General features: G+C 37.3%; 36 protein-coding genes, 1 tRNA gene and 1 pseudogene. 22 read left to right on the top strand and 16 right to left on the bottom strand.

The features are described 5' to 3' along the window. Both ACTBZY_RS23095 and ACTBZY_RS23090 read right to left on the bottom strand, forming a co-directional pair. Positions 1-221, bottom strand: a pseudogene (locus ACTBZY_RS23095) (glycosyltransferase family 39 protein); the annotation flags it as partial. A gap of 46 nt (positions 222-267) precedes the next feature. Next, positions 268-2,328, bottom strand: coding sequence for an OmpA family protein (locus ACTBZY_RS23090; protein WP_463048763.1), 2,061 nt, complete (start codon positions 2,326-2,328; stop codon positions 268-270). Between the two features lie 214 nt (positions 2,329-2,542). On the opposite strand from ACTBZY_RS23090, the gene ACTBZY_RS23085 reads away from it, so the two are divergent. Next, positions 2,543-3,610, top strand: coding sequence for a hypothetical protein (locus ACTBZY_RS23085; RefSeq protein WP_463048762.1), 1,068 nt, complete (start codon positions 2,543-2,545; stop codon positions 3,608-3,610). Between the two features lie 2 nt (positions 3,611-3,612). Here ACTBZY_RS23085 and ACTBZY_RS23080 read toward each other — a convergent pair whose 3' ends face one another. Then, complete coding sequence (locus tag ACTBZY_RS23080) at positions 3,613-4,239, bottom strand: polysaccharide deacetylase family protein (RefSeq protein WP_463048761.1); 627 nt, start codon at positions 4,237-4,239, stop codon at positions 3,613-3,615. After that, positions 4,239-5,363, bottom strand: a complete 1,125-nt coding sequence (locus ACTBZY_RS23075) for a glycosyltransferase (protein WP_463048760.1) — start codon at positions 5,361-5,363, stop codon at positions 4,239-4,241. Before ACTBZY_RS23075 ends, ACTBZY_RS23080 begins: the two co-directional genes overlap by 1 nt. Positions 5,364-5,432: 69 nt before the next feature. On the opposite strand from ACTBZY_RS23075, the gene ruvC reads away from it, so the two are divergent. Continuing rightward, positions 5,433-6,002, top strand: a complete 570-nt coding sequence (gene ruvC, locus ACTBZY_RS23070; protein ID WP_463048759.1) for a crossover junction endodeoxyribonuclease RuvC — start codon at positions 5,433-5,435, stop codon at positions 6,000-6,002. Between the two features lie 74 nt (positions 6,003-6,076). Here the strand turns inward: ruvC and rpe are convergent, their stop codons facing one another. Continuing rightward, positions 6,077-6,724: a ribulose-phosphate 3-epimerase gene (gene rpe, locus ACTBZY_RS23065; RefSeq protein WP_463048758.1), complete on the bottom strand. Its 648-nt coding sequence runs from the start codon at positions 6,722-6,724 to the stop codon at positions 6,077-6,079. A 349-nt stretch (positions 6,725-7,073) separates the two neighbouring features. Here rpe and ACTBZY_RS23060 point away from each other — a divergent pair, with 349 nt between their 5' ends. The 5 genes from ACTBZY_RS23060 (at position 7,074) to ACTBZY_RS23040 (ending at position 14,871) form a co-directional block, all read left to right on the top strand. Next, positions 7,074-7,418, top strand: a complete 345-nt coding sequence (locus ACTBZY_RS23060; RefSeq protein WP_463048757.1) for a LytTR family transcriptional regulator DNA-binding domain-containing protein — start codon at positions 7,074-7,076, stop codon at positions 7,416-7,418. 109 nt (positions 7,419-7,527) lie between these two features. Continuing rightward, positions 7,528-9,579, top strand: coding sequence for an NAD-dependent DNA ligase LigA (gene ligA / locus ACTBZY_RS23055; protein ID WP_463048756.1), 2,052 nt, complete (start codon positions 7,528-7,530; stop codon positions 9,577-9,579). A gap of 72 nt (positions 9,580-9,651) precedes the next feature. Beyond that, on the top strand, positions 9,652-13,329 hold the full coding sequence (locus ACTBZY_RS23050; protein WP_463048755.1) for a reprolysin-like metallopeptidase: 3,678 nt from the start codon (positions 9,652-9,654) through the stop codon (positions 13,327-13,329). A gap of 71 nt (positions 13,330-13,400) precedes the next feature. Next, entirely contained in the window at positions 13,401-14,285 is an 885-nt protein-coding gene (gene dapA / locus ACTBZY_RS23045) for a 4-hydroxy-tetrahydrodipicolinate synthase (protein ID WP_463048754.1), read from the top strand. Between the two features lies 1 nt (position 14,286). Continuing rightward, positions 14,287-14,871, top strand: coding sequence for a phosphatase PAP2 family protein (locus tag ACTBZY_RS23040; RefSeq protein ID WP_463048753.1), 585 nt, complete (start codon positions 14,287-14,289; stop codon positions 14,869-14,871). A 1-nt stretch (position 14,872) separates the two neighbouring features. Here the strand turns inward: ACTBZY_RS23040 and ACTBZY_RS23035 are convergent, their stop codons facing one another. Genes ACTBZY_RS23035 through thrA form a run of 4 tightly spaced genes read right to left on the bottom strand, consistent with a single transcriptional unit; the run spans position 14,873 to position 19,939 of the window. Next, a complete protein-coding gene (locus ACTBZY_RS23035; protein ID WP_463048752.1) occupies positions 14,873-15,979 on the bottom strand; it encodes a Gfo/Idh/MocA family protein in 1,107 nt (368 codons plus the stop codon). Then, positions 15,976-16,500 (bottom strand): N-acetyltransferase family protein, encoded by a 525-nt coding sequence (locus ACTBZY_RS23030; RefSeq protein ID WP_463048751.1) that lies wholly within the window; start codon positions 16,498-16,500, stop codon positions 15,976-15,978. The genes ACTBZY_RS23035 and ACTBZY_RS23030 overlap by 4 nt, the downstream gene beginning before the upstream one ends. A gap of 11 nt (positions 16,501-16,511) precedes the next feature. After that, entirely contained in the window at positions 16,512-17,444 is a 933-nt protein-coding gene (locus tag ACTBZY_RS23025; RefSeq protein WP_463048750.1) for a homoserine kinase, read from the bottom strand. A 35-nt stretch (positions 17,445-17,479) separates the two neighbouring features. Continuing rightward, positions 17,480-19,939: a bifunctional aspartate kinase/homoserine dehydrogenase I gene (gene thrA, locus ACTBZY_RS23020; RefSeq protein ID WP_463048749.1), complete on the bottom strand. Its 2,460-nt coding sequence runs from the start codon at positions 19,937-19,939 to the stop codon at positions 17,480-17,482. Positions 19,940-20,178: 239 nt separating this feature from the next. Here thrA and ACTBZY_RS23015 point away from each other — a divergent pair, with 239 nt between their 5' ends. Further along, positions 20,179-20,484 carry an autorepressor SdpR family transcription factor gene (locus ACTBZY_RS23015; RefSeq protein ID WP_463048748.1) on the top strand — a complete coding sequence of 102 codons (306 nt, stop codon included), beginning with the start codon at positions 20,179-20,181 and terminating at the stop codon, positions 20,482-20,484. Here ACTBZY_RS23015 and ACTBZY_RS23010 read toward each other — a convergent pair. Next, a complete protein-coding gene (locus ACTBZY_RS23010) occupies positions 20,481-21,734 on the bottom strand; it encodes an aminotransferase class V-fold PLP-dependent enzyme (protein WP_463048747.1) in 1,254 nt (417 codons plus the stop codon). The two genes, ACTBZY_RS23015 and ACTBZY_RS23010, sit on opposite strands and share 4 nt — an antisense overlap. A 196-nt stretch (positions 21,735-21,930) precedes the next feature. Beyond that, positions 21,931-24,432, bottom strand: a complete 2,502-nt coding sequence (gene tamL / locus ACTBZY_RS23005; RefSeq protein WP_463048746.1) for a translocation and assembly module lipoprotein TamL — start codon at positions 24,430-24,432, stop codon at positions 21,931-21,933. A 106-nt stretch (positions 24,433-24,538) separates the two neighbouring features. Here tamL and ACTBZY_RS23000 point away from each other — a divergent pair, with 106 nt between their 5' ends. Then, on the top strand, positions 24,539-25,267 hold the full coding sequence (locus tag ACTBZY_RS23000; protein WP_463048745.1) for a TrmH family RNA methyltransferase: 729 nt from the start codon (positions 24,539-24,541) through the stop codon (positions 25,265-25,267). Between the two features lie 2 nt (positions 25,268-25,269). Here ACTBZY_RS23000 and pdxH read toward each other — a convergent pair whose 3' ends face one another. After that, positions 25,270-25,929 (bottom strand): pyridoxamine 5'-phosphate oxidase, encoded by a 660-nt coding sequence (pdxH, locus tag ACTBZY_RS22995; RefSeq protein WP_463048744.1) that lies wholly within the window; start codon positions 25,927-25,929, stop codon positions 25,270-25,272. 29 nt (positions 25,930-25,958) lie between these two features. Here pdxH and ACTBZY_RS22990 point away from each other — a divergent pair, with 29 nt between their 5' ends. The 7 genes from ACTBZY_RS22990 to ACTBZY_RS22960 all read left to right on the top strand — a co-directional run bounded on the left by ACTBZY_RS22990 (position 25,959) and on the right by ACTBZY_RS22960 (position 32,974). Further along, positions 25,959-28,232, top strand: coding sequence for a DUF349 domain-containing protein (locus tag ACTBZY_RS22990; RefSeq protein ID WP_463048743.1), 2,274 nt, complete (start codon positions 25,959-25,961; stop codon positions 28,230-28,232). A gap of 115 nt (positions 28,233-28,347) precedes the next feature. Then, positions 28,348-28,420: transfer RNA gene (locus tag ACTBZY_RS22985), tRNA-Thr, on the top strand. Positions 28,421-29,025: 605 nt separating this feature from the next. Next, positions 29,026-30,054, top strand: coding sequence for a hypothetical protein (locus tag ACTBZY_RS22980; RefSeq protein WP_463048742.1), 1,029 nt, complete (start codon positions 29,026-29,028; stop codon positions 30,052-30,054). A 157-nt stretch (positions 30,055-30,211) separates the two neighbouring features. After that, entirely contained in the window at positions 30,212-30,508 is a 297-nt protein-coding gene (locus ACTBZY_RS22975) for a helix-turn-helix domain-containing protein (RefSeq protein ID WP_463048764.1), read from the top strand. Positions 30,509-30,618: 110 nt separating this feature from the next. Next, positions 30,619-32,451, top strand: coding sequence for a hypothetical protein (locus tag ACTBZY_RS22970; protein ID WP_463048741.1), 1,833 nt, complete (start codon positions 30,619-30,621; stop codon positions 32,449-32,451). 36 nt (positions 32,452-32,487) lie between these two features. Beyond that, positions 32,488-32,736, top strand: coding sequence for a hypothetical protein (locus ACTBZY_RS22965; RefSeq protein WP_463048740.1), 249 nt, complete (start codon positions 32,488-32,490; stop codon positions 32,734-32,736). Next, on the top strand, positions 32,726-32,974 hold the full coding sequence (locus ACTBZY_RS22960) for a hypothetical protein (protein WP_463048739.1): 249 nt from the start codon (positions 32,726-32,728) through the stop codon (positions 32,972-32,974). Before ACTBZY_RS22965 ends, ACTBZY_RS22960 begins: the two co-directional genes overlap by 11 nt. 1,183 nt (positions 32,975-34,157) lie before the next feature. Here ACTBZY_RS22960 and ACTBZY_RS22955 read toward each other — a convergent pair. Continuing rightward, positions 34,158-34,346 carry a hypothetical protein gene (locus tag ACTBZY_RS22955; RefSeq protein WP_463048738.1) on the bottom strand — a complete coding sequence of 63 codons (189 nt, stop codon included), beginning with the start codon at positions 34,344-34,346 and terminating at the stop codon, positions 34,158-34,160. Positions 34,347-34,686: 340 nt separating this feature from the next. Between ACTBZY_RS22955 and ACTBZY_RS22950 the strand changes: the two genes are divergently transcribed. The 4 genes from ACTBZY_RS22950 (at position 34,687) to nagA (ending at position 40,081) form a co-directional block, all read left to right on the top strand. Continuing rightward, on the top strand, positions 34,687-35,676 hold the full coding sequence (locus ACTBZY_RS22950; protein ID WP_463048737.1) for a tyrosine-type recombinase/integrase: 990 nt from the start codon (positions 34,687-34,689) through the stop codon (positions 35,674-35,676). Positions 35,677-35,964: 288 nt separating this feature from the next. After that, positions 35,965-36,651: a DUF5995 family protein gene (locus ACTBZY_RS22945; protein WP_463048736.1), complete on the top strand. Its 687-nt coding sequence runs from the start codon at positions 35,965-35,967 to the stop codon at positions 36,649-36,651. A 1,476-nt stretch (positions 36,652-38,127) separates the two neighbouring features. Beyond that, positions 38,128-38,907, top strand: a complete 780-nt coding sequence (locus ACTBZY_RS22940) for a glucosamine-6-phosphate deaminase (protein ID WP_463048735.1) — start codon at positions 38,128-38,130, stop codon at positions 38,905-38,907. Next, positions 38,897-40,081 (top strand): N-acetylglucosamine-6-phosphate deacetylase, encoded by a 1,185-nt coding sequence (gene nagA, locus ACTBZY_RS22935; RefSeq protein ID WP_463048734.1) that lies wholly within the window; start codon positions 38,897-38,899, stop codon positions 40,079-40,081. Before ACTBZY_RS22940 ends, nagA begins: the two co-directional genes overlap by 11 nt. Here the strand turns inward: nagA and ACTBZY_RS22930 are convergent. Next, positions 40,076-41,068 (bottom strand): Gfo/Idh/MocA family protein, encoded by a 993-nt coding sequence (locus ACTBZY_RS22930; protein ID WP_463048733.1) that lies wholly within the window; start codon positions 41,066-41,068, stop codon positions 40,076-40,078. The genes nagA and ACTBZY_RS22930 overlap by 6 nt on opposite strands. Then, positions 41,065-42,384, bottom strand: a complete 1,320-nt coding sequence (locus tag ACTBZY_RS22925; RefSeq protein ID WP_463048732.1) for a sugar MFS transporter — start codon at positions 42,382-42,384, stop codon at positions 41,065-41,067. The genes ACTBZY_RS22930 and ACTBZY_RS22925 overlap by 4 nt, the downstream gene beginning before the upstream one ends. A 500-nt stretch (positions 42,385-42,884) precedes the next feature. On the opposite strand from ACTBZY_RS22925, the gene ACTBZY_RS22920 reads away from it, so the two are divergent. Both ACTBZY_RS22920 and ACTBZY_RS22915 read left to right on the top strand, forming a co-directional pair. Next, entirely contained in the window at positions 42,885-43,262 is a 378-nt protein-coding gene (locus tag ACTBZY_RS22920; RefSeq protein ID WP_463048731.1) for a hypothetical protein, read from the top strand. A 5-nt stretch (positions 43,263-43,267) separates the two neighbouring features. Next, positions 43,268-44,056, top strand: a complete 789-nt coding sequence (locus tag ACTBZY_RS22915) for an SOS response-associated peptidase (RefSeq protein WP_463048730.1) — start codon at positions 43,268-43,270, stop codon at positions 44,054-44,056. A gap of 658 nt (positions 44,057-44,714) precedes the next feature. Here the strand turns inward: ACTBZY_RS22915 and ACTBZY_RS22910 are convergent. Next, a partial coding sequence (locus ACTBZY_RS22910) for an Ig-like domain-containing protein (RefSeq protein WP_463048729.1) occupies positions 44,715-46,335 on the bottom strand: 1,621 nt, incomplete at its 5' end.

The following is a 46,335-nucleotide window of genomic DNA, read 5'->3' as shown; positions in this document are numbered from 1 at the left end:
GCCTGATAATGGTCTTGTAGATTTCTGTCTTTCCAGAATTCTTTTGGCGTAAATGTTTGATTTTCTGTTAGTTCTGGTTGGTTGTATCCTCCTACACAGATGCCGTGCACGTTTAAAAGCGTAAATTTTTCATCGGTATACGGACTGTAAGAATCTATTTTGTAAAATCTTAGAAATCCAGCAATCAACAAAATGAAGAGCACAAGAATACGGGATGGCATGAAAAAGTATCTTTTGGGGTAGTCTTTCACTAAGCGACAAAAGTAATCACATTTTAAGGATTGTAAACTCCACTCTACGGTTTTTCTTCCTAGTTTCTGGTGTGGAATTGCTAGAAATAGGTTTTATTGGACCCCAAGATTTCGTTTCAATCCTTTGACTAGATATACCACCCTTTCTTATTAAGTAAGTTTTAACTTCGTCCACCCTGTTTTTTGCCAACTCCACGTTGAGTGTAAAATCCCCCTGATTATCTGTATGCCCCTCTAAGAGTACTTCCATATTCGGATATTCTTTCATGATTTTAACAATTCTTTCTAATTCATCATGAGACGATTTCTGGATTTCGTATTTTCCTTGGGCGAAAATCAAATTTTGCAAAATCATTTTTTGACCTGCTTTAATGGGCGTCAAATAAAAGTTTTTAGTTATTTCTCGATAATTCTTCTCCCTCGATAGGTCTACAGAATCTCTTAAGTCCATGTATCCTTTGCTCGCCAAATCAAAATAGTACACAAAGCCCGCAGGTAAAATCACTTTGAATTCTTTGGTGTCTGGGTTCATTTCAATATTGAAACCCTTTTGGTTGAGACTATCGCTATTCGATTTCATTAATATGGGTACATCGAGAACTAAATCAGAGTTTAATTCCATGACTTTACCACTTAAAATTGCCACGGCCTCTGGCTTGATAGACTCAAAAAGGTTCATTCTGAAAATATCTTCACCACCAATCGAGTTATTGTCGGAACTCATGTAGGCATATTCTCCAGAGGCGGGAATCGTGAAAAAAGCATCCCATCGGCTTGAGTTTATTTTGGGGCCAAGATTTACAGGCACAGACCAGCTGGTCCAGGTGTCGTCCAGTCTTTTAGTCATGAAAATATCTGAATCTCCATAGCCTGGATGTCCTTTAGAATTAAAGTACAACGTTTTATTATCGGCAGAAAGAAATGGCGACCCTTCGTTATCTGCGGTATTAAGTACGGGACCCATATTTTTAGGTCTGGAATAAGAGCCATCTGCCGTCTTAAAAGAGACATAAAGATCATTGTTTCCATAACTCGGAAGCCTGTTTAATCCCATGATAAGTATGTTTTCGTCATGGCTTATGGCATATTCGGTATTCGCAGGTTTGTCTTTCTCTATTTTTTTAGCTTGGAAATCGGTTATTTTTACTTCCACAGGATAACTCCATTTACCATTGATGAAGGACGTTCTAGATAAACCTATTTCTTGTCCTCCGTCTGGTTTATAAATATTGAGTACAAACAACCCAGAACCTGTTGCAGAAGCAGTGGCGGCGGCATTAAGGTTCGCATCATTTACCGGACTACCAAGATTTTGTGGTTCAGACCAATTTCCTGCTGCATTTTTAGTAGAGACCCAGATGTCTTGCTTAATTTCTGTGTCTTTACTCTTTTCATCTCTAATATTGCCTGGGTGGTCTAATCTGGTGAAAAACAGTTTGTTACCATCTGGAGTGATGATAGGAGCAACCTCCCCATAAATGGAATTGACGATAGGACCCAGATTTTCTTTTTGAAGGTTTTCTGGCATATTCTCAGCCAGATTGATGTTGAATTCTATAAATTCTTTAGAATCTGATATGGCAATGGCATCATATTGCTTTGGGCCTTTGGATATTCTATGGTTAACAACCAACTTTATGGCATTAATTTTTTCAGGTGCGGGTTCCACAAATACTCGCCAAAACCGATTTTTTACATTTACTTTTTCACCTGTGTTTTGATATAATAGATGTTCTGTTCCCGCTTCATCATAACCAAAAATGCGGGCAACGGCTCCTGGGTTTAAGTTTTCTATAATGGCCACCTGGCGTACGGAAATAGCCTTTTCAAAACCTACTTTAATATAATCTTCACCATATTGAGAGCCATTGGGCTCCCAAGCACATGGCGATTCCACCATTTGAGGATAAATGCTGGGTGTTCCTAAGATTTGAACCGACCGATATTTTGGAGAGTTAAGCATATCCGTCTTTTCAGAGGAGTAACCTAACACTTCGGAAGCCCATAAGACCTCTTGAGAAATAGCTCCCTGAAAGAAAAAAAGAAGTAAAACGACGGTATAGATCCTACGGGACATTTTCCTGTATAACGAATTCGGTTGTTTAACGAAATTACCTCATATTTATTGGTATTCAATGAAAAACGGGTGCTTAGTAGTATCAAAAATAACTCAAGCTCACCAGATTTTAAACCAATAGGTATGGGAAAGAATTTGTCTTTCAACTTTAGTGTTTTAGTATATAAATTATTTACGTCATCAAAATATTAGTTTGCATTAAGGAGGCGTTAGAATGAAGATGTTGAGAAGAGTACTCTTTTTTTACTTGTTTGTGGTTGTTGGAGCTAAAGCTCAAATGACCATAAATCTTCAATCCAGAGCATACGGTTTTGGTGAGAAAGGTTATTACTATCAAGGGGTAAAAGATAGCAGACCCTCCACGCATTTTTTAGGCCAATTGTATGCGGCAAATGGTCAAAAGGTGGATTTGGAGATTAGGGGAGGTGCAGAAAGAGCTTTTGAAAGGCAGTTGTCGCAAAACTTTAGGCACAACTCTAAGAACGTAGCTTTACTGGCGGAAATTACCGAACTGGCCTATGTGGAATCCAAAGGGAGAGATGGACTCATTAGTGGCATTGCGAATATGAGATTAAGTATTTACACCATTCATGAAGGTGATACCACTTTAATATGCAAACCATATAGTTCATCAAAATACCAGCGATCCTTAAATAGTCTTAGAGAAGAATCCTACGAGCCCATTTTAAGTCAAATGTGGTTCTCTTGTATTGAATATGTAGATAATTATATAAAACTGAATAAAAGTAGGATAGAAGCTTTTAATGATGGTGTCTTGATAATTATAGAACCTTATGAAACCAGGAATAATAGAGATACGGTTCATTATTTGTCTCGAAAAGTAAATTGGAGTGATTTTAAAGGGAATCCAAGATATACTTCAAAATATGCGGCGGCTATTTTTCCTACCATTGCCTTGGGCAGCAAACTGACCATAAGAGATGGTAAACTCACAGCTATACTTAAACCACAGGTATTTATGATTCAAAGTCAGTCTTGGGCTAAAGGTGTTTCTAAAAATAATGAGTCTCTAGAGCATGAGCAAATTCACTTTGATATTACTAAGGTGGTGATGGATAGGCTGATTGCCAAATTAAGAAATGTGAAAGCAAATACCATGGATGACCTGAGCAGTATCATTCAGTATGAATATCTTCAGGCTTTTAGGGAGATGAATCGGCTTCAAGATGCCTATGATTCCGAATCTAATCACAATCTCAATAAAACCAAGCAGGAAGAATGGGCAAAGAAAGTAAGAATTTGGCTTAAAGAAGGGGCTTAAAATTACAATGCTTTAAAGGTAAAACCGCTAGAAATCATCTCTTCTAAGAATCTTGGCAAAGCGTAGGTCATGTTTTTTTGAGCTTTAAGACTATCATGAAAAACAATAATGGAACCAGGTTTGGTCGCTTTTATTGTGTTTTTTAGACATGCTTCAGGAGAAATATCTTGTCTGTAATCTTGGCTTAAAGTGGTCCACATAATGGTTTCAAAGTCAGCGGGAAGACCTGCAATTTGTGACTTTTTTATCCTACCATAGGGCGGTCTGAAAAGTTTTTTTGAGGCGTTAAGATAGGTTTTCTCTATTTCCTTTTGACAGGCTGTGATGTCTTTAGCATAAGCTTCATTGTCGGTTTTCCATCCTTTAAGATGATGCATGGTATGATTCCCAATGGCATGTTCCGCCGCACAAATTTTCTGAAAAATTTCAGGATGCTTTATGATATTATCTCCTATACAAAAGAACGTGGCTTCGGCCTGAAAAGTCGCCAGCGTTTCTAATACAAATTCCGTTATGTCAGGAATGGGACCATCATCAAATGTTAGAAAGAGTTCTTTACCATGAGTCTCTCTTTCCCATGTAAGTTTGGGATATATCTTCTGAAGTAATTTTGGGGTTCGGTATAGCATTAATGAAGTTCTCTGTTTTTCCAGTTATAAGGTTTCTTTCTTAATGAAATTAATCCGAAAAATAGGACATAGAAAGGATAAATCAACTGAACTAAAGGAATATAAAACAACAACTTAAAACTCCTAAAAAACAGCAGTGCCGTTCCCAGAAACAGGAATTCGGGCCATATCTTAGCAAAAATAAGTTCCCCTGAACCTTGTATGAGGCTATAAACGAAGGAAGCATTGGCACAAAAAATAAAAATGGCCATTATTTTAGGACTTAGCAGCGTATAAAAGCTCCATTTCCCTGCCCAGCGTTTTCTCTGATTGTAAAAGCTACTTAGGTCTGGCAGAGCTTTTGTTTTCACTATCACTTCTTCAGACTTTAAATAATGCACTTGTTTAGGAAATGCTTTACTCATTTTGTGCATTAAAAACTCATCATCACCGCTGGCAATTTCCTCATTTCCTTCAAAGCCATTTACGGCATGGAAGGCAGATTTTAAATAGGCGATATTGGCACCGCTGCACATATTTGGAAAACCTTTTTTCATAGAAACAGCACCAGAAATGATGAGACTGGCAAATTCTATTTGCTGGATTTTAGTCCAAATATTTAGCCAAATATTATCGCCTTGATAGTCATGAAAAAAGACAGGAGAGCTTAAAAACACCACATCATTATTTTCAAAGTAGGTGCTAATGGTTTTAAGCCAATTAGGCTGCACATTGCAGTCGCCATCGGTGGTGACGATGATGTCGCCTTCAGTTAGAGCAATGCAGTGCGAAATGGCTCTTTTTTTAGGAGAGGTGTTTTTTTCTTTAGGTGGAAGCTTGACAAGCTTTAGGTTCAGGGATGTTTTGCTTTGAAAGCCTATTACCAATTCCTCCGTGTTGTCGGTGCTGTCGTCATTGGCTATGATAACTTCAAAAAAGCTTTTATCAAGGGTTTGTTTATCAATGTCTTCTAGTAAACTTATAATATTTTCGGCTTCATTTCTTACAGGAATGATGACCGTTATATTTTTTTGTTTGATGTTTTCTGTCGATTCCTTATAAGCGGGCCATTTCCACCATATATATATAAGAACCGTGCAAAATAGGCCATAGCTATAAATGAAGAAAGAGGCGATATTGTTCAAAAGGATGAATTGGAATTTCTCAAAGGTAAGGAAGTATGAGAGTATCAAAAAGCCTTACCTTTATAGCCGATGGATAAAGCAGAGAAAATTATTTTAGGCGTAGACCCCGGAACAAATGTGTTGGGCTACGGACTCATAGGTGTTACAGGAAGTAAGCTTCGCATTATTCAGTATGGCGTACTCCGCTTGGAGAAATTGGGTTCGCATGAGTTGAAATTGAAAAAGATATTCGAAAGGATGACTGGTATTATTCAAGAGTATTTACCAGACGAAATGGCCATTGAGGCTCCTTTTTATGCCAAGAATGTGCAGTCGATGCTGAAATTGGGCCGTGCTCAAGGTGTGGCTATGGCGGCGGGTTTAGCCAGAGATATCAGTATTGTGGAGTATTTACCGAAGTCTGTTAAGAAAAGTGTAACAGGAAACGGAAATGCCAGTAAGGAGCAGGTGGCCTTTATGTTAGAGAATCTTTTTGCTCAGAAGTTGGAGACTAAATTCTTAGATTCCACGGATGCCTTAGCAGTGGCTGTTTGTCATTACATGAACGCCAAAACAAAAGCCTTAACAGGCAGCGGGTCTAGTAAAAAGGGTTGGGGGGCTTTTGTGAGCGAAAATAAGGGTAGGGTTAGCGGAGGATAAGAAGGCCATGTGAGTTTCAGGAACCAACTCAACGATAAGTCCAAATAGAATTATAGTTGAGATAGTTCATAATACTAAAGTGCCTTTAATTGGGCGATAGTTGCCATTGGGTCTTCATTGCTAAAAACAAAACTCCCTGCCACCATGGCATCTGCACCGGCGTCCACTAATAATTTCCCCGTTTCTAGGTTCACACCACCATCTATTTCAATCAAGGTATTCAAACCTTGCTCTTGAATCATGGCTTTTAATTTTTTGACTTTGTCAATGGTTTTATAGATAAACTTCTGCCCGCCATAACCTGGGTTAACAGACATAAGCAGCACCATATCGCAGTCGACTAAGATGTCTTCCAAAACCGAAACTGGCGTAGCAGGGTTTAAAACGACACCTGCTTTACAGCCTGCCTCTTTAATTTGAGCCAATGTTCTATGAAGATGTGTACAGGCCTCATGGTGAACCGTAATAATATCTGCCCCTATTTCGGCAAAAGTCTCAATGTACCTTTCAGGCTGCACTATCATCAAATGTACATCCATGGTCTTTTTTGCATGCTTTTTTATGGCTTGAATCACCGGCATACCAAAAGAGATATTAGGTACAAAAACACCATCCATGACATCAATATGAAACCAATCCGCCTCAGAAGCATTAACCATTTCAATGTCTCTTTGAAGGTTGGCAAAATCGGATGCTAATAAAGAAGGGGCTATGATAGGCATGTTTTTTTTCTTTTTTACAAAGATAAGAAATGGACTTAAGAAGAGGCGGCAATTTACTTAGAACTAAAAGATTTTATTGATATGCATGTAATCTTAGCCTTTTTTAGCGGATACAAATGGTAAATTATCTGTGTAGGAACAGCCTTTTACCAAATATTTAGAAAAACCTACCAACCGTACATTAAAGCCATTTGCTGTTAATCTGTTTTCTAAGTTTGAATCATAGAAAGCTCGTTTTGAAAGATTTGTTCGCTAAACGAGGGACTTTATAGCCTTGACTGTCTCGCTTAAATCTGTCAGCTCGCTAAATTTTTAATGGAAACTTTTAATAATATAAATTGACTTGGCCATGAAAACTTCAACTTTAACCACAAACGCAATTATTTTTGACTACGGTAAGAAAACGGTTCCTTTTGAGAGCATCACACATTTCAAAAGTGAATTTGGAAACTATACCAAGGTTTTTTTAAAAGAGGAAAAAAACTTTTTATCCGCATTTACCTTGAAGCATTATTCTGAAAAGTTGAATGAAAACAGCTCATTTATCATTCCTAGAAAGGGTGTTTTGGTAAATAAAAGACATGTGAAGTCTGTTTTAAATCAAGAACATGAGATTTACGTCGTGTTAAACTCTGGTGAAAGATTTAAAGTTAGCCGAAGAAGAAGAGAAGCTGTTTTGAGGAGTTTCGTGTAAATTTTATACTTCTTAATCTATACAATAGCCCAAAGATTCATTTCGAACATTTACTTCTTTTGAATTTGCTTTCATTTGATGAAATTTGCTGAGAAACAATCTTTCTAGAATGAACGCCTTAGACAGAATCAACGAGCTGACTGAACAACTCAACTACTACAATTTAAAGTATTATCAAGAGGCGGAATCCGAAATCACTGATTTTGAGTTTGACAAACTGCTGAAGGAGCTCGAAATACTTGAGCAGGAAAATCCCGAATTAAAACGCTTAGACTCTCCTACACATAGGGTGGGAGGTACCATCACTAAGGAATTTGAGGCTGTTTCTCATAAATACCCAATGCTTTCCCTTTCTAACACTTATAATGAGCAAGAGCTTTTAGAGTGGGACGAAAGAATTAAAAAGGTCTTAGCAGAAGAACCTTACGAGTTTATCTGTGAAATTAAATTTGACGGAATATCTCTGTCTGTTTCCTATGAAAATGGTTTAATGACCAAGGCTGTGACACGCGGAGATGGCACGCAGGGAGACAATATCACTACCAACGTAAAAACACTTAAAACGCTACCTTTATATATAGGCGATTTTCAAAACAAGGGAAGTTTTGAGGTTCGTGGAGAGGGTTTTATGCCCAATTCCGAGTTTGAGAGAATCAATGAGGACTTGATTGCCGAAGGCAAAAAAGCGTTGGCAAACCCTAGGAACTCTGCCGCTGGGACTTTTAAAATGCAGGATTCTGCCGTGGTGGCATCTCGGAACCTGGACTGTTATCTCTATCAATATTTGAGTGATAACGATAGCTTTAAAACACATGAGGAGAGTTTAATCGCCATGAAAAAGGCAGGGTTTAATGTCTCAGATTCATGGCAAAAGGTTGCTGATATTCATGAGGCTATAGCCTATATTAAGGAGTGGTCAGACAAAAGACATACGCTTGCCTGTGCCACAGATGGGATTGTTATCAAGATTAATTCTTACGCTCAGCGGGAAGAATTGGGCTTTACTGCTAAAAGCCCTAGATGGGCAATTGCCTATAAATATAAAGCGGAATCAAAATCTACATTATTGAGGGGTGTTACTTATCAAGTGGGTAGAACAGGTGCCATTACACCCGTGGCTGAGTTGCAGCCTGTGGAGCTTTCTATGACCACGGTTAGAAGAGCTACCTTACATAATGCAGATGAAATAGAAAGGCTTGGAATCTGCATAGGAGACTATGTTTTTGTAGAAAAGGCCGGGGAAATTATTCCAAAAATCACTGGAGTGGATATTTCAAAACCCAATGCAGATTTATTCAAACCCAAGATAACGTTTATAAAGAATTGTCCAGCTTGTGGTACTGAGCTAATAAGAACGGAGGGAGAAGCGGCTTACTACTGCCCTAATGAAAAGGCCTGCCCACCTCAAGTAAAAGGTAGAATAGAGCACTTTATTCAAAGGAAAGCCTTGGATATAGATAGTTTAGGGGAAGGGAAGATTGAGATTTTAATGGACAGTGGTTTACTAAATGACGCTGCGGATTTGTATCATCTCAAGTATGAACAAATTTTAGGACTAGAGAAAATTCATGTAGACGACCTTACGGGTAAAGAAAGAAAAGTTTCCTTTAAAGAAAAGACGGTAGAAAACATTCTAAAAGGTGTAGAAGCATCTAAAAAACAACCTTTTTCCAAAGTGCTTTTTGGAATAGGGATAAGATTTGTAGGACAAACTACGGCCGAAAAACTCGCAGATTATTTTAAAACTATAGAGGCCCTAGAAGCCGCTTCTTTGGAAGAACTGTTAAATGTTCCAGACGTGGGAGAGAAGGTGGCAGAAAGCATCATAGCTTATTTTTCAGACGTAGAAAGCAGGACTTTCATTGAAAAATTAAAAGCTGCTGGCTTAAAGTTTGAAGCCGAAAATATGGTCTCAGAGCTGGAGGGGAATGCTTTAGATGGCATGATACTGCTCTATACAGGAACTTTTAAGAATTATAGCCGGGCAGAAATTGAGCAAAAAATAGAAGCCAACGGAGGTAAACTTGTTAGCGGTGTTTCTAAGAAACTAACCTATCTTATTGTAGGCGAAGCCGCAGGTCCTTCCAAGTTGGCTAAGGCAGAAAAATTAGGTGTCACAATGATTTCTGAAGATGAGTTTGAGGCTATATTTCAACGATAGGAAAAAGGTTTAACTATTTGTACTTATTTAGAGGTAGTTTTGTCGCTAAACCCTTTCTGAATATTAGCCACTATGAATAATTCCAAACATTTAGTTTTTGGATTCTGTATTTTAATCTCTTTTCAACTCCATGCTCAAATCCCTAATTTAGGTGTAGAAATAAAATTGAATCTTAATAGCATCAAGAATACAATAAATGATGAAAAAGGGTCTGCTGATTTTATTTTAAATCTTCCTATGCCAGATGGGGCCTTTCAGGTATTTAATCTGAAAACTTCAAACATAATGGAGAATCAGCCTTCAAATATTCAAACTATTGAAGGTGTTTCCCTTGATGGGTTAGCAAAAATAAGATTGGCTATTACCCCAAGTGCATTAACTGGGATTATGCAATATGAAAATGGGTATTACCTAATTGAAGCAATTGACCAGAAAGAAGGACGATACACTATTTATAATATGAATGATAGCGGATTGGGTAACTGTGGAACGGCGGACTTGGACGAAAGTAAGCTAGTAAAACGGAATGGTAAAGTATTAAGTACGGGTTTGTTTCCGATTGGGACTCAATTAAGAAAATATAGATTTGCGGGTGCCGCCACGGGCGAAATGACAGATTCATTGGGAACCCAAACCGCCGCGAGGGATAAAATTGTGGCCATCTTAAACGCTACAAATTTGATATTTAATCTGGAAGCCTCGGTGTCTTTTGAGCTAGTCTCTAAAACTACTGATTTAACGCTCATATTTACAGATGGAGCCACGGATCCGTTTCCTGTTAATACTTCTTTTGGTAATGCAGGCGATGCACAAACAGGTTTCAATAGCATGAATGCCAATGGGACAATTTTATATTCGGAATATGATATGGGGCACACCTTCAATATATATAAAGCAAATGGAGGCTCAAGAGGCTCAGGAGGAGGCTCACCCTGCGATAATACTTCAAAATCAGTGGGTTGGACAGAATTTGGTATTTCCACTGCATTAGGAAACACGGTTGGTTTATTCGCTCACGAAGTTGGTCATCAGTTTGGCATGGGGCATACGTATAATGCTACTGGTGGTTCTGATTCATCGCCTACTTTTTGTACGGGTGGATGGAATAGTCAAGCGGCTGTAGAGCCAGGAAGTGGTACTACACTGATGGGATATGGCGGAAACTGTTCAAATAACACGAGCGGTTCATTGTCTAGTTATGTCTTGACTAACCCAAGAAATGAGACTTATTTTCACGCTAAGAGCTTGGATCAAATGTTTACTAAAATGACTGGTATTTCCAATTGTTTTACATCTGTGTCGACTGGGAATAATGCTCCTATAGTTTCCGTAGGATCGGCTGCTACTATTCCCAAAGGAACGCCTTTTATATTAACGGGTTCTGCTACTGATGCGGATGCAGGAAATTTATTAAGTTATAACTGGAGCCAAATTGATGTAGCTGCCGCTAATGATGAAGGTGCTCTGGGTTCTATAAACGGTATTGGTGGTTATAATGCTGTCAATAGCACTACTGCTCCATTATTTAGAAGTAGAATATCAACTTCACCAAGTAGAACATTCCCTGACTTAAGCTTTATACTTAATAATGCCAATAATCCAGCAGATAATGAAGGAGAAGATTTGCCACAAGTTGCCAGAATAATGAATTTTAGGCTGACTGTAAGAGATAATGCTACTGGTGGAGGAGGGGTAGATTCTGACCTTAGGGTCATTACAGTTGATAATTCTGGCCCTTTCCGAATAAGCTCTCAAAATGGACCAACACTTTGGTTTCAAGGAGAGCATAAAATCATCACTTGGGATGTGAATGGAACAAACACTGGTCCTGTAAACTGTACCAAAGTTAATATTCTTATTTCTACGGATGGAGGGGCCACCTTTTCGTCATTAGTAGCCAATACTACCAATGACGGAACTGAAACAATTACTGTACCTCATACAGTATCTTCAAATGTGAGAATAAAGGTAGAAGCAGTTGGGAATATCTTTTTTGATATTAATAATGGAAGTATTACTATTTCAAATGGTACTTGTACACCAGAGACGTCTCAATTAGCTGATGCATCTGCAGTTTCAGCAGCTGTTGGATCTTCTAATTTGAATCTCAATTTACTTGCGGTAGGAAGTAGTATTCCTGGTTTTTCTGGTTCAATCGAAACTACTGATCCAACATCTAATTTATCTTTTGAAAAGACAGGTGTTTGCTCTGGTCCTAGTAATAGTAACCGTTTTGACGATTATTCTTTTTCTGTAACCACCGCTGGTACATTTACTTTTAACCTTTCGGGAACAGGTGGGAATCTTTTAAACTTGTATAGTGCAGCTTATAATTCTTCAAATGTTTGTACTAATTGGTTGGCCTCAACTGGTGTTTATGATAATGCAAACAATTGGGTTTCTTTAAATAGTAGTATGTCGAAAGATTTAAGTCCTGGAACTTATTATTTAGTTGCTTCTAGCTTCTCCAGTACTTTGCCTACTCTTCCTGCAGGTTATGGTGTAACGGTTTCTGGAGGAACAATCTATTCTCAAGTTCCAAGTTCTGGTTCCCCATATGATTACACCTTTATGATTTATAATACGGGCACTAGCATGGTAGTAGGTTTTAGCACTACCGCAGATTTAAGTTTATATAATGCGGGCACCTATGCAGTTTATGGCATTTCTTATGGAGGGGGATTAGATTTAAGTCCGTATATAGGACAATCTTTAGCCGCTGTTCAGGCGGCGATATCAAATTCAACGCTATGTGCTGTTTTAAGTTCTAATAATAAAGTAGTAAACATAACTGCTTGTTCGCCTATTCCATCTCCGCCATCAGTGGCAAATGTTACTATTAATAGCGGGAATGCTGGAGTCTTAACTTCCGGTGGATGTGCAGGAACAGTAAAATGGTATGATAGTGCTTCTAGTGGCACGTTATTATTTACTGGAGTTAATTTTACTTCACCAATTCTTACAGCCACTACTTCATATTTCGCTACGTGTACAGGAACTTGTGTGAGTACGCCAAGAACAGAAGGAATTATTACGGTAGCTCAAATAGCCTATTGCACTGCACCTGTTTTAAACTGCAATGATGGCGATGTGATTACCAATATCAAAATTCTAGAGAACCTGACTGAAATAATTAATCAATCATCTGCTTGTGGTGCAAATGGTTATGCTCTTTATAATCACAGTAGTGAAAATTTGGTAGTCAATAATACCTACAGCATTTCAGTTACAAAAAATACGCAATATTCGGATGGATTAGCCGTTTGGATAGATTTTAATAAAAATTTCGTATTTGAAAATAACGAACGCATAATGCAGAAAGGTTCAAATATAGTGGCTACTCAAACGGCTAATTTTACAGTACCGGCTTCGGCTGTATTAGGTCAAACACGTATGAGAGTGAAAATTGATTATTTGGGTAATACCGGCGACCCTTGTATTTCAGAAGATTCAGAACATGGTGTTTATGGCGAAATAGAAGATTATATTATAAACATTAGCTCAGCTGTTAATCCTTGTCCAGAAAGCATAACGCATACTTCCACAGTAAATGATTTTAACGCTAACACTCAAACTTTTGTAACAAGTAAAACAACGGGTGCAGGTCTTATATCTGCAACTAATCATATTGCAGGCGGTAATACCACCTATGATGCTGGTAAGCGAATAGAATTAAATCCTGGATTTAGTGCCATCTCAACCCCAGGAAACCCAGCTGTTTTTCTTGCTAAAATAGGAGGTTGTAATTAAGTATAAATTTTGCTTGCCTTTATAATTGCGTATTATTGATGTATTTTTGCAGCCTGATTTAAGGCAATATTATGAGTACAAGTTTAAGAGGTGTAGGAGCAGCCCTAATAACTCCATTCAAAGAAGATTTAAGCATTGATTTTGACGCTTTGTCAAAATTGATAAAATATATTTCAGAAGAAGGCTGTGATTATTTGGTGGTGAATGGCACCACCGGCGAGTCTGCTACCACTACTTTAAAGGAAAAAGCGGCCTTATTGGATTTTGCGAAGCAGAATAATCCTAAAAACTTACCTATCGTTTTTGGTCTTGGGGGTAATAATACTGCTCAAGTACTAGAAAATATTTCCACAACTGATTTTGATGGTGTTGCAGCCATTCTTTCAGTTTGTCCATATTATAATAAGCCTTCTCAGGCGGGTATAATTGCTCATTTTACGGCCATAGCAGACGCGTCTCCTGTACCTGTGATTTTGTATAATGTACCGGGAAGAACGGTGACGGCCATAGGTGTAGATACCACCATTGCCCTTTCTGCTCACGCAAATATTATAGCCTTAAAAGATGCTTCTACTTCCATGGATCAAGCCATCGATTTAAGCAAAAGGTTACCGTCAGATTTTCTTTTATTATCTGGCGATGACAATCTAGTAACTCCTCAAGTTTCCTTGGGTTACCAAGGTGTTATTTCTGTGATTGCTAATGGCTTTCCAAAGGAGTTTCATGAAATGACTTGGGCAGCTTTAAATGGCGACTTTAAGAGTGCTGCCATCTTACAAAGACGTTTTCATGTATTTGATGACCTTTTATATAGAGAATCTAATCCTGTAGGAATTAAGAAGGTCTGTGAAATAAGAGGAATTTCTCATGCTAGAGTAAGACTTCCTTTAGTACAAGCTTCCACTGGTTTAGGCGTGTTGCTGGAAGCGGCTATGAAAAAAGAAGGTTTTCTTTAATATGATGAAAGGAGTTTTGCTGTCTTTTTTTCTGCTTTGTGTAGGGTTTTCATCCTATGCTCAAAACTTAGACAGCAGGATAGTAAGCAATTGGAATCAAGCTAGGAATGTCAATAAAGACGATTTCTATTTGGGCTTAAGCCAATCTGCCGATTATGTGGCTATAGGTACGCCTGTTTCTCTGCTAGCTATAGGTTTATTGTCTCAAAATAAGTCTCTTAAAATACAAGGTGTACAGTCGGCGGTAGCGGTATTAGGCACTTATGGTATAGGATATATCATGAAAAAGTCTATCAAGCGTGACCGCCCTTTTGTATCACTAGCAGCTATTACGCCCATACAAAGAAAGGATTCTTATTCCATGCCGTCTGGTAGTACAGCGGTGGCTTTTTCTTCAGCAACTTCTTTGGTAAGTGCATTTCCAAAATGGTATGTGGCCGTTCCGGCATACGGTTATGCTACTGCGGTAGGATACGCTAGAATTCGCTCTGGGGAGCATTATCCGTCAGATGTACTGGTAGGAGCGGTTATTGGAGCTGGCTCTGTCTGGGTTTCTGGTAAATTAATGAAGTGGATTAATAAATAAGCTATTTCTCTAACGCTGAGATTAAAACGGTTCTTCCTTCCTTAGCAGAAATCATGGCCGCCTGAAGTATCTCCATAACTACCATATTGTTTTCTAAGGAGGATAAATCTTTTGAATCTAGCTTTATTTCTCCTCTTATCACCCCTTTTAAATATCTAAAAGGGTCACTAAGAGATGCGGGTCTCTCATCCACTTTTAGGGTTTCTGTTTTGGCAGAAGAACTTGGCTTTACATTTAAATCAGATTTATTCAGAGCGTTTAGGAAACCCTTTTGGGTGTAAACCTCCATATCTTTTCTGCTAAAACTCCAGTTCCAGCTGGCCTGAATAATACTTTGCGAATGTGGGTAGCTCAATATAACCGTGGCCTCATCGTCTACTTTTGGATAAATGCTAGGCTTTATTTGTTGAGTAACGGCGGTTACCGCGATCGGTTTTTCGCCATCATGTAGCCACGTGGATAAGTTGGCTCCGTAGCAACCGAAATCCACCAAAGCTCCAGCTCCGTTAAACGTTGGGTCTGTTAACCAACTGAAAAATTCAGGACTAACTCCAATTTCCTTTGGACCTTGATGCCCATCATGGATAACTATTTTTCTAATATCTCCATAAGTGTCGCTCTCTGTTTCAAGGATTTCCTTGATTTTATGATTAGAAGGATACCAAGTGGTTTCATAATTGGTAATGAGGAAAATATTGTTTTCTAGGGCTAGCTTTTCCATTTTCCTAGCATCGGATAGGTTTACCGCCAATGGTTTTTCTACCATCACATGAATGCCTTTTGGAGCACAAATTTCTACCACTTCCAAATGTTCCTTGATACTATTGAAGGCACAAACAGCCTCGGGCTTTGTTTGAGCTAGCATAGTGGCGATGTCTGGATAAACTAAATCCATAGAGAAACCATATCTTTTGGCATACTTTTGAGCCAGTTCTCTATTGGCTTCCGCTATACCTACCAGTTCATAATCGCCATTTGTAGCGTTTCGAAGTACCCAGTTGACGTGGTCGTGGGTTAATCCAGCCACCGCCAATTTAAAGGGTTTATTTTGAGTAAAGGCGGTTTGGACCGTAAGGATGACAAGAAGTAAAAGTGTTATTTTTTTCATTTAGGGTTGAATTTTGGTCTGCTATTCCAACTTATACGCTCTACGTCTACCAGGTGACCGTCTTGAGCTTTTTCGGTATAGGCTTCTTGAAAGTTACCACCAAAACGATAGTAAAAATCCTTAGACTTGATATTATCTTTTAAAACAGAAAGAAACATATCTTGTTGAGGTTCATTTTCTTTTATCCAATCAAATGATTGTTGAAGTAAGCTTAGTCCAATGCCTTTTCCTTGATGTTCTTGGAGTACGTGGAGATTATCTACCAATGCACCAAAACCAGATTTATGATGCAAGTATATACAGGAAAAACCAACGATATGCTGATTTTCAATGGCCACAATGACCTGTCTGTTTTTATCAATTTCTTTAGCTCTTTGCATCCAAACAGATTTTCTTTCTGCTATGACTTCATGATCTAGAAAAGCATCAGAAAAAATGTTTCTGTAAAAAACAGACCAGCTTTTGGCGTGCAGTTCCGCTATTTCTTCATATTCTTCTAAAGTAGCAGGTCTGTACAACATGATAGTAGGTTTTAGTCTAAGATTTTAGGGCCATTTTGGTTTACACCAGACACAAAAAGGTTGGTCTTGATGCCAGCATTTTCAAAAACAGATTTCATAGCTAATCCCACTTTGTCTGCCATTTCTTTGCCTTGGCTAAAAGCAAAAATGGAAGGTCCAGCACCTGAGATACTAGCTCCAAGGGCACCTGTTTCTATCGCCGTCTGTTTTACCTCGTTAAAATATGGAATTAAAATGGAGCGGTGGGGTTCCACCAAATGGTCGGTCATGGAACGTCCAATAAGGCCATAATCGGAGCTCATAAGTCCCACTATCATTCCAGCTACATTTCCAGTTTGTGCTATAATTTTCTTTAAGATGGCCTCTTGCCTTAAAATAATCCTGGCATCCTTGGTGTTAACCTCTAAGTCTGGATGGACTATAGAAACAAAGAGTTCGTCAGGCGTATTTATTTTTACGAAATCTAATGGTTCGTAGCTTCTTATGATGACAAAACCTCCAAGTAGAGCAGGAGCCACATTGTCGGCATGAGCAGCACCACATGCCACTCTTTCTCCTTCCATACTGAAGGGTAGTAAGTCGTTGATAGACATAGGTTTGCCAAGCAACTCATTGACTGCAAAAACTCCTGCAACGGAGCTCGCAGAGCTACTGCCTAAGCCACTCCCTAAGGGCATTTTTTTATTCAAAATAATGTCAAAACCGACTTTAGTTTGAAGTTTATCTAAATACCTAAGTATGGGAACTGTTACTGTATTCTTTTCAGGATTATAGGTTAGTTTACCTTCATCTCCTGTAATTTCTGTGATAATAATCTTATCGTCATTTCTTTTGGATATAATGACTTCGTCTCCAGGATAATCTACAGCAAGGCCGAAAATATCAAAACCGCATGAAACATTAGCTACGGTAGCTGGGGCAAATATTTTGATACTATCTCGCACTTTGAAAGCTATTTAGACCTATTGAAAAACTTGTTTTAATTTAAAGAAGAAGCCAAGCTGATGATATCAGCAAAAACACCCATGGCCGTGACTTCCGCACCTGCTCCAGGTCCTTTTACTACCAAAGGATTAGTCTTGTACCTTTCCGTGGTGAAACTGATGATATTTTCAGAACCCGCCAAGTTGTAAAATGGATGGTCTTTACCAACTACTTCCAGAGAGATGGAAGCTTTACCATCTTTTAGTTTAGCAATATATCTAAGCACAGTGCCAGCACTTTTAGCCTTATTAATAAGGGCTTCAAATCTGTCGTTGTCCTTATCTAAAGCTTCATAGAAAGCTTCAACAGATGGAGCGTTCATGCAGGCGTCGTTTAATAAAGGGCTCAGTTGAACATCTTCAGGCTCTAGTTCTAAGCCAGACTCTCTTGCTAAAATCAATATTTTTCTAGCTACGTCCATGCCACTCAAATCTTCTCTAGGGTCTGGCTCCGTATAACCCATTTCTTTCGCCTCTTTTACCACATCAACAAACTTGCGTCCTACATCAAAATTGTTAAAGATATAAGCGAGTGTACCCGAAAGAACGGCTTCAATTTGTCTGATTTGATCACCACTGTTGATGAGGCCTTGAAGTGTATTGATAATAGGCAATCCAGCACCCACGTTAGTTTCATATAAAAACTGTACGTTACGGGTGTTGGCTATTTTTTGCAGTTTATTATAGTCGGCTTGAGATCCTGAATTGGCTACCTTATTTGGCGTGATAATAGAAATGTTACTTTCTAAAATGCCGGCATAATGCTGCACGATATCTTTATTGGCCGTAGAGTCTACAAAAACGGTGTTTGGAAGGTTTAAGTCTTTAACGTCAGAAATGAATTCGCTTAGGTTAGCAAGCTCGCCATTTTCGTTGAGTTTTTCTTCCCAGTCTTCTAGGTTAAGACCTTCCGCATCGATGATCATTTTTTTGCTGTTGATAAGACCTACTATTTTAATATTAGTGTTCTTATTCGCTTTTAAATGAGATGCTTGGCTTTCTATTTGCCTTAAGAGTGTTTTTCCGATTAGACCTGTAGGACCAACCAAGAAAACGTTTAGTGTAAAGCCGTCTATTTCGAAAAAACGCTCATGGATGGCGTTTAAGGCTTTGCTGATATCTTTTCTATTGATGACAATAGATATATTAAGCTCCGAAGAACCTTGGGCTATTCCTACTACGTTAATCCCATTTTGACCTAAAACAGAGAATAGTTTCCCTGAAGTACCAGAGCTGGATTTCATTCCTTCTCCTACTACCGCAAGAATAGAAAGATGTGGTTGAACCTTGATTTTATCTATATCTCCTGCGGCTATTTCCGCTTGGAATCCTGTATTTAATAATTCTTCAACACGGTCTGCGTCTATAGGGTTTATGGCAAAACAAATGGAATGCTCAGACGAGGCCTGAGAAATAAATATCACTGAAATGTTATTGTCAGCAAGAATGCCAAAGACTTTCGCCGATATTCCAGCAACCCCAATCATGCCGTTTCCTTCCAAGTTTACCAAGCTGATATCGTCAATAGAAGAAATTCCTGTAATAGAATAAGGCGTACTTCTACTTGTTTTAGAAACTGTGGTACCCGAGTGCGTCTCATTAAAAGTGTTTAATACTTTTACAGGAATCTGCTTTAAAAATGCAGGCGTAAGGCTCGGAGGATATATCACCTTAGCACCAAAATGCGAAAGCTCCATAGCCTCTGCATAAGAAATATCTGGTATACTGAAGGCGTTTTTGACCTTTCTAGGGTCTGCGGTCATCATACCGTTGACGTCCGTCCAGATTTCAATGACTTCCGCATTTAATGCCGCTCCAAAAATAGATGCGGTATAGTCTGAGCCACCTCTTCCTAAAGTGGTGGTAACGCCATTGCTATTTGAGCCTATAAAGCCCGTAAGACATAAAACGCCATCGTTTTCTGCCACATAATCTTGGATTTTCTTATTGGTCAACTCAAAATTTACGGCAGCATTATTGAAATTATCATCCGTCTTGATAAGGTCTCTGGTGTCTACAAAAGAGGCTTTTACACCTTTTTCTATCAATGTGCTGGAAATAATGGTAGTAGATAAACGCTCTCCAAAGCTAAGCAGCAAATCCATCGTTCTAGGAGAAATATCTTTGATGAGCGAAATTCCCCTTAAAAGGTCTTCAATTTCATTGAATATGACTTTTACTTTGGCTATAAGAGCACTTTGCTGTTTAACATCTATAAGTCTTCTAATAGCGTTAAAGTGTCTTTCCTCTACAGAATGAAGATGTTCCATGTACTCCGTATCTTCTAGAGCAGCCATTTTTCCAATTTCAATAAATCGGTTCGTGACACCACCCATAGCCGAAAATACAACAGCTATTTCATTGCCTTCTGATACATTTTTCTGGATAATCCCAAGAACCTTATTGATACTCTCTACCGTACCTACTGATGTTCCACCAAATTTTAAAACCTTCATTCTGAGTCTTTAGAAATAAATTTAGATGCTCCCAAAAACATACCTTTATGATTTTGACAAGCATTCTTTAAAAAGGGAAAGCTAAACGGCTGCAAATATAATGATAATGCTTTCTTTGATGTAAGCTTTAGCTACTCCTTTACTGATTTTCTTTTGCGGTCTAATCCAGCGTTTTGGTTTTAAAAGAATTTAATTCGATATTTGGCTAAACATTTCTAACGCTTTCCTAAAAAAAATAAATGATTACAGCCACATTCAAAGCCTTGAATGATGAGACTCGTAGAGGCATACTAGAGCTTCTTAAGGATGGAGAATTGCCAGCTGGCGATATCTCCAAAGAGTTTAGCATTTCAAAACCAAGTATATCTCACCATTTAGATCTTTTAAAACAAGCTAACCTTATTAAAGCCAAAAAGAGAGGTCAATTTATTTACTATTCGCTTCAAGCCAGATCTTTAGAGGAGGTTTTTAAATGGTTTATCCAGTTTAAACCAGAGCAAGCCATGCATTTAAGCAAACCAAAAATTCGTTTGGAATTGGCTTAAGAGGTAAGGGCCTTTTTCGTGAATTCTAAGAAATCGGTTATTTGAGCCTTTGAGTTATAGATATGGGTAGATATCCTGATGGCATCCAAGCCACTTTCGGGTACTACCCTTATTCTAAAACCAGCCTGTGATGCTTGTTTTGAGAATTCTTTGTAATCCATCTCTTTCGGCTTGAAAGTTATCATACAGATTCTAGATTGTGGCTCGGCCGGAGAGAGGATGTCTAGTTTGTCTGAATACTCGAAAAGTCCGTCGTAAAGATATTGAGACAACGATCTAACCCTTTGTTCTATTTTGGCTTTGCCTATATGGCTATGAAACGCTGCTGAAGCTGCTGCTCCTGCAAATAATGGTGTACTTTGGGAACCATAATCAAATCTATGTGCCGTTGGATTGTATCCTTTAAAACTCGGCGGTGAAGTGTATAAATCCCATCCGTCGTCGGAATAAGCCCCTACTTGTATGGCTTGTATCTTGTCTAAATGCTCTTTCTTTAAATACAGAAAACCAGAACCATTTGGGCCAAGCATCCATTTATGGCAACTGGTAGCGTAGCTATCGCAGCCTAAATCTTTTAGGTTAATATCAAAAGTGCCCGTACCATGAGCTCCATCCACAGCTGTGAAAATTCCTTTCTTTCTGGCCATTTCGGCTATTTCTTTAATCGGAAATACTTGACCAGTAGTACAGGTAATATGAGGAATAGCTATCACTTTGGTTTTGGCAGTAATGAGCTTTTTTATAGTTTCAATGTTTTCTTCCGCTGTAGGTGCGGGATTAAAGGTTACTAGTTTTATGCCATGTAGTTTTGCTCTATTTAGCCAAGGAAGGGCATTTCCAACATGCTCATGCAAACTAATGATGACCTCGTCATCAGCTTTAAGGTCAAGTCCCCAACAAATGATATTTATGCCCTCTGTGGTATTATGAGTTAAACTTATTTCTTCTTTAGAAACACCACTAAAATCGGCCAAAACATTTCTATACTCATCCGTCTGCCCATATTCTCCACTGGTATTGGTAAGGTCTAGAGATGTTTTTATAGCGTCTATTACTGATTTTGGGGATGGGCCAAAAGTGCCGTTATTTAAATAAACTCTCTTATCTGTTAAGGGAAAGGACTTTCGAAGTTGTTCCCAATAAGCCTCCTCGGAGCTTTGTATGTTTGGGGTGATTATTTGGCTATTGGCTTCAATGGCTGCTAATCCAAGACCAAGCTGGCCGAGGAAAATTCTTCTGGTTGATTTCATAGGGCCTAATTTATGAAAAGGAATTTGAAGTCTGACTTACGAACTCGCTAACACTTATTTTTTCTATAATTTGTACAATTATATAATATCATTAAACTGGGAAGTGCTTGAATTGCGAAATAAAATATGGCTAATTGATTAATGTTAGATACAGTTAGTCTTTCCCTTTGTTTTAATGCGGATTATGATTCTGAAGTTAAAAAGGGTAACCGATGCCAAGGTTAAAGTTTAGACCGTAGCTACTATCTCTTTTTAGGGTGAAGTTGTCTAACACAAAACGGTCGCCTTCTTCTCGTGACGGATCCATGACTTTTATACCCCAGTCAAACCTAAACTGGAAGTAGGAGAGGTCGTACCTTATACCAAAGCCTGTTCCTACTGCTATCTCTTTGTAGAATCTATTGAAATCAAAGTTGGCCTTATCTCTTTTGGCTTCGGTTTCTATTTGGTGCCATTTCCAGATGTTTCCAAAGTCTATGAAGCCAGCGAGCTGTATATCTCCAAAAAAGCGAGCTACTTTCTTCCTTACTTCAATACTACCTTCTAGAAGAATGTCGCCCGTCTGTGGTATAATATTTCCGCTTGCGGTGTCAGGTTTTGCAGAGCCTACCCCAAGAGATCGCGGAGACCAAGCCCTAACGGAGTTACTACCTCCCACAAAAAAGTTTTTCTCGTATGGCATTGACTTGTTTCCATACGGGTTTGTCACGCCTACATTTAAGCGATAGGCAAGACTGGCGGAAGGAGTCAAGTTAACATATCTCCTATAGTCGACGTTGATTTTTACAAACCTAAAGTATTTTCTTACGGTGTCTGGCGAGTTGAAATCTTGTCGTAATGGCAGTAACTTCTCAATGAAGTTGATTTTGTCTTTGTCTTTAGAAAAATTAAGAAGCGTTCCTCCTGATTCTACAAAAACCCGTAAGAACTTTGAGCTGGCGTATGGCTCTTGCAGGTTTTGGTCATTATACACATAGGAGGCGTTTAGGCTACTTACAAACTGTGGATCAAACGTAGTTTTAAGATTGTTTCCTAAGGCCTGTTGTTCCAAGAGGCTGTTGTAAAAACTTAAACCAGCGGCATCTTTAAGGTTATAGTTGGTGTTGATGAGGTTGGCGTCTAGCAAAGATAAAAACATGGTGGTATACCTAGACGGCTGCCAGCGGTAGTTGCTATTAAGTTTGAAGTTAAGACGGTTACCCCAGAAAGGCTCAGAATAGTTGAATCCCGCCCCAAATTGCGTTCTTGGGTTTTTTAATTTAATGCTTTCAATGTCTTTCCCTAATAAGGTAATATTGGGAAAGGTCATGCTCACATTCGTTCCAATTTCCCAGCTTCCGCTAACATCTGTAGTTCCTAAAGGTGATGGTTGACCTTCTCTAAAAACACGTCCGGAGGCCTCAAAAATTTCTAATTTTTTAATAAGGTTTCTGGCGGTAAGGGTTACAGGAACCCCAAAGCCCAAAAAGCCTGAACCTCCATTATAAACATGGTTTAAGCCTGGGCCAGTGCTTATAGAGTATTTTTGCAACTGTGGAGCAAAATACTCTAGGCTAATCTCATCTTTGCTTAAGGGATTAATTTGTGAACTGGCAAAGGAAAATTGATTGATGAGTCCAATCTGTCTTTGGGTTTCAGAAATCTCATCAATGTTATAGATACTTCCTGGTCTTGAAATTACTTTTTTGTCTAATATCTTTTCGGGAATACTGCTATTCAGCGTGATGTACTTGATTTCATTCACTAAAATGGTATCGGCATTATTTGATACTGTGGTGGCATAAGGGTCAAAGCCCTTAAAGACGACCTCCTTAATGCTGTAAATTCTATGCTCATCTTGGTTAGGAGGATTTATAACAGTAAACCTCAGATTTCCTCTTTTCTTTTCGCGGAATTCCTCCAGATTATAGTTGGCATTTATAGCTTCATGAATGATGTATTGGTTAAGGAAATTATAGTAGCCATTTTGTTTTGCTAAAAGCTCAATTCTGTTTTTCTCGGCGTCCACTTTTTGAATGTCAAACAAATCGCCAGGTTTAATGAGTTGTTCTGATTTTCTGGCCGTGATAAGACTGTCAAGTTTGGGGTCTAAAACTTCGTAAAAGATGGTGTCCACAACATAACCTTTTCCTTCTTTGACCACATAGGTAAGCTTGGTTTGGTCTTTTGTCAGGGTATTGTCCATTTCATAACTTACTACGGCGTCTTTAAAACCTCTATCTTTTAAATATTTTTCAATAATATTTGAGGTACTTTCTGCTTTGTCTTTGCTGATAACTGCTTGTGGTTCACCTATGTTTCTCCAAAGCCAAGAATTTTGTACGTTAAGGTTTTCTTCGGTTTTTCTGATTTTTCGTCGGTAGCGTTGTTTGATTCTTTCTTTTTTCGAATCAGCCGTAAATTCTTCTGGATATTCTTGAAGACTGCTTTGAAAACTAGCAAGTCTGTTTTTTTGAGCTTGGGTGTTGAAAGTATTCAGTCCGAAATTATAAAACCAGACTCTTGGTGTGAATTGAAACCAGGGAATGTTAAGTGGTTTGTTATTAGGCCTTTGGTTTAGTGGTATTAAGGTTGCTAGTTCTTCGCTGTGAATTTTAGAATTGCCTTTAAAGTCTTGTTCTCCCAATAAAACCTCATTTTCTTTCAGTTGGATTTTATGGCTGCACGATAGCAAAAAGCTAGAAAAGAGTGCGAGCAATATGTATTTAAAAAATGTTTTCAATACCTTTCGAATGCCGACTCTTTTACAATCGGTGAGATAGCCTTATTAAGTAAAAATTTAGAACGAACTACTACGGAAAAAAGTGAATGGACTAAGTAAACAAAAGCAAAAATACATTCAATCACTACATATTAAAAAATACCGACAGCAATTAGGTGTTTTTCTTGTAGAGGGGCAAAAGTCCATTGAGGAACTGATAAAGTCTGATTTTGAAATTAAGGAGATTTATTTGACCGAGAAGGGTAAAGGATTGAAGGTGACGAATGCTGATATTTCTTTTTGCTCTGAGGCAGAAATTGACAAAATTTCTTCGTTTAGAAGCAATAATTATGGCGTGGCGGTGGTGTATTGTTTGCCCAACAAACCATTTGATATTGATCAAAGGGAATGGGTTTTAGCTTTGGACGATGTACGTGACCCAGGTAACCTTGGAACCATTATAAGGATAGCAGATTGGTATGGCATAAAGAAGATTGTTTGCTCAGAAAGTACTGTGGAACTTTATAATCCCAAAGTGATTAGTTCTACGATGGGGTCTTTTACTCGGGTTTGTTGTTTTTATACAGACTTGGGAAAATATTTATCAACTTCAAATCTACCCGTTTATGGAGCCTATCTTGAAGGAAGTAATATACATAAGTTAGACTTTCCAGATTCTGGCATTCTCTTAATGGGTTCAGAATCTCATGGGATTTCGGAAAGTTTAGCGGCATACGTTACCGATAAAATCACCATTCCGGCATTTGGAGGAGCGGAATCTTTAAATGCAGGAGTGGCTACTGCCATTATTCTTGACAATATTAGAAGGTAAACTCAAGGGCTTAATCTATCTCTTTGCCAGCTGTTTTCTTTTTTAGAGAATAATATTCTGTCGTGAAGCCTGTTTTGGCGGCCTTGCCAAAATTCAATTGAAGTGGGTTTTAGAATATATCCACCCCAATGAGGAGGTCGAGGAATGACTGGTAGATCTTTAAATTTCTCTATTAACTTCTCATTCTTCTCTTCTAGAATTTCTCTTCCATCTATAATGCTGCTCTGGTTGCTCACCCATGCACCTATTTGGCTAAGTTTAGGTCTTGAATGATAATACTCGTCAGACTCTCCACTAGAAACTCTTTCAATGATACCTTCTATTCTTATTTGACGTTCTAAGGCATCCCAAAAAAATGTGATGGCTGCATTTGGGTTTTCGGCCATCTCTTGACCTTTGTGACTTTGATAATTGGTGAAGAAAACAAAACCATTTTCATCAAAATCTTTCAATAATACGACCCTGGCTGACGGCTTATTCCCCTTAATGGTCGACAAAACCATGGCGTTGGGTTCTTTTATTTCCCCTTGTTTGGCAGTTTCCATCCATTTTGAAAACAATGTTATAGGCTCAGAACCAATATTTTGCTCCAAAAGCTCGTCTCTGGAGTAATTTACACGTAGGCCCGATAGATCTTTCTCTTTAGTCAACTTTCCAACCATTTTCTTCTTATTGGTGTATTATTAATAAATTGCAGTCGCAAATATATAGAATCATTTTACCAGAAAATATGATGTCTGACAACAACACCCCAGATAAAAAAGGGAGTGCCGAGGTGAAAATTTCGGAAGAAAACAAAAAAGATATGAATACGAACGAAGAGAATGCTGCCAAAAACGCAGAAAGCAAGGGCTTGGAAAATTCTGAAAACAAGCCTGTTGAAAATGTAGTGGAGACTGAAAATGTCGCTGCTGAAGAGGTGAAAGAAGACGCCGCTGCGGAAGATGTTACTGTGGCAGAGGAGGTGGTGAATGCAGAAACAGCTACAGAAGAAGCGGTTGCTGAAGATGTAGAGGAAAAAGAAGCAGTTGTTGAAGATGTAGTGGAGGAAGAATCAGTTGCTGAAGAAATAGTGGCGGAAGTCCCAGAAAAAACTGAAGAGGTGTCTGAAACCGAAGAATCAGTTTCTGAAAATAAAACGGAAGTTGATATTGAGGAAATTGAAGACGACGAAGCGGAGCATTTTAGTTCGGATGATATTGACGTTGAGAAGTTTGAAAAGAAAGACTTTGTAGATTTAGCGGAGAAAATGCTAGATGCCATTTCGAAAAGTGGTGTCAAAATTAACGACGTAAGAAACATTGATTCGGTATATAAAGAGATTCGTACTGCTTATGACGAAATCCATGGTGCAGAAATAGATGAGGCTAAAGCTAAATTTGTTAAGAAAAATGGTTCCGACGAGGGTTTTGCATTTAAAAATAGCAACTATGACTTAAGATTTGAATCTATAATGATTCAGATAAGAGATGCTAGAAATGCCTTCTATAGAAATATGGATGCTCTTAAAGAAGATTATTTTGAAAGAAAAACCAATTTGCTTCAGCAGTTAAGAGAGATAGTAGAAGAGGAAGAAAAAGGTGGTTCAAAAGAAAACTGGGAGGCTTTTAAAAGAGTGCAAAACGCATGGCGTGATGCCGGAAATGTTAATTCTCCTCATAATGGTACTTTATGGTCTGGCTATAATGCCCTTTTAGACAGGTATTTTGATATAAGAAGTATTCAAAATGAACTAAAGGAGCTTGACCGCAAAAAGAACTTAGAAATAAGAGAAGAATATGTGGTTAAGATAGAGGAGATAGCTGCAAGTCTTAAAGACCAAGAGCTTACCGGAAGCTTGCTTAAAAAGGCGAATGAGTATTTGAACGAATATAAGCATACTGGCCCAGGAACAAGAAAGGAGCAAGAGGCTTTATGGGAGAGGATGAAGGCTGCCTTTGATATTATATACGATAAAAGAAGAGGGCAAAACGAAGAGAACCAGCACCTGATGGAGGAGGTTTTTGCGGCCAAGTCTTCATTGCTAGAAAAGCTTAAGCCTTATGCCAATTTTGAAAGTGGTAGAATAAACGATTGGAACGCCAAAACGAAAGAGGTTCAGGAGCTTCAAGAGCAATGGAATAAGCTTAAGGGTCCTATGCCAAGAGATAAGGCTAAAGACACGAGCAAGCTTTTCTGGAAGCTATTAAAAGACTTCTTTAGGGCGAAGTCGGCCTTCTTTAATAAACTAGAAGCAGAGCGTAAAGTAAACCTTACAGCCAAAGAGGGTCTATGCAAACAAGTAGAAGAATTGGTGGAAGCAGGTGATGTTTCTGCGGACAACACCAACTTAGTTATCAATTTGCAGAAAGAGTGGAAAAATTATGGTCATGTGCCTCAGAAATTTAAGGATTCCATTTATAAGCGTTTTAAATCTGCTTGCGATGCTTTCTTTGATTTAAAGAGGAGTGAAGGTAGCGAAAAGGATAAAGAGTACTTGGCTAACCTTAAGGCTAAAGAAGAGCTTTGTGCCCTCATAGAAGGGGAGATTAAAGATAAGAAGACAGACCTTTCTAAGCTGGCTGATTACAAGAAGAAATATAATGACCTGGGTTTTGTGCCAAGAAAAGATATGGACAAAATTCAGAATAGGTTTGTGAATGTCATTAACGAGTATGTTAAAAGTTCTACAGAAATAGATAAGGATGAGAAAGACAAGCTCATGCTTAAAAATGAAGTGGAGGTCACCATGAAAACTGGGGGGAACCCGAGAGCTCTGGAACGTCAGGATAATGATTTGAGTCGTAAGCTGAAATCTTTTGAAGATGAAATAAATCAATTGAAAACGAATATTGAATTTTTCGGAAGATCTAAAGGAGCTGATAAAATTAAGGCTGAATATCAAATGAAGATAGAAAAAGCTGAAAATGAGGCTGATAAAATCAAAGAGAAATTGAAGCTGATTAGAGAGGCTTCAAATTATTGAAAAAGTTGAAAAATTTTCAACTGAAAGCTTGCAGGAGAAAGTTGTCGCTATTACTTTTGCATCACTTTAACGGAAACGAAAAGATTTTATCTCTAAACTTCCTTTAAAAACAGAGGCCTCTTTAGCTCAGCTGGTAGAGCAACTGACTTGTAATCAGTAGGTCATTGGTTCGATCCCGATAAGAGGCTCTTTATTATCAAGGAGTTACAGGAATGTAACTCCTTTTTTTATTGCCGTTTGCATACAATTTGCATACTTATTTACGGGCTTGCCTAGACTTTCTTCATACTACCATTACAGATAAAAAATAATCGTTTTTATTCCATTTGGCTTGGCCATATCATTTTGACAACTAATATTGCATCAAGTCATCGAGGCTCAAAATGGTATAAGGCAGATTCTATTTTTCTAGTTCTTTGTGTATTTACCAACATACTCTTTCGACCACACCTTACTTGGTTGCCGTATTAAAATAGCCAATTCTCTACTAATCTCATCAACAGGGAAACCGTTATTGTTCTCCATGAAGATTATATCAATTTGACATTCCGTGGACTTTGTAAGTTATAGGTGAGTTCTAATTTAATTACTTTTTCTATTTTTAATCTGTCTTATTTGTAGGCGTGGTAACAAAAAAATCCGAATTTGGAATTTTTTGGATTAAGCTCCAAAAACTAAATAGTAGAAAAAGCAAAAAAAAAAATCTAATGAACCTATGTCAGGCCATGCCTCCTATTGGACAAATCATTTAGATTTGCCTTAGGGCGATTTTAAATTCTCAAAAAAGATTAGTATGAAGGATTTTGAAGGGGATGATATAGATTATTATGAATCAATTTACGGAGAACTTCCATTAGGTTTTGATAAGAAAGGGATTTATAAAATCATAAAGGAGTATTATCATCTCCTAACTTGGAAGGACAGAAGCCAATTAGCCAAAGATTTGCTTAGATTCTATTCATATGATGATATTAATTCTAATTCAGAGGATACTTATTACTTCCCAGAATCTACAGAACATTATCGAAAAGAACACTTACAGTTAATTGATGTTCTTCAAGATACCGGTACTGATAACGATTATGCTAAAATTAGGTTATTCAATAAGTGTGTATCAGTAATACTCTATGAACTAATTAATTATGTAAAGGAGTCAGAAATGTCAAAAAAACTGGCGAGTAATTTGATGTATAATAATTTTGGCATTGATGAAAGAATTGATATTCTTAAACTTTCACTTTCATTTAAGAACTACGGACCACGTAATGCAATTCTTCAATTTATTTATTTCGAAACCTATGATAATGCTCGGTCAATTCGCGATTATTATTGTTATAGATATGCTAAGCTGTATGAAGATAGTGTGATAGTAAAAGAGATAGAGTATTTGACGAAACTTGCTATAGAAAATAAAGAAGTAAATAGAATATATAACGCTGTAAAGTCAGGGTATAAAAAGGTTAAACCAAGCGTTTCAAAAACTTATGATTTAAATATATCTATTGAGAAACTCTCGATTTTTTATAAAGCGTTAATAAAAGATTCTAAAGTCAACGATTCTTATTCGAAAGAGTCCGACTTTATTGCAGTCTTTAGTGGACAGGAAATTCCCGAAGACTATCAAAAAATTCATTGGACAAGTAAAGTTGAGCTAGCAACTTTTATTGGAGAATGTGTAGAGTCATTGAACAAATGGAAAAAAGCAAAGGAACTCTTTACAGTTCCCTCTAAAGTCGAAGATTTGGCAAAAGCTTATAATAAAGGTCAGCATACCTCTGCTCATAGTACTCGAATGGCCTACTTTGACAGTTATCTACAATAACACATTCATTAAAAATAAGGATACAGCAGGATATAGGAGGATATGGATATTTTTCATTTTTAAGGACCGACCTGTTTTTAGGCAATCTTTGTAAGGTAATTACACTCGAAAGAGACCACCGGTGGTTCATTTATTAATCTTTAAACAAAAGATCGTGATGAACGAAAACCAAAACAAAATTATTGATTTGCTTGAAGAGCAATCACTAAAGCTTCAGAACATTGAGCGAAATAGTTTAATTGCTCAAAAGTCTGTTCTTAATCTGGAAGAAATATGCCTTTATACAGGGCTTTCCAAATCCTATACTTACAAATTAACGAGTAAGCGACTTATTCCACATTCTAATCCTAGTGGTAAATGTCTTTATTTTTCGAAAGAAGAGATTGACCAATGGTTACTTCGAAATCCAGTTAAAACTATTTCCCAAATCCAAAAGGAGATGACCAATCTTTAAGCGGCATTCGACAAGAATCGAGGTATACCCTTTTTTGGTTAATCTTAACGTCGGTTCTAGGAAAATAAGAGATTCGGATTATAACGGAAACGTAATAGACTTTTACAACCATGCAAAATAACAACAACGGAATTATACAAACTGGTCTTTTTGGAACAGAAATACAGCACAAAGCAGTAAAGAGTAAATTAGAATCAGAAGTAGCAATAGAAAGACTAAGTTCTTCCCAAAAGGATAGATTAGCTGCCATTGACATAAGTGGACCTAAAGAGCTTGGCACGTTTGAAACCATAGCTAAGTTTAAAACCAAGTCCATAACCCAAGTTGATGTTTATCGCAGGAATGGCAATAAGAAACTAGCCAACCCAAATGCCATAGATAATCTAATGCAGAATATAGCGAAGGATACATATAACGGCTATTTGTCCCCAGCTACTAAAAGAACTTTAGAACAAATGCTTCAAGTATGGTTAACCGCTATAGAATTAAGTGTAGATCTTAAAAGTCTACCTAAGCAAGTTAATGTTGGTCAAGTATATCCAACGTTTGTAACGCTAACGCTTCCATCGTGCCAAATACATGGAGATAATGATATTAAGGACTATATTTTGCACCCATTCATTAACTGGTTAAAGCAATCTCCTGATGAATACTACGTGCGAGGGACTGATTTAAAAGGACTTCAAAAAGGTTTTGGAGTAAAGGCATTCTTTTGGAGAGCAGAGCCACAAAAAAACGGAAACATACATTTTCACATTCTTGTAGATAAGTACATTCCTTGGGAAAGAATAAGAGAGAAATGGAATCAATGCTGTGAAAAGCTCGGATATGTATCGGGATATAAAAGATACCAAGAGGATTACCATATAAACGGATTTAAAGTAGAGCCTAAGCTGTTTAAGAGGGATTGTGGAGACCTTCTTAGAATAGCCGAAAAGGTTTCAGAAACCCGAAAAATGCCTAAAAAAGTACATCCCGTATTCAAATCTTTTTTGATAACTACAGCCAAATACGGCAAAGTTCCTTCAAGAAAGATTATAGAATCAGCTGCTACAGAGAAGCAAAAGAAAGCTTACGAAGCTGGCGTAGATTGCGGCTGGACAAACCCAAACAGCACAGACATACACGGTATTCATAATCTTGACTCAGTAGCGGCATACGTGATAAAATACGTGACCAAGAAGATGGAAGAAATTAAACTACCAGCAAATCAAAGGGTTATTTATTCAGAAGAATTCAATAGAGATATGGTTCAAACATTTGATTATGAAACTGACCCATTAACAGGAGAGTATCATGAAGTAGAAGTGGATTTACAGTATTACAAGCCAAAATTTACGGAAAGAAAGATAAATGGTAGGCTTTGGGGATGTTCTGACATACTTAGAGGACAAAAAGTAGATAAAGGCCAAGTTGTGCATGAAGGCAAAAATGGCTTTAGATACGTGTATGAAGTAAAGCCTAAAGAAGAGGAACCAGAAATACCTTATGTGCCATTTGGTGATGAAGCAGGAAACGTAAACTCAGGCATGGAACAAACTGGAGAGTCTCTAAAAATGCCATTTTACAATCTTAAGTACTTTACCAAAGTAGTAGCCGAAATGGTGGTGATGGCTTCTTCTGACAGTACTCAGCTACCTATTTATGGCGAACGAGTAATTGTAAACCTTGAGGTGCATGACTACTTAGATATGATAATAGGAAAGGTTGGAGCCAATACGGTAGCCGCTGCTAGTTCAAGAGTAGGGCACTCTTTTGAACGTATGCGAGGTAAGATAATACCGCTAAATCCTGAAAAACTAGGTTTCAAGCCTAGAAGAGGTGCAAAACGGGCACATGTAAAACACGCAGATATATTAAAAAGATATGCCCCTGATCTTTATAAGGACTACATATCATATCACACACATATTTTCAATTGCCTTTACGGTATGGCAGCTTAATCTTTATTTTCTCTAAAATTTACTAATATCATTAACATGAAAAACCCCTTCATGCCTGACGGTGTATGGACGATTGATGCTAATACAAACGTCAGATATGAATATCTTGAAAAAGTAAAAGCTCACCCAAACCCAGTCATAGAAAAAGAAAATTTCGAATCTGTTAGTCTATTACACAGCCTTTATATTAATCCAGAGGTAAATTTTACCCAGTTCTTAGTTGTATTTAATCAGGCTAGAGTTAGGGCGGGTTATTCTAAAATTAACTATACAAATGAAAAGTAGAAAAGTAAGTATAAGGTTACCCGTAAAACTATATGATTTTATAAGAAAGGAGGCCGAAAGTGAAACCGTAACTATCTCTAAATGGATGGTTATGAGACTGGAAGAGATAATGCCTACAAAAGAGCAAGAAATGAAACAAAGTCGAGATTCTGAGACAAGCAATTGGCCATTCATTTTAATTTTTATAATCATTATTGCCTTCATATATCATTTCGTTCGAAACTTTTCCATTAAATAATATTCCCAGTTTATTTTATACTTCTATTAATAAAAAAGGTACTTAACTAAAGTTTGCTAATTAGATTAATAGTTAATGCCATTTATAACCTTCAAACCTTATGAATTCGGCCTTCTTACCGATCTTTCTAAGTATAAATTAGACACTTAATGGCTTAATTTAAAAAGGTGTCGGTCAAATTCATTTATTCTTGAGTTAGCAGTGTCTTCTGTTCTCCGTTAGCACGGGTTAACTGTTCCGTTAGAACTCGGTTAGCAAAATCGTTAGAACGTACAAACGGGGCGTTAGCCCCCTGGTTAGTCCAAATTAACCTGTGTTAGAGTGGTTAGCGGCCAGTTAGGTGTTTCTGGTTAGTAGTTTGCTAGATAGAGTGTCTAACGCTACCGTTGTTCTTCAATGAAATACTCGGTTAATGGAGTATCTATTTAGTATTTAAAGAGTTCAAGGACTGGGTATTTATATTCTTTCGAAAAGGTATAAATGAAATTATAAAACACTTCTTTCTTGTTTGATTAAATCGGGTCTTACCAATCTTTAGACACCTATTATTTGAGTTTATAAGGAGGTTCACTCAAATCGTCCTTCATTCATTGATATGCTATTTAGTGCTCATTCGGTTGAGAAACTTAGAAATAAGTTAGGAATAGTTAGCCACCCTGAAATTCTAGACAAGTATTACTACAAAGAATTGCCTGATGGTGTAGATTCCATTAAGCCACCACCAAATCAATAGGGGTTATTTTGAAAATAAGAACTAAGCATGTTCTTTCACCTTCTATTCTTCGAAATGACCTGACCTAAAATTTGATTTTTGTGGTTTCCTACATCCCATTTGAATTCACATAAGGTTTGTGTCCTACACGAATCAAAGTGGACAACGGCACACTATGTTTCGTTCACCTAGCAATTCTTGACGAAACGGGCGACACGTTGGCGACACGTAGCGAAACATGGACGAAACATTAACGTGTCGCCAATGTTTCGTTTAACTATTCGCGGAATGATTCGCCATGTTTCGTCCAATAATTCTCCAAAACGAAGAAAATGATTCGTTATGAAACGTAATAGAAATGGTTTTGTCGGACAGTTCTTTAGGGGTGCTATATGAATTCGAAAAATAGGAGAGGTTACGAAGAGTTTTTAACCAGAAGGTATTAGCCAAAACATTAGAATTCCAATATTATTAATTGATGTTCTTCTTTCTTACAACTAGCACCTCATCATCTGAGAAATCCATCCATCCAAAATCATAGACATAATTCATTATTTTAGACTTAGAGTTAATGTAGTAATGGGTTACATATTTAAACTTGAACTTTTTTTCCTCTAATAACAATCTACTCAGTTTCTTTTGAGTTTGGGTCTTGCCCATCAGTTCTAGTAATATTGACCTGTTTCGGTGTAGGTGTCTATCTAAATTGTGAGCTTCTTTAGTTGTAACGGCTCTTAAGCTAACATGGTACAAATTCTTACACTTAATAGAGCAAAATACCTTGTCCTTTCTTCCAACCAATTTTGTCTTGCAAATTTTACATTTTGACATATTATGAAACGACTAATGAATTTATATGGCATAAAACTAAGTCATTAGGTCAAATATTACAATATCCGTTACTAACGGTTAAGAAACGTTTGTAAACGATTATAAGCATTTGTATTCGGGTTTTATTCAATTCCTTTCTTTTTATTTACCACTTATTAATAAGAAAAAGATGCAGCTTGTTATAGTGTACACCCCTCAGCCCAGAAGCCAACGGTTTAAACTCTATATTCCATATGCAATGGAAGATGATAGGAAATGGATAAAATCTCAAAATTCCTCTTTCTATCATCCCACTCAGAAGCTTTGGAGCTTAATAAACACAAAGGAAAACAAAAGGCTAATTGCCACAAGATTCAAAGGTCGCTTTACGGTTCAAGGTATTGATAATAAGATAGTTAAAAAACCAAAAGTAGTATTGGATGAATCGCAAAAGAACGCCATGGCTCTCTGTGAACAAAAGTTTATTTTAAAATCATTCAGTAGAGCCACTATTAAAAATTACTTAGGAGAACTAAGCTATTTCTTTAGTTTTTTTAAGTCTAGAGATTTTCGTGAAATCACAAAAGACGAGATTGAGTCATACGTTTATCATCTAAAAACGAAGTTTAAGATATCCGATAGCAAACAAAACATGGTGATAAATGCCATAAAGGCGTATTATGAGCATGTCTTAGGCAGGCCAAGGGAATACTATGACATTCAAAGACCCAATAAGTCGAAATCACTGCCAAATATATTTAGCAAAGAGGAAGTATTGAAGATTGTGACCGCACCTAAAAACATCAAGCACAAAGCGGTATTGCTCACCATTTACAGTGCTGGCCTTAGAATTAGCGAGGCTATTAACTTAAGAATAGCAGATATCCATAGTGATGAGGGTTACATTTTTGTAAAAGATTCCAAAGGTAAAAAAACGATACTATCACCAATTCTTCTAAAAGTATTAAGAATGTATTTTAAAGCTCATAGACCATCCTATTGGCTTTTTGAGGGGCAGGATGGACGACAATATTCAACAAAAAGTATCCAAAAAGTATTAAGAAATGCTATTGAGCTATCGGGTGCTAATCCATGGGGAACGGTACATACATTAAGGCATAGTTTTGCTACCGGCCGACGCTCGGGCATTTGCTGCAAGAAGGTGTTAATTTACGGTTAATTCAGTGAATGCTAGGTCACAGCATTAGCAAGACTACTGAGGTTTATACCCATGTTGTGCATCATTATAACCAATCACTAACCAATGATATAATTTTTTAGAAGAATACGTTATGAGGAAATTATTCTTGCAGTTATGGGGATTCTAATTGCACTTCAAATAGTAAATTAGCAGGTGAACAGTAAGAAAATAATATTGAAAAATATGAGAATCTTTATCCTGAATTTGATAAAGTATATATAAGGAGAATTAATATAACTTAGTACATTTATTGATAAATTGATTAGCATGGAGCAAAGTGATTCGGTATTAATTAAGATGGAAGTATACATTGAAAAGTGGAAATCCTCCCAAGATTGCCGTCATATATTTTTGAACTGTTATCGGCTAATGAGCGGTAATATGATGACAGCTGTTCAAAATGGAGAATTTCATGATTCAAATTGGGTGAATCAGTTACTTCATCGTTTTGCCGATTATTATTTTGAAAATTTAACCTGTTATGATTGTGGAGATCAAACCTCAAAAGTATGGCATTATGCTCATAAAGCTACATTGGATAACACTGTAGGTGAACTACAATCATTAATTTTAGGAGTTAATTCTCACATTAATTACGACTTGGTTTTGGCATTAGATGATTTATTACGACCTGAATGGGAAACCCTTTCCGAAACAAAACAAAGACAAAGGTATGAAGACCACTGTCACGTTAATCATGTTATCTCTGAAACCATTGATAGTGTTCAGGACATAATTTTAGAACCCTTAAGTCCTTCTCTTGCATGGATTGATTCTTTATTTGGGAGAATTGATGAATACTTAATATCAAAGCTTATTTCCCATTGGCGAGAGGAGGTCTGGGAAAATACCCAAATACTATTAAAAATTGAATCTGCCGATGAAAAAGAATCATTTCGTTTAAAACTTGAAAAGGAAGTGTTACAAAGGGGGAATTTAATAAGTATGCTTTAGGTAAAAGATTTAGCTTTTACAAGGAACCACTAATCAATGTTAAAGTTCTTTAGATAGATTCGATAAAAACTAAATCAACATTTGAAAAAACGAATTCACAACAATTAGGCTCGAATGCAGCGATTAAGGCTTTGGTTCATTTGAGTCCCGATAGCTATCGGGATTGAGCTCAAGCACTCAGACAATCCCTCCCGATAGCTATCGGGAGGGATTCAATGGAACTCGTTTGTTATTTGTGTTTTAAGAAGGAGTTTCTGTAGCCATAATTTCAATTGTGCTCCCTTGATTTCGCCTAAGCTTCCAGCTATTCCAGTCTTTTAAATACCCGTCTTTAGTAAAATGTCAGCTATAGACATAGCTCTCCCAGCTGAGTTTTTTTTTGAGCCATCATTTTTACTTTCTACCATTTTGTTAAGTTTGGTTTTATATGTCTTATGGTTCTCTTTCGGGTTCTAAGCTTCTAATCATTTTTAGTGTATTGCTTTTACCATTGATTTAGCTGAATGTCTAGTTTTTCTTCAGCTATTTCTTGCCAACTATAGTGTTTCTTTTCCAACTGTGCCTGTTTAAATTCAGTTTTGGCTTGATTTAATTCTTTGGCTTTGTTTTTAGACGCTAAAAATCGGTAATGACGTATTGTGGCAAAACCATGCGGGAAGGTACGCTCACTAAAGGTTGAAAATTTATTATGAGCAATTGGTTGTCTAAAAGTTGACTAGAATTCAAATAAAAAACCTCAACTATCTACTAATATGACAATTGAGGTTTACAAAGTGGAACTGCAAGGATTCTAACCCTAAGTTCGAACATGGCCCCTGTCGATCCTTTTAGATTTTTATTCGGTCTTGTTTTTCGTGATTGAGAAGCCGTCCGACGTACCTAACAATCCTTACCTCCGATACTATTTACTGGTAAGAAATCCGCCAGAAAACGCCTCGGCGTGCCGACACCTCTGGTTCTCTCGCGGCATAGGTTAGCAAGAGAGCGTCTTGGCGTTTAGTTCATCTAATCTAGCTCAAGCAGCCATGGTATACTGAGTATAGCTTCTTTTTGTTTAGAAGAATTTTTAAATGGAGGTTCTACTAACTCCATACATGCTTATACTCGCATGAGCTTCATGCCGTTAAAACCGGTCAACCCCATTGTGTTGCGTCCTATTATTGGTAATACGCTTCTAAAGTTCTCACTTATAAAGAAAGTATTAAATAGTGGGCTAATATTCCCAAAAGGATAGTAGGAGTAATGCTCATTAATGTACCTATAAGTACATATTCCATTTGTTTGGTTTCAGTGTCTTTGAATCGTTAGATAGCCCTATTTATGCTGCTGATGAATTTTTCAAATAATTCGTACAGCTATTAGGGGATTCCTTTTTCATTTTGTGCACTGATTTAGGACTAGTTCTATTGAAATGTTTATTTTTAATAATTCTATACAATCATTAAACATTCTTAAGGGTTAAAACCCAATTCAACCATGAATTTATCAATATTCAATACTCCTGAAGAAATGGGAGTGTCCGCTGGAAAAAGAGCAGCAGAAATCCTTAGAAATACAATTGCCGAACGCGGTGAAGCAAATATTATCCTAGCAACTGGTGCAAGTCAGTTTGATGTGCTTAAGCAAATACTCTCAGAAAAAAATATTGCTTGGGATAAAGTAACCATGTTCCATCTTGATGAATATTTAGGCTTGCCACTTTCCCACCCAGCAAGTTTTGGAAAGTACCTTTTGGATAGAGTCATTAATGTGATTAAACCAGGTTTTAAAAAAGTAGTATTGATTGATGGAGAAGTGGATGGCGAAAAAGAATGTCAGCGACTTGGTGAATTAATTAAACAACATCCTATTGATTTAGCATTCGTGGGTTTTGGCGAAAATGGACACTTAGCCTTTAATGATCCCCCAGCTGACTTTGAGACAGAAGAGCCTTACATAGTCGTGGATTTGGACGAAGCTTGTCGTCAGCAGCAGTTTGGCGAAGGTTGGTTTGAAAGTTTCGATGCTGTTCCAAAACAAGCTATTAGCATGTCTATAAAGCAAATAATGAAAACGAAGCATCTAATTTGTTCCGTTCCTGATACTAGAAAAGCTGAAGCAGCTAGAGATTGCTTGAATGGGGAAGTTACTAATCTTCATCCCGCCAGTATTTTACAAATTCATTCAAATTGTGAGTATTTCTTAGATAAGAATGCTGCGAGCCTTTTGCCTGAAAGCATTTTAGCCAAATCAAAAATAGTAAAGCATGTCGTCTAAAATCAAAATAATAAACGGCAAAGTAATCACGCCAATAGCAATTTTAGAACAAGCATCTGTTCTTGTTTCTGATGGTAAAATAATTGGAATAGAAAAGGGCAATCCAGCATTTCCAGAGGCCATAGAAATTGATGCCAAAGGCCAATACATTTCTCCTGGATTTATTGATATACACATCCATGGTGGCGGTGGCAGCGACTTTATGGATGGTACGCCAGAAGCCTTTTTAACCATTGCCGAAACCCATGCAAGATTTGGCACAACAGCCATGTTCCCAACTACCTTGACTGCTGAGCCAGAGGACTTGGAAGCAACTTTAAATTCATTTGAAAAAGCGAAACAGCAAAACAAGAAAGGGGCATCGCTTTTGGGAATCCATTTAGAAGGTCCATATTTCGCCATGAGTCAAAGGGGAGCTCAAGACCCACGATTTATCCGAAATCCTGATGAAAAAGAGTACAAAGAGCTTATTGCAAACTATAAAAGTATCAAAAGGTGGAGTGCTGCTCCAGAATTACCTGGTGCTATGGCGTTTGGAAAATACTTGACAGAAAACAATATTCTTGCTGCCATAGCACATACAGATGCCATTTATGAAGAAGCTGAAGAAGCATTTCATAATGGATATACTTTGGCAACTCACTTTTATTCTGCGATGCTTGGGGTTACACGTCGGAATACTTACCGCTATGCTGGTGTGGTAGAAGCTGGTTACCTAATAGATGACATGGATGTGGAGATTATTGCAGATGGCTCACATTTACCAGCCCCACTGCTAAAGCTTATTTACAAGATTAAAGGTCCAAAAAGAACAGCACTTATTACAGACAGTATGCGTGCCGCAGCCATGCCTGAAGGTAAATCTTTACTAGGAGGTTACAAAAACGGTGTGGAAGTACTGGTAGAGGAAGGCGTGGCCAAAATGCCAGACAAAAGTTCATTTGCAGGTAGTGTGTCTACATTTGATAGATTGGTTAGAACAATGCTCAACATGGCTGAAGTACCTATGCTGGAAACCATAGAAATGGCAAGTCTTACCCCAGCAAGAATCATGAAAGTTGATGCTCAAAAAGGCTCTTTAGAAGTTGGTAAAGATGCGGATATTCTGATTTTTGATGAGGGAATTAATATCAAAATGACCATGGTAGAAGGAAGGGTGGTTTATAGTTTATAAACCAACTTCTTTCAAACTAACCGATGCTCCTCCTTTTTTCTTGCTTTCGTCTGCCGCCATCATGAATGCACACATTTCAAGTGTCTCATTTTTGTCTACTGGTGGTATTCCACTTTCGAAGAAATTAATAATTTCGATTAAAAGTGGGTCATAGCCGTTATACGGACCAAGAGGGTTTATGCCGTTTTCGCCAAAAGCCATACCACCATAGTTTTGCTTCCCATTTTTAATGCCTCTAAAGGTACCTATACGCCCATCTTTCCAGATTCCAGTAACTACTTCTTGGTCTTCACCAATGGTTCTTTGTACACTTTCACAGCCAGTTCCCATGACGGTAAATAGCATTTCTACCCCATGTATTCCATACCAAAATAAATCTGGGTGAGTCTTTTCAAACTTCATTGGACTAAAGGTATCTGCTCCGGAAATTTTACCAATTGACCCATTTTTGATTTCCATCATTCCCGTGGCAAACCTTAATGAAGATGCCGAAAATATAGGGACATTATAATTTTCAGCTGCCTTAAAAATGGCTTGTGCATCTTTTAAAGATGCCGCAATGGGCTTGTCAATAAATGTTCTTTTCCCACTTTTGAATACCTCTACAGCTTGCTCTAGGTGCCTTCTTCCATCGTTTGTTTCTAATAAAACAACGTCCACTTTTTTCAATAGTTCGCTTATTGAGCTTACAATTTCAACGCCCATTTTCTTAACCTCTTCTATGTAGCCAGGGATTCTTTCTGTGCTAGAAACTATATCCAAACTACCTTGTGGATAGGCCGCAACCACGCTATAGCCCTTAAAAGCAGCATCTCCTCTATGAAGTGATTTGGTAAACGCTACCGAATGTGAAGTATCCAGGCCAATAATTCCAACACGCTTACCCTTCATACTATTTATATTAGTATTGGCCTTTTTTACAAATGACAAGCCAATACTTGCAGCTAAAACAGGTGCAAAAAAATCACGTCTTGTAAGTTTATTCATTTTGAAATTTTCCAAGTTCTAAATTGATGTCCTTTTATAGCGTAAAATACTAGGTAAAGATAAGCAGGGAAGAGCACCCAATAGGCTGACTTCACATCATAAAGATCAGCAAAATGGCCGTAAACCAGTGGCATAATAGCATTTCCGCAAAGCATCATTATTAAAATTGACGAGCCAAGTTTTGTGAATTTACCTAAACCATCTAATGCTAGTGGCCAAATGCCCGCCCAAATTAAGGAATTGGCTAAGCCCATTAAAACCAAAAACCAGATAGAAATATCAGCGTTTATGCCTAAAAACGCAACTTCACCTTTAGTGAAAATCACCAAAAGTGTCAAAGTCAAGCCTAATACCGTACAAAACCGAAGTGCAGTAACTTGAGATATAATTTTGGGCATTAATACTATTCCTAAAAGGTAACCACATATAGTGGTAGCCAGGGTATAAGATGGAAACACTTTGGCCTCCATTAACTGAATGTTCATGGACCCCGCATAACCAATAATAGTATCTATTGCGATTACTTGTGTACCCACGTGCATGAAAATCGCGACCGCTCCAAGTATTAAATGTGGGAATTGGAAAATACTTTTTTTAGCAGTCTGGTTATCAGCCGATACTTCTTTATCACCATCAGTGTCAATCTCCGGCAAAGGTGAAAAACGAATACCCAAACCCAATAAAAAGAGCACAATGCCCACTATTAAATAAGGTGTAACTACACGTTGAATGAGTTCGTCCAAGGCAGCAGCTCTATCTACCTCATTCATGCTCGCCAAATTTTGAAAAAGATCGCTATCCGTTGCTCTTAAAATTACCGCAGCAAAGATTAAAGGAGCAAGTATGCCTGCTGCTTTATTGCAAATACCCATAATACTGATTCGCTGGGCAGCTCGTTCTTTTGGACCTAGAATAGTGATATAAGGGTTTGCGGCAGTTTGTAATATGGCCAAACCGGCACCAAGCGTAAATAAGCCAATTAAAAAGATATAATAAGTACGACTATAAGCGGCAGGAATAAAGATAAATGCTCCTATGGACATGATCCAAAAACCAAGCATTATCCCTTTTTTAAATCCGACTCTTTGTAATAAAAAAGAAGCAGGAACTGAGATTAGGAAATAGGAAATATAAAAGGCAAAGGCAACTAAGTATGCCTGGAAATTGGTCAGTTCACAAGCTATTTTAAAATAAGGAATCAGAATAGCATTTATCCAAGAAACAAATCCAAATATGAAAAACATTACTGCGACTATTGCAATGGATATACGGGTTTCGTTTTTACTCAAAGAGCTTACCGCAACGGCTTCAGGCATTTATTAAGATTTACATGGTTGAATAATAAGTTTAAATATAGTCTAAAATGTTTAGTTTATTATCTGACATTCTTTAGTTATCCTGCTTAATCAGTCAATTAAGGCAGCTTTTTAATTTTAGACTTCGCTTTTTCAAAGAGAGGAAAAAGGCTTCCTTGAAGAGGGGATATCGGGCTAAATACGGGATGAAACCCAAATGAAAAGCCTCAACTACTTAATAATAAGGTGGTTGGTGTTTTGTCCTGTGGAGCTTCAGGAAGTTAGGGTGTAAAATGAGCTTTGGGTTCATGATTACATTGCAAATAGACCTCATTATTCTTTGGTAGATATTCCGGTTTAAAGTGAGCCACTTTTTAGGCTTTAATAATAGATAATTTGATAAATTCTTCCCAAAAAATCTGCATCTTAAAGACTAATAAATATTATGTATGTCGCTTAAATTGCTTAAATTCAATATATCTGAGATTTCAGTTATTTTTGAATGGCAAAAAAACAAGAATATGAAAACCCATAATAGCTTAGACCATTTATCTAACAATACACTTAAGGTTTTTTATCTGTGTTGTACTGCTGACAAGTTTGTAAATTATTGTGAGCCCTCTACAGTAAGCTTAGATAGAGTAGAATTAATCAAGACCAGACTGGCTTTCTTGGAGTCCAATATTCCAGAAGCAGAACTTGAAGCTAAGATATATTCATGTGATATAGATGTATCAGAGTTTATTAAGGAAGATGATATTGATTCTTCTGAGGTTAAGACCATTGGCGATTTGGTTTCTTATTTAAAATCTCATCCTATTTCAGACCCGAATCTTTTTATTGGTTATAATTCAATTAAGGTAAATAACAGGGACAGTGAATTAGTTAGAAACAGTTAAAGTATATGTGTTATGATGTTTCATATCAAATTAAAAAAGCTATTAAATATGGGGAGCATTATGGCTTAAACAAAACAGAGCTTAATTCCTTAAAGGATGAATTAAAGCAATACGAGGAATGGCCTGAAGCATATCATTTAAATGGTTTTGAGTTTCCTAAGCTCCCTATTATCACCAATACTAAACCTAAGGAAATTCAGTTTTTCACTTGGGGCTTAATTCCTTCTACATATAAAACTTTAGATTCTGCAAATAATATACGCAAGTACACTTTAAATGCAAGGGCAGAAACTCTTGATGAGAAGAAGTCTTTTAAGGAAGCCATTAAGGAAAATAGATGCTTGGTTCTTTTAGATGGCTTTTTTGAATATCATCATTTTAAAAGTAAAACATTTCCATTTTTTATTTCAAAGTCCAATGGTGAGCCCATAGTTATGGCAGGCATTTTTAATAAGGCTAACATAAATGGAGAAGTTATTGAAACTGTTAGTATTGTTACTACCAAGGCAAATGAAATGATGTCAAAAATTCATAATAATCCTAAACTGGAAGAGCCAAGAATGCCAGTCATTCTGGAAAAGAAGGATTATCTCAATTGGTTAGATGGGGATAATTATGAAAGTTTACTGAAACCTTTGCCTGATGGTCTCTTAAAGGCTCATACTGTTAAAAAAATCAGGACTAGATATGAGTCCATTAATGACCCAGAAGTAATAGATGAGTATTCTTATCCTGAGCTGCCTAAAGGCTATCATTCCATAAAGACAGAGAATGAACAATTTAGTTTGTTTTAAAAATATGTTTTATTTGATTTAATTGAAGAAGGTCAGCTTGAAGTTCCCCAAGATACTGGACAGTAAAATCAGTACAGTTACTTCAATTTCCACTCTAAAGTAGATTTAGGCCGCTTTATACATTAGAAAATCTCCCAATAGCTATCGGAACCGTAACTAAATTGCTTCAAATCAGTTTACTTCGTCAAGCTCAGCACAGGCTACACCCATTTAAACTCAATCACCATAGCCCTTCGATAAAAAGCTCAGTGTAAACCGCTGTGCTAATCTCGTTTAAATGTCTGATTTATTACACTTTAACTTCTCATAACGATTCCACAATGCATAATCCGGGTTAAAACATCTAAACACACTCGAGTGAAATAGGATTGTAACGGTCAAAACCTCGCATACTGACATGATTGATTTTCTATTACGGGTCTTCATACCATCGGAAATCAGTTTTTGACGAAAAGCGGGCTCAAAAACAATACAAAAATCATCAATAACACAGAATATTTAGGTAATTCTACTCCTCGAAATTATAAGTTAAAAGTGGGTTATGTTGTTGATATTTAGTATAGTAATATACTAAATCCTTCACTTACTTTATCTTTTTTTATAACTTTTCCAACATAGAGCTCAGGTTACAAAAATAAATAGCATTATTAAATGCTTTTTATTTCGATTTACTCGTTTTCAAAAACGTAAAAGGAACACAAATTTCGGGTAAGCATATACAGTTTTGACGAGCTAAATTTACAGTATAATCTGTTTTACACGAGTTTCCATTTAATAACCTAACTGAAAATATTTTATTTGGATCACTTGGATTCAATAGGTTATTTCTTAAAATACCATTCATAGGAATTGCGGATGGAACAGATGCATTGTTAGAATCAAATGTTAGAGATTCACTAATTTGGAACTGATCAGCATAGGTATATCCTGAAATTAATATTTGACCATCGTTTTTACTTTCTGAACCTAAACAGCCAGATGATTTACTCGTTACTGTTGCATTTGGCACATCGTTTATTGTCACTTGCTGTGTTTTACGTATGATGCAACCATCAACAGTTGTAATATCTACCGTATAAATTCCTTGGTCAGATATGTTTAGATTTGATATAGTCAGCTGACTTCCGCTATAGACACCTCTTGGAGTACTCCAAGTATAGCTGTTGCCTCCAAATGCTGTTAAGTTTAAAGAATCTTTAGTACAATAGATTGTTTTGCCGGCGATTTTCGGTGCTAGACACAAGACAAACTCATCGTCTTCACTTACATTCCCACTGAAATTACCAGGAGTGCTATCCTTATCTTGTTCATCTGCTGCAAATATTTCAGTTTTATTAGTGAAATTAAGACCTGAAATTTGTGTCTTTAATTTTGCATCAAATGTTACATTAATGCTATCCAAGCTATTGATTGCTGGAATGTTCCAAGTCAAGGTATTATTTAAATTAGTACCACCATTGCTTATATTGGCTATAGCTTCATAACCATTGGGTAAATAATCCTTTATTACCACGTTGCTTGCATTAGAATTTCCTCTGTTTTTTACTGACAATTTAAAAGTAACTGTTTCTCCTAAATTAGGATTTGTATTATTCACACTTTTCACCAATTCCAAATCTATTTCTTGGACATAAGGGTCCGTATAGTCTTCGTCGTCTTCGCTTTGATCACCATCATCATTATTGGGAGTAGAATCAGGGTCGTACTGGTCAGACTTGGTCACCTGAGCAGTATTCTTGTATTCATTGGCTGTGCCTGTTTGGGCTTTAACTTTGGCTGTAAAGCTGAAAGTGCTGTCTACTCCTGCAGCCAAACTGGCAATAGTCCAAGTGATAGTGTCATTAAAATAGACTCCACCTCCATTAATATTGCTTATGGTGTTATAGCCTAGGGGTAGGGCATCTTTTAAAGACACATTAGTTGCTCTATCAGGTCCCACATTATTTACTGTAATAGTAAACATAACTACGTCACCTACATTTGGCGAACTGTTGTTCGTAGCTTTGGTAAGACTCAAATCCGCCACTTGAGGTATAGCTGTCACACTCGATTGATCATCTTCCGTGCTAATGTTGTTATCAGGTGTAGAGTCAGGGTCGAATTGGTCAGAAGCAGTAACCTGAGCAATGTTTGTAAAACTAATTCCAGCACCGGGAGCATTTACCTTGGCTTTGTAAGAGAATATCAATGAATCTCCAGCTGCCAAAGTTAAACCCGTCCAGTTAATGGTATTTACTGTCAATATTCCACCACCACTGATGGTATTTATATTGCTGTAA

Source organism: Arcticibacterium sp. (assembly GCF_055134445.1).
This window is presented reverse-complemented; position numbering and strand designations above follow the sequence as displayed.

Coding starts and splice junctions, on each gene's coding strand:
- ACTBZY_RS23090 (WP_463048763.1), bottom strand. CDS start 2,328: ATGTCCCGTAGGATCTATACCGTCGTTTTACTTCTTTTTTTCTTTCAG.
- ACTBZY_RS23085 (WP_463048762.1), top strand. CDS start 2,543: ATGAAGATGTTGAGAAGAGTACTCTTTTTTTACTTGTTTGTGGTTGTT.
- ACTBZY_RS23080 (WP_463048761.1), bottom strand. CDS start 4,239: ATGCTATACCGAACCCCAAAATTACTTCAGAAGATATATCCCAAACTT.
- ruvC (WP_463048759.1), top strand. CDS start 5,433: ATGGATAAAGCAGAGAAAATTATTTTAGGCGTAGACCCCGGAACAAAT.
- rpe (WP_463048758.1), bottom strand. CDS start 6,724: ATGCCTATCATAGCCCCTTCTTTATTAGCATCCGATTTTGCCAACCTT.
- ACTBZY_RS23060 (WP_463048757.1), top strand. CDS start 7,074: ATGAAAACTTCAACTTTAACCACAAACGCAATTATTTTTGACTACGGT.
- ligA (WP_463048756.1), top strand. CDS start 7,528: ATGAACGCCTTAGACAGAATCAACGAGCTGACTGAACAACTCAACTAC.
- ACTBZY_RS23050 (WP_463048755.1), top strand. CDS start 9,652: ATGAATAATTCCAAACATTTAGTTTTTGGATTCTGTATTTTAATCTCT.
- dapA (WP_463048754.1), top strand. CDS start 13,401: ATGAGTACAAGTTTAAGAGGTGTAGGAGCAGCCCTAATAACTCCATTC.
- ACTBZY_RS23040 (WP_463048753.1), top strand. CDS start 14,287: ATGATGAAAGGAGTTTTGCTGTCTTTTTTTCTGCTTTGTGTAGGGTTT.
- ACTBZY_RS23035 (WP_463048752.1), bottom strand. CDS start 15,979: ATGAAAAAAATAACACTTTTACTTCTTGTCATCCTTACGGTCCAAACC.
- ACTBZY_RS23030 (WP_463048751.1), bottom strand. CDS start 16,500: ATGTTGTACAGACCTGCTACTTTAGAAGAATATGAAGAAATAGCGGAA.
- thrA (WP_463048749.1), bottom strand. CDS start 19,939: ATGAAGGTTTTAAAATTTGGTGGAACATCAGTAGGTACGGTAGAGAGT.
- ACTBZY_RS23015 (WP_463048748.1), top strand. CDS start 20,179: ATGATTACAGCCACATTCAAAGCCTTGAATGATGAGACTCGTAGAGGC.
- ACTBZY_RS23010 (WP_463048747.1), bottom strand. CDS start 21,734: ATGAAATCAACCAGAAGAATTTTCCTCGGCCAGCTTGGTCTTGGATTA.
- pdxH (WP_463048744.1), bottom strand. CDS start 25,929: ATGGTTGGAAAGTTGACTAAAGAGAAAGATCTATCGGGCCTACGTGTA.
- ACTBZY_RS22980 (WP_463048742.1), top strand. CDS start 29,026: ATGAAGGATTTTGAAGGGGATGATATAGATTATTATGAATCAATTTAC.
- ACTBZY_RS22975 (WP_463048764.1), top strand. CDS start 30,212: ATGAACGAAAACCAAAACAAAATTATTGATTTGCTTGAAGAGCAATCA.
- ACTBZY_RS22970 (WP_463048741.1), top strand. CDS start 30,619: ATGCAAAATAACAACAACGGAATTATACAAACTGGTCTTTTTGGAACA.
- ACTBZY_RS22965 (WP_463048740.1), top strand. CDS start 32,488: ATGAAAAACCCCTTCATGCCTGACGGTGTATGGACGATTGATGCTAAT.
- ACTBZY_RS22960 (WP_463048739.1), top strand. CDS start 32,726: ATGAAAAGTAGAAAAGTAAGTATAAGGTTACCCGTAAAACTATATGAT.
- ACTBZY_RS22955 (WP_463048738.1), bottom strand. CDS start 34,346: ATGGGCAAGACCCAAACTCAAAAGAAACTGAGTAGATTGTTATTAGAG.
- ACTBZY_RS22950 (WP_463048737.1), top strand. CDS start 34,687: ATGCAGCTTGTTATAGTGTACACCCCTCAGCCCAGAAGCCAACGGTTT.
- ACTBZY_RS22945 (WP_463048736.1), top strand. CDS start 35,965: ATGGAGCAAAGTGATTCGGTATTAATTAAGATGGAAGTATACATTGAA.
- ACTBZY_RS22940 (WP_463048735.1), top strand. CDS start 38,128: ATGAATTTATCAATATTCAATACTCCTGAAGAAATGGGAGTGTCCGCT.
- nagA (WP_463048734.1), top strand. CDS start 38,897: ATGTCGTCTAAAATCAAAATAATAAACGGCAAAGTAATCACGCCAATA.
- ACTBZY_RS22930 (WP_463048733.1), bottom strand. CDS start 41,068: ATGAATAAACTTACAAGACGTGATTTTTTTGCACCTGTTTTAGCTGCA.
- ACTBZY_RS22925 (WP_463048732.1), bottom strand. CDS start 42,384: ATGCCTGAAGCCGTTGCGGTAAGCTCTTTGAGTAAAAACGAAACCCGT.
- ACTBZY_RS22920 (WP_463048731.1), top strand. CDS start 42,885: ATGAAAACCCATAATAGCTTAGACCATTTATCTAACAATACACTTAAG.
- ACTBZY_RS22915 (WP_463048730.1), top strand. CDS start 43,268: ATGTGTTATGATGTTTCATATCAAATTAAAAAAGCTATTAAATATGGG.